The sequence below is a fragment of the Shinella sp. GW821-FHT10F02 genome (genome assembly GCF_058809275.1).
Genome location: NZ_JBXASL010000001.1, coordinates 168860 through 224177, shown reverse-complemented (window position 1 = coordinate 224177; position 55318 = coordinate 168860). Strand labels below are relative to the sequence as shown.

Genomic DNA, 55318 nt, shown 5'->3' with positions numbered 1-55318 from the left:
CGCCGCTGCATGCCGGCCCGGACCACGGCACCCTGCACCGCTATCTGGAAACACAACTCAACCTTCCCGTCTTCGTGCAGAACGACATCACGGCTGCCGCCGGCGGCGAGAGCCTGTTCGGCGCGGCGCGGCAGTTGCAGGATTTCCTGTTCTTCTATCTCGGCGCCCGCCTGCACAGCCGCCTCGTGCTCAACCACCAGATCTACAACGGCAATTCCCCGATCAGCTACGATGTCGGCGTGCTGGCGCTCGAACGCGCGCTACCGGCAGATGCTGCCATTCTTGAAAAACTCTGGACGCAAAACCAGGGCTGGCCGCCGATGGGACCGGCCCTCGATACCTGGCAGCAGGCCTGCGCGGAAAGCCTTGTCCGGTCGATCCAGTCGCTCCTGCAATTCATCGAGCTGAAGACCGTCGTGCTCTCCTCCTTCGTCCCGGCCAGCATCAGCACGGCGCTATGCGATCTCGTCCGAGGGGAAATCCCCGCCATCGACGCCATCGTCGGCAAGACCTCAGCGGCCCCCAAGGCGGTCGGCGCGGCAAGCCTGCCGTTCAGCTCACGCTTCATGGTGAAATGAGGCGGTGGGGCTCCCTCGTCGCGTCCAACTGCATGTTGGTGTTGCCGTGAAGCGCGTTGCGCGGTCTCAGAACTGAGCGTATCGTCGCGCGCAATATCCTCCTTCACATGTTCGTTGATTCCGTTGGCCGACCTGCGCAACCTTCCCCTGCCGACGCTGCGAACCTTCGAGGCGGCCGCGCGCCACCAGAGCCTTGCCAAGGCGGCGGCCGAGCTTCACCTGACCGACAGCGCGGTGAGCCACCAGATCCGCCGTCTCGAAGAGGCACTCGGCTGCGACCTCTTCGCCAAGGCCGGACGCGGCGTGGCGCTGACGGATGCGGGCCGTATCCTTGCAAAGACGGTGTCCGCCGCACTTCAGGAAATCCTTGCCGCAACGATGCGCCTCTCCGACGCCAGCCAGGTCGGCGGGCGGCTCGACGTCGCCTGCCCCCCGATGTTCGCCAACACATGGCTCGCCCGGCACATCAGCGATTTCTGCCAGGACCATCCCTCGATCGAATGCCATATCCGCCTGGTCGAGAACCAGCGTGTGCACGAACTCGGCGACATCGATGTCGGCATCTCCTTCGGCCCGGGTGGGTGGGCGGACCGCTGGTCCGCGCTTCTTGCGCATGTCAATGTCACGCCGGTTTGCAGCCCGCTGCTGTTCGAGCGCATCGGCGGATCGATCACCCAACCAGCCGATCTCCGCCACTGCCTGCTGCTGCACTGGGACGACGGGTCCGAATGGCGGCGGTGGTTTTCCGAGGCGGGCGAGCCTGATCTCGCCCAGCAGGCCCGCCACCTCTATTGCAGCGACCTCGGCATGGCGATCGACCTGGCGATCCACGGCACCGGCGTCGCGCTGGTGAGCGATACGCTGTCGGCGTCGGACCTCAAGCGCGGCGTGCTGATAAAACCCTTCTCCTTTTCCATCGACGCCTTTGGCGGCTGGCATGTGGTCTGCAACAATGCGAGCCTTGGCCGATCCGTGACGCGACTTTTCCTGCGCTGGCTGCTTGCACGCTTCGGTCGCGATGCCTCCTGGGACACTCTTCCCTGACGGGTCTCGCCCACGCGAAAGCTGACGGGAAATCATAAATTATTCCATTGACTTCATGGCTGCGCCACACGCGGCCGACCGATACATGATTTCACATCATGTATCGGGTGAAGAATCGTCATTTGCGCAAAATGCAGCCATGTCCCTAGATGGCAAAAGAATTGAGCAGAAGAGCGGTTCGAGCCGCCTCGCCAAGAGGGATCCGATGCTGAAACTCAGCGCGACAGACATTCACAAGTCCTATGGGGCGCATGAGGTGCTGAAGGGCGTTTCGCTCCAGGCGAAGGCCGGCGACGTCATCAGCGTCATCGGTGCCAGCGGCTCCGGCAAGAGCACGTTCCTGCGCTGCATCAACTTCCTGGAGCGCCCGAGTGCCGGCACCGTGGCCATCGACGGCGAGGTGCTGGCGACGGTCAAGGATCGCGACGGCATGCTGCGCGCGAACGACCGGCACCAGTTGCGCCGCATGCGCAGCCGGCTTGCCATGGTCTTCCAGAATTTCTGCCTGTGGTCGCACATGTCGGTGCTGTCGAACGTCGCCGAGGCCCCGATCAGCGTGCTCGGCCTTTCGCGCAAGGACGCAATCGAGCGGGCGAAGGCCAATCTGGCGAAGGTTGGCCTCAACCATGAGGTCCTGGAGAAATACCCCTCCCATCTTTCCGGCGGCCAGCAGCAGCGCGTGGCGATCGCGCGCGCCCTCAGCATGAACCCGGACGTCATGCTCTTCGACGAGCCGACATCGGCGCTTGATCCGGAGCTCGTCAGCGAGGTCCTGCGCGTCATGCAGGCGCTTGCGGAAGAAGGGCGCACGATGATCGTCGTCACCCATGAGATGGGCTTTGCGCGCCACGCCTCCAGCCGCGTCGTCTACCTCCATCAGGGACGGGTGGAGGAGGAAGGCACGCCGGACGTCATCTTCAGCGAGGCGAAAAGCCCGCGGTTGCAGCAGTTCCTGGCCGGCCGGCTCCAGCACTAAACGCCGGCGATCCCCAAAATCCAGACAATAACCAAACCCGAGAGGACGGAACAATGAAGGCTATTCTCAAATCCCTGTGCGCCACCATGATCGTGGCCGCGACCCTGACGACGGCACACGCCGCCGAAACGTTGGACATCGCGACCGACGCCACGTTCCCGCCGTTCGAATATATCGATTCCGAAGGCAAGCTCGTCGGCTACGATATCGAGCTGATGCAGGCCGTCTGCGAGGCTGCGAAACTCGACTGCAACATCTTCAACGCCGCCTGGGACGGCATGATCCCCGGCCTGATCGACGGCAAGTACGATGCGCTGATCTCGCAGCTCACCGTCACCGAAAAGCGCCGGCAGGTCATTGCGTTCAGCGATATCTACGACCGCCCGATCTTCCGTTTCGTCGCCAGGAAGGGTGCCGCGCTCGACATCACGCCCGAAGGGCTCGCCGGCAAGACGATCGCCGTGCAGACCGGCACGCCGATGGATGCCTATATCACCAGCCACTATCCGACGGCGACGATCACGCGCTACGACACCGGCAGTGCGCCCTATCTGGAGCTTACGGCCGGCCGTGCCGATCTGCATATCAGCTACCAGGCCCAGATCATCCACGGTTTCCTGAACAGCGATGCGGGCAAGGATTTCGAGCTGGTCGGGCCGCAACTGACCGGCGCGGACGCCAAGGAGTTCGGCGAAGGGGTGGCGATCGCCATCAACAAGAAGAACGAGGCCCTCGTCGAGAGTGTCAACAAGGGGCTCGCCATCATCCGCGAGAACGGCAAGCTCGACGCCATCAACGCCAAATATTTCGGTCAATGACCGGCATGGTCGCCGCATTCACCGCGACGATCCTGGCAGCGGGGTCGACGACCCTGCTGCTGGCCGTGGCCTCGCTCGTCGTGGCGACGGCGCTCGGCATGGGGGCCGCCTTCGCCAAGCTTTCCGGCAACCGGCTGCTCAGGACGATCGCTTCGGCCTACACCTTCGTGGTGCGGGGCATTCCGGACCTCGTCGTCATGCTGCTGATCTATTACAGCCTGCCGGCTCTGCTCAACCAGTGGATCGACGCGATGGGTATCGACGCGCGCGTCGAATTCTCCCCGATAGTCGCCGGCATCGCCACGCTCGGGCTGATCTTCGGCGCCTATATGACGGAGACGTTCAAGACGGCGTTGCAGAACATTCCCAAGGGGCAGATCGAGGCGGCGATCGCCTACGGCCTGACGCGGCGGCGCATGTTCGTCTGCATCATCCTGCCGCAGCTCATCCGTCTCGCCCTGCCCGGCTTCACCAACAACTGGCTGGTGCTCGCCAAGGCGACGGCGCTGGTGTCGCTGATCGGGCTGCAGGACGTCATGTTTCGCGCAAAGGGCGCCGCGGAGGCGACTGGCATGCCCTTCACCTTCTACCTCATCGCCGCCGGGTTCTATCTGTTCGTGACCGTCTTCTCCCTCATCCTGCTGGCGATGCTGGCGCGCCGCTTCGAGATCGGCCTTCGGGAGCTTGCGCCATGAATTGGGACGTCATCGCCGAAAACCTTCCCCTCTACGCCGAAGGAGCAAAGCTGACGCTGCTTCTCGCGGTCGTTTCGCTGGCCCTGTCCTTCGTGCTCGCCGTGCCGCTGGCCTTCCTGCGCAACAGCCGGGTTCCGGCGGTGCGTTACGCAATCCTCGGCTACACGCTGGTCTTCCGCGGCACGCCGCTCTTGGTGCAGCTCTTCCTCGTCTATTTCGGCCTCGCCCAGTTCGAGCTCATCCGCACCAGCGTGTTGTGGCCGTGGCTTTCGAGCCCCATGGTCTGCGTGCTGCTCACCTTCGTGCTCAACACGACCGCCTACAGCACGGAGATCTTCGCGGGCGGACTGCGTCACATTCCGGTGGGCGAGATCGAGGCGGCGCGGGCCTATGGCATGTCGCGCCGGGCGCAGGCCTTTCGCATCCTCATTCCCGGCATGCTGACCCGCTCGCTGCCGCTCTACGGCAACGAGATGATCATGATGCTGCACGCCACAGCACTCGCCAGCACCGTGACGCTGCTTGAGACGACCGGCGTCGCGCGCAGGATCACCCTCAACTACTACATCCAGTTCGAGCCCTATGTGACGGCAGCCGCGATCTACCTTACGCTGACATTCGTGCTGGTCTCCGGCTTCCAGCTCGTCCAGCGGCGCTGGGCCGGCTATCTCGAAAGCCGGATCGGCTGATCGCCGGCACCCCATCCATCAATAAATTCCAGGCTGAACGCCGCAACACAGGAGGACCATCCATGAATGAAAAGCCCGATCTCGGCGCACTCTTCGGCGCGGCTGCCGAAACCGCGACCTTCCTCGGCCTTGCGGCCTGCGACAACCTCGATGCGCTGTCCGCGCCGGTGGCGCTGATCGGCGCGCCCTGCGCGACACCCTATGCCTCCGTTGGCGCCTATTGCCGCAATGCGCCGGATGCCTTGCGCAAGGCGACGGGTGCGCTGACCGCCAATGTCGACCGCCACGATTTCGACCATGGCGGCCCCGTCTTCCCGGCACCAGACCTGCGGCCTGTCGACTGCGGCAACCTGCCCTTCGACGAAGCCGACACCGCCAGCAACCGCGCGCGGATCGCCGAGGCCGTCAGCAAGGTGCGGGCGCGCGGTGCCGTTCCGGTGCTCATCGGTGGCGACGATTCCATCCCGATCCCGATGATCGAGGCGATCGGCGCTTCGGCCGGCGGGGAGAAATTCACGATCCTGCAGATCGACGCCCATATCGACTGGCGCGAAATCCACATGGGTGAACGCCTGGGTCTGTCCTCCACCATGCGGCGCGCATCGGAAATGCCGCATGTCGAGCGGATCATCCAGGTCGGCGCGCGCGGTATCGGCTCGGCGGCGACCAGCGACTACGAGGATGCGCTCGCCTGGGGCGTCACATTCGTAACCGCCTACAAGCTGCACCGGCAGGGCGTCGGCGCCGTGCTCGATCTCATCCCGGAAGGCAGCAACATCATTATCTGCATCGACGCAGATGCGCTCGACCCGTCGATCGTTCCGGGCGTCATCGGCCGCGCGCCGGGCGGCCTCAGCTATTACCAGGCCGTCGATCTCATCAAGGGCGCCGCCGCGCGCGGCCGGATCGCCGCCATGGATTTCGTCGAGTTCATGCCGGAACGGGACGTCGATGGCATCGGCGCGCTGACCTTCGCCCGCCTGATCACCACGGCGCTCGGCGTTCTGGTTCGCCAGGCAGCATAACCAACGGCCTGCCGGTACGCCCGGCAGGTCCTCACATGCTGGTTCGCCCTCAAACGTCGCGCCGAAAACCTTTGCTGGCGTCGAGAAGGCCGCACAGCACAAAGGCGTGATCAAGAAGTTCATCACGACCGATGCGAACTCCGATCCAAAGGTGTTCAACGTCGACCTGCGGCAATAATCCAGCGCGCCTCTCGTAACGCCGCCCATTTCGGGCGGCGTCCGCATATCAGCCGGAAGGGAACTGGCGTGTTTTTGGAACTCGGCAAGATTGAAAAGGGCTTCCCGAGCGTGAAGTCGCTGAATGGCGTGTACCTTTCCGTCCGTAGCGCCACGCGTAAGGGATGTCAGCTCCGATCTTCATCCCGGTGAAACCCTCGGAAACGGCGGGCTGGTGGGGCCCGGGCGTTCGGAGGTTGCAATGCCATTTTCGGTTCCAGATGGGCGGAAGGCGGATCGGTCACCCTTGCCGGGGCACGCCTACACGCGCCGCACGCCCGCGACGTCCATTGGATCGGGGATCGGCTTTGTTACAGAGGACTGCAAAAGAGTAGGCGTCCTGATGCTGATGGACTACGCGCACAACGGGCTCATAGACGGATACCTGGTGGTGAAGCGAAATATGTCGCCCTTCCTTGCGACACTGGCCATGATGACCGTCTTGCAGGGCGTCCGTTTCTACTACACACAAGGGGCTCCGGGCGGCAGCCTTCCAGCCGCTCTGCGCTTCCTAGGAACCGGCCAGGTCGCGGGAATCCCGGTCAATTTGCTCGTCGTCCTGGCTATCCTGGTCATCGTTTCGGCCGGGGCTATGAGCTGGATTCCATCATTGCTGCAGTGATCGGCGGTATTGCCCTCACCGGCGGGCGCGGATCGCCGATAAATAGCGTGCTCGGCGCGATCATACTGATGCTGACCTTCAATTTCGTCGTCATTGTCGGTCTTCCCGTCCAGGCACAATTCATCAGCCTCGTCATTATCGCAGCCGTCGCGCTGTTCCGAAGGACTGCTTCCTGAAGCCCTCCGGGCACACAATCTGATCCCGCAAGATGATGACGCCTGACATTTGCAACAACGCGTATGTATCAAAACTGCAACTACGGAATTGCGCTTTTATACCTATTCGTGCATTAATAGGCATTGAAACGCGAAAGGCAGGGATCTCATGTCTCAAGTTCTCCAATTGGCTTACAGCACGCTATTCCCGGTGACGACTGAGTTGGCTTTCTGACGGCGCGCAGCATTTGTCTCGTCTGAACGTACCGCGAACTTTCATAACGGCCAAAGGGGCCTGGGCCCAGGTTTGCGGGTCAAGCTCCCGCTATGCCGTACTGAACACCACGGGTGATCTCAACCTCGCAGGAACTCGGCCGCCCGCTCGCCGATCATGATGCAGACGGCGTTGGGATTGCCGGAAATCAGCGTCGGCATGATCGAAGCATCGGCGACCCGCAGCCCCTCGATGCCATGAACGCGCAGTTGCGGATCGACGACCGATATCTCATCCTGCCCCATCCGGCATGTTCCCGACGGGTGCAGGGCAGCATGGGCCTCCTTGAGGCAGAAGGCCCTGATGTCCTCGCGCGTCCTGAGAGCCGGCGCCGGCGTATTTCGAGCGGCCACATATTTCGCGATCGCCGGCTGCGCCATGATGTCGAGTGCCGCCATCGTGCCGTCCGTAATCGCATCGAGATCGTAGGGATCGGAGAAATAGCGTGGCGCAACGCGCGGGTTTGCGGCCGGGTCGGCACTCGCAAGCGTCACCTCACCCCTGGAGCGCGGCCTGATCTGGCCGAGATTCACCGTGCAGCCATTGCCGCCGGGCACGGCATCGACGCCCTCCTCGATGCCCGCGCCGACCACCATGAAATACTGGATGTCGGGGGTTGCCTCGGTCTTGTTGCCCCACCAGAATGCACCGCCCTCGATGAGGTTCGAGCATGCCGGGCCGTTGCGGAACAGGGCATAGTTCAGCCCGGCTGCGGCCTTCCAGTGCAGCTTCTTGTACTTGTCATAGCTGTGCGGGCCGTTGAGCTGGTAGACCAGCGAAATCTCGGTATGGTCCTGGAGGTTCTGCCCAACGCCGGGCAGATCTGCATGAACAGCGATACCCTGCCGCCGGATCTGGTCCGCCGGACCGATGCCGGACAGCATCAGGAGCTTGGGCGTGCCGATCGCACCGGCGGAGAGGATGACCTCGCGCTCCGCCCTGTAGACCACGCTGCGCTTGCCCTTGACGCACTCGACGCCGACCGCACGGCCGTTCTCGACCAGCACGCGCGCAACCATCGTCCCGGTCTCTATGCGAAGATTGCCGCGCCTGCGGGCAGGGTTGAGATAGGCCGTTGCGGCGGAGCTACGCCGCCCGTTGCGGGCGGTGATCTGGTAGAGGCCGCACCCCGCGGGGTCGCCGGAGTTGAAATCCGGATTGTAGGGAAGGCCCGCCTGCTGGCAGGCGTGCAGCCAGGCCCGGCTCAGCGGGTGGATGTGGTCGATATCGGAAACCCCGAGCGGGCCACCGACGCCATGGACATCGTTGCAGAAGCGATTGTTGTCCTCGGCGTGCTTGAAGTACGGCAGGACGTCCGCATAGCCCCAGCCTTCGGCCCCCATCCCAACCCACTGCTCATAGTCCGACGGCACACCGCGGATGTAGATCATCGCATTGACCGAGCTGCCGCCGCCCAGCACCCGCGCCTGGACCATTGTCGGCGTCTCGGTGCGCTCCTGCTCTTCCATCGGCTCCCAGGCAATGCGCTTCAGCAGGCCACCCTGGGCCGTCTTGTAGTAGGCGCCAGGAATGTGGATGTAGGGGTTGAGGTCGCGCGGCCCCTCCTCGATGAGCAGCACGCGCACGGCCGGATCCTCCGAAAGCCGCGCGGCGACAACACAACCGGTAGAGCCGCCGCCGACCACGATATAGTCGAACATGTTCACCAGGTCGGGCTGCCGGGGGCGGATTCCGAAACGTGCCGACACCATGTCGCGAAGCGCCATCACCGCCCCCTTGCAATGGCGGCGCCGGCCTTGATCGAAAGCGCCGCGATGGTGAGCGCCGGATTGACGGCGGCTGACGTCGGAAGGATGGAGGCGTCCGTGATGTAGAGGTTCTCGACATCATGGCTGCGGCAGTTGAGATCGACCACGGAGCTCTGCGGGTCGGCGCCCATGCGCGCTGTGCCGCATTGATGCGAAGTCGTCTTCCGGCCGAATGTATGCGTCAAAACGATCGGGAAACCCGCCCTGCGCATCACGGCTTTCGTCTTTGCGATCAGCGCCTCGTGTGCGCGCATGTTCGAGCGGATCCAGTGCATGACAATGCGGTCGTCGCGTACCATCACCCGGCTTTCGGGATTAGGAAGGTCTTCACTGGTCAGGAACCAGCCATAGGCATAGCGTGCCATGAGCCGTGTGAACCAGGCCGGCGCTGGCACGGGGAAATTGGCCTTCAGGATATTCCCCGTGATACGGCCAAGAAGCTGAACGTTGCCGAGTGGGAAACCGTACTCGTTGTCTTCGTTGTAGAAGTCGTTGAAGGCAATGGTCTTCTGATAGACGCTGGTATTGGGCGCGAAGGGATCGATCGCCAGCATCGCTGTGGTATTGTGGTTCATGAAGTTGCGGCCGAGCTGGTCCGAGCTGTTGGCAAGGCCCGTCGGATGAGCCTTGCTGGTCGAACGCAGGAGAAGGGCCGCTGATTGGACGGCGCCCGCCGCGACCGCAAAGCGGCCTGCCGAAATCCGCTCCTCGACACCATCCTTGACATGGACCGCAGCAACGACGCGCTGCCCGCTCTCGTCGGTTTCGAGCCGCGTCACGTTCGCGCCAGTGAGCAGGCTGACATTCGGATAGGAGAGTGCGCTCGCGAGCGGCCCCACCTCCGCGTCGATCTTGCCCGACCCCGTGTTCGGAAACGCGTCCCAGCCGGTGGGCGCCCGCTTCAGCCAGGTGTCGATATCGATTGCGAGCGGAAGGGACGCGGGGCGGATACCGGCTTTTTCCAGCCGGCGACGCATAGCGGCAATCGGTTGTTCATCCGGCACGGGCGGATAGGCATAGGGCTTGTCGTGCCGCGGCTCCGTGCGATCGTCCTTGGTCGATCCCCGCACCCGGAAGATGGCCTCGGCTTGGTCGTACCAGGGCGAAAGATCATCGTAGGACATCGGCCAGCCAGGAGACGCGCCATCCATGTGAGCGCGCGGCGAAAAGTCTTCTTGCCGGTAGCGATACATAACCGCGCCGAAGAACTTCGAGTTGCCGCCGACGTAATAGTAGTTGCCCGGCAAGAAGCCTGCCCCGTCCGTGCCAAGCCATTCCTCGGAAGACCGGTAGAAGCCCTTCTGGAAGATCGCGATGTCGTCGCGCGCTTGCGGACTGTCCTTCAGGTAGTCACCGCGCTCAACGATGACGATCCGCAGCCCCGAAGGCGCAAGGCTGTGTGCCAGCGATGCGCCGCCAATGCCCGAACCGATGATAACGATGTCTGCCGTCTGTGTCATAGGGTTCTTTCAGTCAATGCGCGCTTCGGTTTCGGTGTCGAAGAGGACGATCTTGGATGTATCGACCGACAGGGCGGCTTCCTGTCCAGCATTCGCCTGCTTGGGCGGAAGCCGGGCCGTAACCTCGACACCGCCGATCTGGAAGACCACCAGCGTGTCGGGCCCGGTGGGTTCGACCACATCGACGTCCACCGTCAGCGCCGGGAGGTCATCGCCGGCGGCAATCGCAAAATTCTCCGGGCGGATGCCCACCAGCACCTTCCTGCCGGCATAACGGCGCGCGGCGTCCGCCGAGAGCGGAATGCCCGCGATGCGCGCAGCCGGCCGCCTGGCGACGTCGATGACGGCGGTGACGGTCGTGCCCTGCACCTCCAGCGTACCGGGAATGATGTTCATGGCCGGGGAACCGACGAAGCGGGCCACATAGACATTGGCCGGTCGGTCATAGACGGCCTGTGGCTCGTCGAGATGCTGCACGACTCCGTCCTTCATCACCGCCACCCGGGTGGCAAGCGTCATGGCCTCGATCTGGTCATGGGTAACATAGACGATCGTCGTGCCGAGACGGGCATGCAACCGCTTGATCTCGGTACGCATGTCGACGCGGAGCTTCGCATCCAGGTTGGACAGCGGCTCGTCGAACAGGAACAGCTTCGGCTGACGTACGATCGCACGCCCCATCGCCACGCGTTGGCGCTGGCCACCCGAGAGCTGCGAGGGCTTGCGGTCCAGCAGATGGGACATCTGCAACAGGTCCGCGGCGGTCTTCACCGCCTTGTCGCGTTCGGTCTGCGACAAGCCGCGGATCTTCATGCCGAACTCGATGTTCTGGCGAACGGTCATCGTCGGATAAAGCGCGTAGGATTGGAACACCATGGCGATGTCGCGATCCTTGGGCGAGAGATCGTTGACGACCCTGTCGGCGATACGGATCTCGCCGCCGGTGATCGTCTCCAGCCCGGCAATCATGTTGAGAAGCGTGGACTTACCGCAGCCCGACGGGCCGAGCAGCACGAGGAAATCCCCCGTGCCGATGGAGATCGAAACCTCCTTCAGCACTTCGAGCTGGCCGTAGGACTTCCGGACGCGATCGATTTCGAGAGTGGACATTGTCTCAGCCTTTCACGGCGCCAGCCGTCAGCCCGCGGACGAAATATCGGCCAGCGATGATGTAGACGACCAAGGTTGGGATGGCGGCGATCATGGCGGCGGCCATGTCGACGTTGTATTGCTTGCGGCCCATCGTGACGTTCACGATGTTGTTGAGCGCCACGGTGATCGGCGACGACTGGCCGGCGGTGAAGGACACACCGAACAGGAAGTCGTTCCAGATTTGCGTGAACTGCCAGATGCAGGACACCACGATGATCGGCAACGCGGCCGGCAGCATCACCGAGAAGAAGATCCGGAAGAAGCCTGCCCCATCGATCTGCGCCGCCCGCGTCAGTTCATCCGGTATGGTGATGAAGTAGTTGCGGAAGAACAGCGTGGTGAAGCTGATGCCGTAGACCGTGTGGACGAGGACGAGGCCCGGAATGGTTCCCGACAGGCGCAGGCTGCCAAGCAACTGTGCCATTGGCAGGATGACGGCCTGGAACGGCAGGAAACAGCCGAAAAGCAGCATGCCGAAGATGAAGTTCGAGCCGGGGAAACGCCATTTCGTGAGGATGTAGCCGTTGATGGCGCCAATGCCCGTGGAAAGGATCACGGCCGGGACGACCATCAGCAGCGAGTTCACGAAATAAGGTCGAAGACCATCGCAGGCCGTGCCGATGCAGGCTTCGCCCCACGCCTTCTGCCAGGCCTCGAACGTGATTGCCTGCGGCAGGCCGATGAAGGAGCCGCCATAGATCTCGTCGAGCGATTTCAGTGATGTCACGATCATCACCCAGAGCGGCATCAGATAGAATGCCGCGAGCGCGAGGAGCGCGCCGTAGATGAAAAGACGCCCGAACCGATGGGACTGACGCGCGGACCTGGCTTCAGTGCTCATTGCGGGTCTCCCTCAACTCGGAATACAGATAGGGAACGATGATGGCTGCGACCGTCATCAGCATCATCATCGCGCTGGCCGCGCCGACACCCATCTGGTTGCGCCGAAAGGTGGCTGCGAACATGAAGGTGGAGGGCATTTCCGTGGCATTGCCTGGGCCGGCATTGGTGAGGGCCAGGACGAGGTCGAAGCTCTTGATCGAGATGTAGCTGAGCAGCACGATGACGCTCAGGAAGGCCGGACGCAGCATGGGCACGATAATGCTCATGTAGATGCGCGGAAGACCTGCCCCCTCGATCTGCGCCGCCTTGATGATGGAGGTGTCGATGCCGCGAAGACCGGCAAGAAAGATCGCCATGGCAAATCCGGTCGATTGCCAGACGGCCGCAATGACCACGCAATAGATCGCGTAGTCCGGCCGCGTGATCCAGTCGAAGACGAAACCGTCCCAGCCGAAATCCCGCACGACCTTCTGGATGCCGAGATCCGGGTTGAGAATCCACTTCCATGCCGTCCCCGTCACGATGAAGGACAGTGCCATCGGATAGAGATAGACCGCACGCAGGACGCCTTCAGCGCGGATCCGCTGGTCAAGCAGAATGGCGATGAGAAGCCCCACGGCGATCGTGATCGTCAGGAACAGCGCGGTGAACAGGAACAGGTTGACGACGGCCGTTTTCCATCGCGGCGTCGCCCAGAGGCGCACATATTGCTCCAGCCCCACGAAGTCGAACTGCGGGACCATTCGGGAGGAGGACAGGGAAATCCATCCCGTCCAGGCGATGAAGAGGTAGACTCCAACGAAGACTGCCACGAGGCTCGGCGAGAGGACGAGCCTTGGCAGCCAGTGCGTGAACCGATCCTTCAGTGAAAGTGTACTGCGCATGACAGCATTCCCAAGGTTGTCGCAGAAGTACCGCACGACGCTCCAACCGGGCTACTCCCGGCCGGAGCGTCAGGCTTGGCTCAGCGCGCGTTGTTGATACCGTCAACAAGCGCCTGAACGGCGTCCTGGGAGGACATATCGGTGACGAAGAACTTGCCCACGACGTCGCTGAAGACGCCTGCAAACTGTGGCGGTGCAGCGAAGCCTTCGGTCAGGCCGCCCAGCATGGCGCCGCTTGCGACGGCCGCTTCGCGATCGGCGTAGCTGCGCTTGGCGCAGGCGTCGAAATCGTCGACCGAGACATCGGAGCGGGCCGGGATGGAGCCCTTGATCTTGTTGAAGTTCTTCTGAACTTCCGGATCCATGACGGATTCCGCCCATGCATCCTGCCCCGCGACGATCGCCGCATCCTCGATCTTGAAGAGGCCGAAGGCATCGATGATGAACTTGAAGTTCGGGGTCGCTGCGGGCGTCGGGAAGCACAGGAAGTCCTCGCCCGGCTTCATGCCCTTGGCCAGGAACTCGCCCTTGGCCCAATCGCCCATGACCTGCATGGCGGCCTTGCCGCTTGCGACCATTCCGGTGGCCACCGCCCAGTCACGGCCCGTGAAGCCGTCGTCGACGAGACCGCGCACCTTGCGCAGCTTGTCGAAGGCATCGATCATCTGCGGGCTCGACAGTGCGGCTTCGTCGAGATCGATCACGGCCTTCTTGTAGAATTCCGCACCGTTGACGTCGACGACGATGGCTTCGAAGACTTCCAGGATCTGCCACGGCTCGTCGCCGATGGCGAGCGGCACGACGCCGGCAGCCTTGAGCTTCTCACCCGCGCCGATCAGTTCGTCCCAGCTCTTCGGCTCGGCAACGCCGGCCTTGTCGAAGACCGCCTTGTTGGCCCAGACCCAGTTCTGGCGATGCATGTTGATCGGCAGCGAAATGAAATCGTCGTCGCTCTTGACGAAGGCGAGCAACTGCGGTGCCAGCGCCTTGTCCCAGCCATTCTGGACATAAAGATCGTTCAGCGAGCGCAGAACACCTTCCTTGGCCCAGTCGAGGCCTTCATAGCCGAGGAACTGCATCGTGGTCGGCGGGTTGCCCGCCGCAAGACGGGTGCGAAGTGCCTGGAGCGCATTGGCGCCCGACAGGCCGCCGACGGCGCTGTCCTGCCAGGTATAGCCCTTGGTCTCGAGCTTTTCCGTGATGACCTTGAGCGCGTTCACCTCGCTCTCGGAAACCCAGTGGTGGATGCCTTCGACCGTGCCCTTGCTTTCGGCCATGGCGGCGACCGGCAGCAACGAGATCGAGGCGGCGAGAAGTGTCGTCAATTTCATGGTATTATTCCCCTATATTTGCTCTGGTTGTTGGAAAATTGTGGCCGGCGCAGCGGGCGTATTCGCCGTGCCGGCCGTTCGGATCATGCGTCGGCCGGCTCCACAGCCGCCGCATAAGGCACGTTTCGTCCGCCATATCGCCGGACGCGGATGTTTGCCTGCTCGGCATGGCCTGCGAACCCTTCCATTAGGCAGAGCCGCGATCCGTAGGCACCGATCATGGCGGAGGCCTCGTCGGTGAGGATCTTCTGGTAGGTGCAGGTCTTCAGGAACTTTCCGACCCACAGGCCGCCGGTGTAGCGGGCGGCCTTGTTGGTGGGCAGCGTGTGGTTCGTGCCGATCACCTTGTCGCCAAAAGCGACATTGGTGCGGGCACCGAGGAACAGCGCGCCGTAGTTCTTCATGTTGGCGAGAAAGTGATCAGGGTCACGCGTCATGACCTGCACGTGCTCGGATGCGATGCGGTCGCCCTCCGACAGCATTTCCTCAATCGTGTCGCACAGGATGATCTCGCCAAAATCCTCCCAAGCCTTGCCGGCGACGGGCGCCGTCGGCAGGATCTGCAGCAGACGCTCGATCTCGACGAGTGTGTCTCGGGCAAGCTTCTCCGAATTGGTGACGAGGATCGCCGGGGAGTTAGCGCCATGCTCGGCCTGGCCGAGAAGGTCGGTCGCCACCAGCTCGCCATCGACGCTGTCGTCGGCGATGACCAACGTTTCCGTAGGGCCGGCGAAAAGATCGATGCCGACGCGGCCGAAGAGAAGCCGCTTGGCTTCCGCCACATAGGCATTGCCGGGGCCTGCCAGCATGTCGACCGGATCGATCGTTTCCGTGCCGTAGGCCATCGCGGCAATCGCCTGGACGCCGCCGAGGCAATAAATCTCGTCCGCGCCAGCGAGGGCCTGTGCCGCCACGATCTTTTCGGCAATCCTGCCCTGGAAGGGCGGCGCGCAGGTGATCACCCGTTCGCAGCCAGCGACGCGCGCCGTCAGCACCGTCATGTGGGCGGAGGCGAGCAGTGGATACTTGCCGCCCGGCACGTAGCAACCGACATTCTGGATGGGGACGTTCTTGTGGCCGAGCACGACGCCCGGCAGGGTTTCGACCTCGATGTCCCTCAGCGTCGCCTTCTGGGCCTCCGCGAACCGTCGGATCTGGTCCTGCGCAAAATCGAGGTCCTCGCGCTCCCGTGCCGTAAGCGCGTTGATGCAACCGGCAATCTCGTCCTTCGTCAGCCGATAACTATCGCGATCGAACGTGTCGAACTGGACCGAGAGTTCGCGAACCGCCTTGTCCCCGCCGTCCCGGACCTTTGCGAGAAGGGCCTCGACCGCCTTGGTGACCGCGCTGTCGGTGCCGCCCTGCTCGATGGAGGCCCTGGCTGTTTTGATGTGCCGTATCATGACAAAGTCTCTTCGTTCACGGCCGCCGGTGGCACCGCGTTCTCGATCTGTTGGGAGGGAGAAGGCAAGGGAAGCGAAGCTGACCTCGGCTCCCTTGCGCTCGTATGCCTAGAGGTGCTGCTCGCGGGCTCGCATTTCTGCGTAACCAGCCTGCTCCTTCTCGTAGTAAGCCGGCGACGGGAAGTCCCACCAGCCGGTGGCGAACGGACCGGCGGCGTCACGCGAGACAATCACCTCGACCAGCGCCGGGCCGCCGCATTCCAAGGCAGCCTTCAGGCTGCTTTCCAGGTCTTCGTCTTTCTCAACCTTCCACGCTTCAAGGCCGAAGGCGCGGGCAGACGCTGCGATATCGGCCGAGTAGGGCGCGCCATTGCCGGCATGGTTGTTGAACTCCGAGGCGATATGACGGCCCATGAACTTGCGCTGGCCACCGCGGATCGACATGTAGCCCTGGTTGTTCAGGACAAGGAAGACCACGTTGATGCCGTTCATCACGGCCGTGCCCATTTCCGGAAGCGACATCATGAAATCGCCGTCGCCGACGATGGCGACCACCTGGCGGTCCGGGCAGGCAAGCTTGGCACCAAGCGCGGCGGGCACGGCCCAGCCCATCGGCGAGTAGGAACCGGAGGTCAGGTGCGTGCGCGGCTCGTAGACGGGGAAGCTCTGCTTGACCGCGCCTTGCGTATTGCCGGAACCGACGACCACGATGCCATCGCGATCCAGCACTTTGCGGAGCGCCATGAGCGGACGCTGTGACGTGAACGGCGTCTCGCGGCTGTTTTCGCGCGGCTCGACCAGGGCGCGCCAATCGGTCTTCGCCTTCTGCACGTCAGCAACAAACGCTTCCCGGCGCGACAGCATCTTCTGCGAGTCCGCATCGGAAATCAGCGAGAGGATTGCCTCCAGCGTCACCTTCGCATCGGCAACGATGCCGACTTCGGTCTCGTAGTTCTTGCCGATCTCGCGCGGATCAAGGTCGATATGGATGAGCTTTGCCGACGGGATCGAGAAGGAGACGCCCTTGGCATAGGAGGACGCCGACCAATCGGTAAAGCGGCAACCGACCGAGACAACAACGTCGGCCGATGCGGTGATCGTGTTGCCGCAGGTCGTGCCCGTCTGGCCGACGGCGCCGATGAACAGTTCGTGGTCCTCGGAAATCGCGCCCTTGCCATTCCACGTGATCGAGACGGCGGCACCGAGCTTCTCGGCCAGGCGCGTCAGTTCGGCGGACGCGTTTGCGGTGATCGCTCCGCCGCCGGCGACGATGACTGGGCGCTCGGCACTCAACAGCACCTTCACCGCAGCCTCGATGGCCTTCGGATCCGGGTACGCGAGACCGACAGGCAGGCGCTTCTGGAGCGGATGAATGGCGACATCCGCAGCCTCGACCTGAACGTCCATCGGCACTTCAACATGGACCGGACCGGGACGCCCTGTCAGCATTTCGCTGAAGGCGCGGTGCATGATGCTTGGGAGGACCTGCACCGAATTCGCTTGCCAGGCACGCTTGGTCACCTGCTCCGTGATACGTGGGAAGGCATTGTCCTGCTGGCGCTCCAGTTCCTGCATGGTGCCATGGCCGTGCATATAGGTCTGGGGCGAACCCGAAACGTAGAAGAGAGAGGTGGAGTCGCAGTAAGCCGTCGCAAGGCCGATGATAGTGTTCGCAGCGCCCGGACCGACCGAGGTGGAGCAGGCCATCGGCTTGCCCGACGCACGGTAATAGCCGTCCGCCATGTGGACGGCGCTCTGCTCGTGCATCACCTGGATGAACGGGATCTGCGACCCCTCCTCCAGAAACGCGTCGAACAACGACCAGATGCCATGCCCCGGCACGCCGGCAACGTATTTGATGCCGTATTCCTTGAGCGCTTTCGCGACGATTTGGCCACCTGTCAGCTTCATTTGATCGACCCTCTAAATTTCGTTATTGATCTGGACCCAAGGAGACAACGACCGGCTCTCCTCCAAAGATTGGCTTATTGTTCGGCAGGGCGCGCGTCGCTGCAAGTTCGCAGCAATCAATTCACTGATGCAATATGACGCTGTTTTTGGTTCATTGTGCGTCTAAGAGTAAATCCGCCGCTTGCTGTTGCCAGGATTTTTCTAATGCAGTCGGCCTGCCACGCCGACCAAAAGGGATGCGCAATGTGACGCGCAATCCGCGTCAGTTAACGAATAAAATAATGGGCTCGCGCACTGTCATTGCGAAGCCGCCCGTGTTTCGCTGTGGTGGGTCAGGCTGTACGGTACTGGAGCACGATAGTGGAAAACCTAGCAAGAAAATTGGCTTTCGCGGATGAGTTCATCTCCGCAACCTTGGTGGAAAATGCAGTGGATTACCGCGTCGAAGATGGCGTGGTCGTGAACATCTCGCCGTCCGCGATGATCACGGGCGAGGAGCACACTGCAGTGGTGCCCGCCTGGAAGTCGACATGGCTCAAAGGCGGAACCATTCGTTCGGCCGAGCGTGCAGCGATCATCAAGGTCGTCAAGCCGACAAACCTCGGCGGCTGTATGTTCCGTGGCTGGGATTGGCTTGGCACCCGGATCCGCAGCTTCCCGCGCGACACGCCTCTATATATCTCGGCGCAGGACGAGATCGGAAGCCTCACCACCGATGCCCGGGTGTTCACCAACGAGCGCGAACAACCAGAAAATTTGCAGACCTTCCGGCTGAAGCTGAATCTGTGGTGGGCTCCGGGCAATACGGACTGCTTCATTCACAACGAGCATTCCTTCCTTGAGACGCACACGCAGATTTACGGCATCGGACGCATGCAAAAATTCAAGGAGCGGAATGATGCGACACTCTACGAGGACGTCGTGATGTCGATGGGCTACTCACACGACCCGTTCTGCCGCGTAACCGGCGAAAACCAGTGGACCTATCCCTGGCATCGATATTACTCCGACACTGACAGTGTCTGGCTTGCTATCGAGTTGCACCCCTGACGGCACAGAGGCAGCCTGCGCTGCCTCTAGCTCATCTGGATCATGTCGGAGCCGTCACCGAGATACTGCAGCGCCTCTCTCGGTATAGCAGGATCGTTGCGATCCAGGACGGTGAGATCCTTGAGATGCTCCCTGCGGAGCAGGCCTGGGCCGCGATAGTGGAGTACAACCTTCGTGGAATAGGGCTGCCGGAAGACATTCGCCGCGATGCCGCTGGAGATGCCGAACATGAACTTTTTCGAGTTTCTCTTGACCTGGGCATAAACGCCGAATGTCAGTTCGTTCGACTGGATGCCTTCGAAGTCCGCGGTGAACAGACGGTCGGCCACGGGAAAGCAGAAACCGTAATATTTAAAGACATACTCCGTCTTCCGTGGGTTGTCGAAGCTGGGAAAACGCTCGACGTAATAGTGCTGGAGAAACTCTTTGTTGCGGTAGATGCAGAACGCCGAGTGCAGCACGAACCCCTTGTAGATAGAAGAAAACTGATAGCGGTCGTAGACCCCGGTAATGTCATCATGGTCGGCATTGTTTTCGACGATCATGTTGGACACGAAGCGTGAAAACTCCGGCAACTGGCGCGCGGTGGCCATGGCATGGAAGAAGTTGCCGTCCACGAGCGTTTGAAATTCTTCTGGATCAGTAAAGAGGATCGGTATGCTCAGGCCGAAATAGTTTGCGATGATTCGCAAATTTGCCGGTGACGGAATATGGGTGCCGGATAGATACTTATTGAACTGCTGCCGGTTGACGTTGATCTTGCGGCAGACTGCCGCGACCGAACCGTGGCGCTCGCAAATCGTGCGCAAATTCGCAGCCAATGCGGCAGTGTCCCTCCCCAAGTGGTCCATAAACATCCCCAGAAATGAAGCAATCCGCAGCTTTTAGTACTTCACTTTGCGCCATTTAGCAATGTTTTATGCGTTGATTTAAGGCGCCGTAGGTGATTATTGTCGCGTGAAAATCCGAACCGACTTCGTGAATGAGTTGCCTGCACTGATGCAAGAGGCACCCCCGGAAATGGCTCCGCGTTTCACGTCACCGCGATGTCGTTCAACCCGAATTTCCTCGAGTGAATCGACCGCCGCCACGATCTCGCTGTCTTAAAGCACCAGATACGTAGACCAACCATGTCCGCTCGTACGATTTCGTCGAAGATCGCACGTACAACAGCAGGGAACCCCGCATGCCCGACGTGATCGATGAGGTCACTTGGGAACGCATCGCCAACACCGTCGAGAGAAAGCTGAAGGCAGTCGATGACATCGACGTGCTTTCCGACCTATTCATCATGCGGGGCATCCCGGCACATATTTGGTCCGACAAACGCGCCGGAGCAGCTTAACTAGCTGGAGGCTCGTCAACGAGTCGATCTGACCTGGACCAACGTCAAGCATCATCTGCGATGTGAACAACGACATGTCTCCACACCCCATCTTTCGACCGCAACGAAAGCAATCCACAAACCCGGCTGCCTATCATGGCAAGAGTTAACCTTGTCGTGGTGGCCTGGTCAGATCACTTTTGACAAACACACAAACAAAGGTCAGCTCAATTGACGAATTTGCAAACCATCATATGCCGTTCGTCGCCATGATATTTCATATCGCGCCACGCAGTTTATGGAACCGTCGACAAATATATGCGGCACACGAGACGAAAAACTAACCATCGCAAATGAAGTAAATTTTCTCTAGCGGCTCAATCACCGTTATCGACGACTTTGTACTCGGAGGTACCACAGCCAATACGCCGGGCGCCAACTGAGTATCGCGAGAGTTTATTGACAGAGTGGCCCTTCCCCTCAGCATCAAGAAAGTCTCTCCAGCATCGCTACCACCGTGATTGTGAACGCCTGGACGAGCTCGCCAAAAATTAATCGTGATTTCATTCCCTGACGCCGTCTTGTAGCTCCTGTTTTCTCTGACCCACGCCGCGATTTCAGCCAATAGGACGCTATCGCGAACGTAGATTTCTTCCTTCGTCATGTTTGAAGGGCAAACCTTATTCTCTAGGATTGTCTGTAGTATTTTCGGAGGAGCTGCATCCTTGGACATGGAGGGGTGAACCTGAAAGAATGATGCTGAAATGATGGAAGCGATGGACAAGTGTTTGATAATTCTCACGATGATACTCCTGGTAAAACTTCAAGAACGCGAAAAACAACAACCGAGGTGAAAGGCGGCAAGGCGCTAGTACCTTTCATCGGCCGGAAGATAAGCGACGGCGCCGATCTCAAAATATAGTCCGTCAAGCGCTAGCCGTGGCACGGGTATCAGCATGCTGGCGGGTTTCTGCGGACCCGGCCAGGCCGCATTCGTGGCGGCGGCGATCACATGCTCCTTGTCCATCGTGTGATCCACCGAAAGCAGCGTGATCTGCGTCACATGCGTCAGGTCCACGCCGAGCGCTTCGACAGCAAGGCGCAGGTTCTCGAAGGCGCCTTTCACCTGCCCCTTGAAATCGGCGGCCAGCGCGTGCCCCGCGGTGTCGATTGCCATCTGTCCGGCAATGTAGACCATGCGCGCGGCAGGCGGTGCCACGACGATTTGGCTGAACCCGTGGCGTGACGGCTCATATAGTGTAGCTGGGTTGATGTGGGAGGACGTGGCGGTTTTAAGGTTCGTCATCGCTCTTGCCTGTCGGTTGGGGTTCAGATCGGGTAATGCAGGGGGCCATCCTGGATGGTGAGCCAGCGCAATTCGGTGAATTCGTGGATGCCGGCTTTTCCGCCGAAGCGGCCATAGCCCGAATTCTTGACTCCGCCGAAGGGGACTTGCGCCTCGTCGTGCACCGTCGGCCCGTTGATATGGCAAATGCCGGAGTCTATCCGTTTCGCCACCGCCATCGCACGATTGACGTCCCGACCGAAGACCGCAGCCGAGAGACCGTATTCCGTATCGTTTGCGATCCGTACGGCCTCGTCCGTGCTGCCGGCGCGCACCACGCTGACCAGCGGCCCAAAGCTCTCCTCGGAATAGACCCGCATGGATGGTTTGACGTGATCGAGGACGATCGCATCGACGAGCGTTCCCTGCGCCTTGCCGCCGGCGACGAGGACCGCGCCCTTAGCGACCGCGTCGTCGACGAGGACTCGGATGCGTTCGGCGGCGCTGACGTCGACCAGCGACCCCAGCGGCGTGTCGCTCTTGCGCGGGTCGCCGGCAACCAGGGTTCGCGCCTTGGCGCCAAGAAGATCCACGAACGTATCGCCGACTTTCTGATCGACGACGATGCGCTCGGTGGACATGCAGATCTGGCCCTGGTTCATATATGCGCCGAAGGCAGCGGCCGCCACGGCTGCTTCCAGATCGGCGTCATCCAGCACCACGAAGGGCGCCTTTCCGCCGAGTTCGAGGAGCACCGGCTTCAGATGGCGGCCGGCGGTCTCAGCGATGATACGCCCCACACGGGTCGATCCGGTGAAATTGACGCGCCGAATGGACGGATGCGCGATGAGCGTCTCGACCACCTTTGAGGCATCGGCCGGTGCGTTGGAGATGGCATTCAGCACACCGGGCGGCAAGCCTGCCGAATGAAGCGCGTCGACGATCAGCCGATGCGTGCGCGGGCAAAATTCCGACGTCTTGAAGACCACGGTGTTGCCGCAGGCAAGGGCCGTCGCCAGCGAGCGGACGCCGAGGATCACCGGCGCATTCCATGGGGCGATCGCGAGCACGACGCCGACGGGCTGGCGGATCGCGAGTGCAAGGCTTCCCGGCCGGTTGGAGGGGATGATCTCCCCCGTGATCTGTGTCGTAATTGCTGCGGCTTCACGCAGCATGTCGGCGGCCAGCCCCACATTGAAAGCGGCCCAGCTGCCGGTCGCGCCCGTCTCGTCAGCCATGGCCAGGGCGATGTCCTCGGTCATAGCGGTCAAAGCCTCGGCCGCCGCATTCAGCAGCCTGCGCCGCTCGTTCGGACTGGTCGCCGACCAGCCTGGAAAGGCACGCGCCGCGGAGTTGGCCGCCTGCCTTGCATCGTCCACCGACGCCGCCGCCGCCTCCGTGGCGATTTCCCCGGTGATCGGATTGTTGCGCAGGAACGTATCGCCGTTTGCGGCGGCCCGGTCATGATTGTCGATCTTGAGGCCAAGTACTGCCATTTTTCCGCTCCCATTATCGGAATTACGTTGCGGCGCCCAAAAAGGCCCGCCTTACACTTTCGTCATTTTTCAACGCTTCGGCGCTGTCCTCGCCGACGATGCGTCCTGCTTCCATCAGGTATCCGCGATCGGCAATATCCAGGCTTCTTTTCACATTCTGCTCGACGACAAGCAAAGCAAGGCCCGACGCCTTGATCCTGCCGAGCGCTTCGAAGAGTTCGCCGACCACGACGGGCGCGAGGCCGAGGCTCGGCTCGTCAAGCATCAGCAGAATGGGGTTAGACATCAGCGCCCGCCCGATCGCCACCATCTGCTGTTCCCCACCTGACATGGTGCCGACATACTGGCTGCGTCTGTCGCGGAGCTTCGGAAAGAGACTGTGCACGAAGTCGAGCTTTTCGGAAATCGTGGCCCGGGCCCGGTCGCAATAGGCCCCGAGCTTGAGGTTTTCGAGAACGGTCAGGTCGCCGAAGACGCCTCGCCCCTCGGGAACGAGCGCGATCCCCTCAGACAGGATGCTGTGGGGCGCATGGGCGCGGATATCCTTGCCCCGGAAGCCGATGACGGCGTCCCGCGACGGGTTTTCCAGCCCGGCGATCGTTTTCAGAAGCGAGGATTTTCCCGCGCCGTTCGCACCCAGGATCACGACCGTCTCGGACGGGCCGACGCACACGCCGACACGGTCGAGGGCCAGATGCTTGCCATAAGAAAGGGAGAGGTTTCGCGTCTCAAGCATGGCTTTCTCCGAGATAGGCCGAGACGACGTCCGGGTGCGCAAGGACATCGGATGTCAGTCCATCGGCGATCAGGCGGCCGGCATTGAGAACGATCGCCCGGTCGCACAATTGGCGGATTGCCTCCATCACATGCTCGACCAGCAGCACCGTGATGTTCCGGTCGGCAAGCGAGCGGACGAGGGCAATTCCTTCCACGAGCTCCGTGGGGTTGAGCCCGGCCAGCCATTCGTCTAGCAGCAGGAGGGAAGGTTCACCCGCGAGTGCCCGCGCAAGCTCCATGCGCTTCTGGTCGATATAGGTCAGCTCGCCCGCCACCTGCCCGGCCCGGTCCCCCAGCCCCACCTCGTCGAGATGAAGTCGTGCCAGCCGTTCGGCCTCTGATCCGGCAAGGCGCCGGCGGCCGAAGGACAGCGCGACCACGACGTTTTCGAGCACGCTGAGCGTCGGAAGCGCGCGCACGAGCTGGAACGTGCGTGCCACGCCTTTATGTGCGATCCGGTGCGCCGGCAGGCCCGAGATCGCGGCGCCCTGGAGCCTGATCGTGCCTTCTGTCGGCGCAAAAAGACCCGAAATCATGTTCATGACCGTCGTCTTGCCGGAGCCGTTCGGGCCGAGCAGGGCCACGGTTTGTCCAACCTGAAGATCGAAGGAGACATCGCGCACCGCCGTGATGCCGCCGAAGCGCTTGGTAAGCGCGTTGACACTGAGGAGAGCCGTCATTTGCCACCTCCTGCATCGGCCGTCGCAGGACGGCGGAAGCGGGCGTTCACCGTTTCCATCGCCGCGAGCACGCCGTTCGGCAGCGCGAAGACGATGGCGATGAAAAGCAGGCCGAGGATGATCGAGTAATGGTTCGGGAAATGCACCGACAGGAATTCGAAGAGCAGGAAAAGCGGCACGGCGCCCATGAGCGGACCCCACAGCCGGTTCGCGCCGCCCAATAGCGCCATGATCAGCGTCAGGAAGGACACCGTCGGGTTGAAGACGATCGAGGGTTCGACATAGGTCCAGCGCGGCGACTGGATGGCGCCGACGAGGGTGATGACGACCGCGCTGAACGAAAACAGCGCGAGCTTCAGCATCGTGCCGTTGATGCCCACATGGGCTGCCACCACCTCGTCCTCGCCGATGACCCTGAGGGCGAGACCAATGCGGCTTCTGCCGATGAGCCAACCCGCGAAGAGCGTAAATGCTGCTAGCGCCAGTAGCTGCCAGTAGATCATTGATGGCGTCATTGACATGAAGATATAGCGCCCAAGCGTGCCGGTGATGTTGACCTCGTACCAAGTGATCAACTGGCGTACGAGTTCGGCCAGACCGAAGGTGAAGATCACGAAATAGACACCCGCCAGGCGGAGCGTCGCCAGACCGACGATGAGGGCAGTGACCAGACCGATCGCCGCGGCAGCAGCAAGCACGAGCGGGTAGAACACCGCATCGCCGATCACCGCGACAGTGTAAGCGCCTATGCCGTAAAACGAGACCGTGGCCAACGAGACATAGCGGGTCGGCCCGGAGAACAGCGCCCATGCGGTTGCAAGGATGATGTATCCCATGAGGCCCACCAGGAAGGTTATGCCATAGGGGCCGATGAACCACGGCACGGCCGTCAGGAAAGCGATCACGAGGGCGATGAACGCAATGAAGCTTATGTCCCGTCGTGTCATCGCGAGACCTTTCCGAAAAGACCGTTGGGCCGCCAGAGAAGAACGGCGAGAAAGATGGCGTATGTGGCGGCAAGCGTCAGGCCCGGATCGGCATAGGCGGCGACCAGCGTCTCGACGACACCGAGTATCAGCCCGGCGGCGAGCGCGCCGGCGACATTGCCCACACCGCCCATGATGACGACGATGAGGGCCTTCATGGCGAGCTCCCCGCCGGAGGTCGCGGTAAATGTCTGGAACATCGAGATCACCACACCGCCCGCAGCGGCAAGGGCGCCACCGAGTGCGAAGGCAAACCGGGCAGAACGCTCCACGTCGATGCCCACGAGCGAGGCCGAGCGCGGGGAAATCGCCACGGCTCTCAGCGCCATGCCGGCGCGCGATTTCAGCAGCCACAGATAGAGGCCGCCGCCGATGACGACCGCCATCGACAAGGCGAGCAGGCGGTTTGCCGCGATGCTAACCCCGAAAAGGTCGATCGGGACGTTCAGGTAGCTGTAGCTGGTGTAGTTGGCCGAGAAGGCGACGAGCATGATCCCCTGGGCGATGAACATCAACCCGAATGTGGCCAGGATGACGTCGATCTCCAGGCGCCCACGGTCGCTGTTCCGCTTTACGAGAGGCGACAAGGCGAGCCGATAGACTGCATGGCTGAACGCAAAGCCGAGGGGCAGGGCCGCCAAGAGCGCGACGATCGGATTGATGGAGAGGGAGGCGAACAGAAGGTATGCGAGAAAGGCGCCCGCGATGATGATCTCGCCATAGGCAAGGTTCATGATGCGCGAGATGCCGTACTGGAGTGTGAGCCCTACTGCGAGCAGCGCATAGGTGCCGCCGAGCACGAGGCCCGCGATGAGTATTGCGATCATGCCGATCCTCCGGATTTGCAGGGGAGGACGGCGGGCGCGATGCGCCTGCCGTCCATCCGGTCAGTTCTGCCAAACCGGCTTCGGGATAACCGCCTGCCTTGCGCCTTCGCGGTCGGTCGGTGCGAGCCCAACAAAGACGCCGTTCTGCCATTGGCCGGTCCACCAGAGCTTTCGCAACTGGTTGTCCTCGAGCTTCGTCTCGCCCTGTGCGGTGAGGAAGGTGCCGGTCGACAGTTCCTGCGAAACGGCATCCCGATCGAGCCCACGCCGTTTGATCGCCTCCTGCAGCATCTGAAGGCTGACATAGGTCGTGAGGCTCGCCCAGTAGTCCGGTTCCTGGCCGATGAGGCGCAGGTAGAGCGCTCGGTAGTCCTTGGTCGCCTGGCTTTCCGGATCGATCCCGCCGAGGCTCATGACGCCTTCGGCATTCGGGCCGTTGGTCTTGCCGTAGTCGGCAAACTCCCCGCCGACCCCGACGTAGAAGACCTTCGGATTGAACTTCGCGACCTGTGCCTGCTGCGTGAGGGCAAAGGTATCCGGCGGGTAGGAGAAGGCGACGAAACTGTCGGCGCCCGCGTCCTTGACCTCGTTGATGACGGCCGAGAAGTCGGTCGTGCCGGCAGGGTAGGTCTTATCGTAGGCGATCTCCAGCCCGGCATCGGCGAACGCAGGGCGCGCGGCGTTGATGAGGTCGATCCCGAAGCCCGAGGCGACGGACACGACGGCCACCTTGTTGTTGATGGCGCCCTTGGCGGCGCCGTCCTTGATGATGCCGGCAAGGGCGCGCGTGTAGTCGTTGCCGCCGCCCAGCATCCAGAAGCTCTTCTTCCAGCGCCGAACGAATTCCGGTGCCTTGTCGGTGACCGAGGAGACGGCGAGTTGCGGATAACCGTAGCGATCGAAGATGGGCGCGGCGGCGAGGTTGAAGCCGGTGCTCCAGGGCGGAAGGATGAAGTCGACGGTGTCCTGCGCGGCGAGGCGCTCGACGGCACGCACCACCTCTTCCGCCGAGGAGCGATCGTCGTATTCGATCACCTCGACGGGCAGTTTGCTGCCGTCCGGCAGCTCCAGTCCGCCGAGTTCGTTCACCTGCTTCACCCAGAGCCGGTAGTTCGTCAGGGTGGTCGTGCCGGCACCTCCGGCATTGGCGCCCGTCAGCGAGATGGCGTAGCCAATCCGAACCGATGTCCTTTGCTGGGCACGGGCTCCTCTCCCGTGCAGCACCGAACCGGAAAGCAACGCAGCAGCAAGGCCTTGCAGGACGGGCCTGCGACCGATATCAGCCATTTGTGATTCCTCCTCATAGCCCCAACCGGGCTTCCTCCTCCATCAGGCCTCAGGCGAAGCCATATGGAATGCGATAAGGCTATTGTTCAGCAGGTGCTCACAGAATAGACTTTTGAGGGAATGAGTTGGACTTTTCACGGAGTGGCGCGTGAAAAACATTGCCGTTGAAAAACCGTCCCTGCGTCTTCATGTCGAGGCCCAGTCGCTGAACGGGGCCTTGAGCGATACCGCCTGGACGTTCCAGGGCCACCACAACCAATTCGTCGTCCTGTCTGCGGGGACAGGCTCGCTCACCTTCGGCCCGTCGACCGTGGAAATCTCCGGGCCGTGCCTGATCTGGCTTCCCGCCGGTGCCGGCGGCACCGTCGTGTTTGCAGCCGGTGCGCGCGCCGCGCTGCTATCGCTGCCGGATTCCCAGCTCGGCGCGGCCATGCCGGCGGGCGCGGCATTCCTTCCCGTCACAGAGATGCTGACGCGGCCGATCGTCGGCTCGGTGATCGCTTCCGATCAGGCGAACGAGTTCGTCCACTCCATCGAGATCCTGGCCCGGGAGCTGTTGAATGGTGAGCTGGGCGCGGAAGACGTTATCCGCCATCGCATCGGCCTTCTGATGGTGGCACTCTGGCGGTCCACGGATCTGGCGGCAGCGCCGCGGCCGTTGCCTTCTCCCCGGACGATCGTCAGGGCGTTCGTCCAGCTCGTCGACCTGAGGAAGCGGCAACATCTCTCGGTCTCGGACTATGCGAAGATCATGAACGTCACGACGGACCGGTTGAATTCCGCTGTGCGGCGGGTCACCGGCAAAAGCCCGATGGAGCTGATCCATGACAGGCTCGCGACGGAGGCCGCAAACCTCATCGAGAAATCGCCCCTGCAGATATCCGAGGTCGCCATGCTGTTGGGCTTTGACGACGTCACCTATTTCAGCCGGTTCTTCAAACGCATGACGGGCTTGTCGCCACGAGCCTTTCGGCAGGGCAATCTCGGCCGCATCGAACGGGAACGGTCATCCTATGCGGCATGGCCTTGATAAGTCTGCACTTGCAATAGCCTGCCGCTAGCATTGCAGAACGGCTAGACGGCTTCCAGCGCCTTGGTGAGGTGGGTCAGCAGATCTATGAGTGTCTTCTTGTTGGCGGCGCCGATGATTTCGGTGATGGCGAGATCGTGTTCGTGTGCCGCCTGGCTGAGCCTGCGCCGCAGTTCCTCGCCCGTTTGCGTGAGATAGAGGCCGTAGGTCCGCTGGTCGACGCGACGGCGCTCGATCAGTCCCAGTTTGGTCAACTGCACCATGGCGGGCGTGATGGTCGATTTGTCCCGCCTGCTGTGCGCGCTGAGATCGGTCTGGCTCAGGCCTGGATTGCGCGCGATGACATTCAGCATGGCCAGACGGCCCGGCCGGAACTCGACGGCGCTTCTCTGCAACGACTTCACCGCCGCTTCCTGCGCGATGCGCAGGTAATAGCCGACTTCATCTTCCATATCCCAGCCGGCCGCACCGTCGCTTTCCATCAACGATCTGGGCTCATTTCCCGGTTTCTTCTTCATGCTGCCATGCACCCTAACAAGCTCGATGAAACGCCGCGCGTCAGGATCGACCTAACACGACGCCCACGCAATGTACCGCCCTTTTCGCGGGGGCGGGACTGCTTCCGGCTGAAAGGGGAAGGCGGGGTGGAGACACCGATGGCGGCAGGATTGCCACCACCCGCGAAGGAAAGGCCGTCAGTTGATGTGTTTCAGGAAGCGGGAGAGGCGCTCGCTCGGCGGATTGGCGATCAGGTCCCGCGGTTCTCCATCGTGGACGATCTCGCCGTTCTCCATAAACAACAAGCGGCTGCCCACCTCTCGGGCGAAGCCAATTTCATGGGTGACCACGATCATGGTCATTCCTTCGCCGGCAAGCATTTTCATGACGCTCAGCACTTCCTGGCGCAGCTCCGGATCGAGCGCCGAGGTCGGCTCATCGAAGAGCATCAGGCGTGGGCGCACCGCCAGAGCCCGGGCAATGGCGACACGTTGCTGCTGCCCGCCGGACAATTGCCGCGGATAGTGGTGGGCGCGGTCTTTCAGCCCAACCTTCTCCAGCAGATCCAGGGCCAGTTCCTGCGCGTCGCTCTTGCTCATTCCGCGCACCTTTACGGGTCCGAACATGACGTTTTCAAGCGCTGTCAGCTGCGGGAACAGGTTGAAGTGCTGGAAGACCATGCCCGCCTCCAGCCGGATGTGGCGGATGTCGTGCGCTCTTCCCCGGACGCTCAGCCCGTCGACGAAGATCTCGCCGCCCTGGATCGTCTCCAGCACATTGATGCAACGGAGCAGCGTTGACTTGCCGGAACCGGAGGGGCCGATCAGGCAGACGATCTCGCCGCGCTCGACCTGAAGGTCGATGTTCCTCAGGACGGTGAGAGGACCGAACCTTTTGACGACGTTTCGAAATTCGAGAATGGTCATAGCGGCTCCATCCGGCGTTCCAGGATTTGAAGACCCTGTGCGAGCCCGCTGATCATGACGAGATAGAGAATGGCGACGGCCGCCCATATCTCGATCGCCCGGTAGTTCTCCGTCATGATTTCCTGACCGGTCCGGGTCAGTTCGCCGACACCGATCACGATGAGGATCGACGTATCCTTGAGCGTGATGATGAACTGGTTGCCGAGCATCGGGATCATGCGCCGGAAAGCCACGGGCCAGATGACGTTCTGCAACACCCGCGGAAAGGGCAGCCCCATGGCAAGCCCCGCTTCGGTCAGGCCCTTGGGCACGGACAGCAGCGTGCCGCGAACGATCTCGGCAAGATAGGCCGACGAGTTGATGACAAGGGCGAGAATGCCCGCCGCAACCGCCGGCATGCGAATGTCGAGGACCAGTGGCACGGCAAAATAGAGGAACATGACCTGCACGACCATCGGCGTGCCCCGGACAACGCCGACATAGAGTTTTACGGGCGTCGCGAGAAACCAGGGCCCGTAAGCCCTGGCGATCCCGAGCACCATGCCGGCCATCATACCCCCCAAAAGGGATATGACGGCCAGCCAGATCGTCTCTTTCGCGCCGACAAGGAGTTGCGGCAACGCATCCCAGACGGCTGACCAGTCGAAGCTCATTTTCCGATTCCTTCCGTCAGAGGGGGACTATCCCGGTTCGCCTAGTTGGCTGGCGCGCCGAACCACTTACGGTAGATCGTGTCATAGCGGCCATCGCTGCGGATCTTTGCGAGGGCCGCGTTGATCTGCGCGGTCCATGGGCTGCTCTTTGGCAGGGCGATCGCGACGGGGATCGCCTCTCCGACCGGCACCGCAATCATCTTGACCTTCTCCGCGCCCGCAGTATTGGCGTAATAGGCAAGAGTTGGAAAATCGAACACGATGGCATCAGCCCTGCCGGATTCAAGTTCGAGAAAGGTTTCCGTTACGGATGGAAAGAGCCGCTGTTCACTGCCCGGGAGATTTTCCTTGGCCCACTTTGCGCCGACGCCACCGGTGACCGACGCGATCCGTTTGCCATTCAGGTTCTCCGGTCCAGTGATGTCCTTGTTATCCTTGGAAACCATGATGCCCAACGCGCTCTCGTAGTAGGGGTCGGAAAACTCCACGACCTCCTTCCGCTTCTCCGTTACGTAAATGCTGGCGATCGCGATATCGAGTGAGCCTGTCTGCAACGCCGGTACGAGCGCCGAAAAATCCATGGCGGTCACCTCATAACCCTGCCCCAGTTCCTTCGACACTTCAGCCCAGATATCCTGGTCGAAGCCCACGCGCTGGCCCGCTTCTATGAAGTTGAACGGCTTGTTCTCCTTGTCGGTGCCAACAGCCAGATCGGCCGCCGAACTCATGTTTGCCGTGAGCGTGGCGAACGCCAGGGCAAAGGCATAGATCATTGATCCCTTTTTCATTTCATTCCCCATTCGTTGATTGGTTTTTCTATGCACCCTGTGGTGCCGTTCTTGGACCACTCTCTAGACGAGCGAGGCGGGTCCTGCCCCACTGTCATCAATCGCCTTCGCGAGGCGTTTGATTCCTTCTTCAAACCGCGCCACCGGAGCATGGGAGAAGCTGAGGCGCAGGGTGTTATGCTGGGTGAAACGCGTGGAAAATGCCGCGCCGGGGATGAATGTGACGCCGATTTCAGCACAGCGAGACAACAGCGCGTGGGTGTCGATGTTGCGGGCAAGCGTAAGCCAGTAGAAGAACCCGCCCTCCGGCTCATTCCATGTGGCGCGATCTCCAATATGCTCTCGCAACGCAGCCGACATCGCATCCCGACGCGCTCGGTAGATCGAAAGCGCCTTTTCGCGAAAATCAGCGAGATCCGATTCAAGAAGCCGCGACAGAATCGCCTGGGATAGTGATGCCGGCTGGAGGTCTTCAGTCTGTTTGAGAAGTGTCGCCTGCTCGATCAATCGCGACGAACCCACCATCCAGCCAATGCGCGTGCCCGGAAACAGGGACTTTGAAAACGTACCGAGATAGACGACACGGCTGTCTTCTATGGACCGGTCTTCACAATCCAGGGACTGGATCGTGGGCAGGTGATGGCCCTCATATCGGACGGCACGGTAGGGATCGTCCTCAATGATGATGGCGTCAAGCTTTCTTGCCAGTGCGACGAGTTCCCGTCGACGTTCTCGCGAATAGGTGGCGCCGGTGGGATTCTGGAATGTCGGAACGGTGTAGATCAGCCTGCATCTCGCACCGGTCTCCAACACGTCCGTGAAGGTCAGGACACGAGCGCCACGAGCGGCAAAGACCTGAAGTGCACCGGGGTAGGTTTCGTTGTCTACGGCAACGACATCGCCAGGATTGAGGAGCGCCTCGCAAACAAAGTGAATACCCTGCTGAGAACCATTCGTGACGAGGATGTTCGATCTAGCGCTTAGAACGCTCAACGTCTCCATGTCCGCCGCAATTTGTGCAGCAAGCTTTGACGTTCCTTCGGTTGGTCCGTACTGCAGGCCATCCTGACGGAAATCGGGGTCGTCGAAAGCCGCTGCAAAAATGGGTCGCAGCCTCCCCATCGGAAATGTCGTTGGATCCGGCGCTCCGGCGCCAAAGCCTATAGTATCAGGGTGGCGCGGCATACGGTCGAGGTCGCGTATGGCTGACCCGATCGATCGTTTCGCGATGTCAGAGAACTTGTCTGAAAAATCTAACATGGCTTGTCTCTTGTGCGTGGTGCGGGGAACGGGGCCTAGTCAGAGATCGAGACTTCGACCAATGCGAGTCTGCGCTCGCTTTCGACGATCCGGATCGCCTCTGACAACACGTCTGGCAATTTTTCGCAGCTGTCGACATGGGCCGCCCAGGCCCTGCTCGCGGCGGCGACTTTCGTAAAGTCAGGCGATGGAGAGAGATCGACGAGTGGCATTTTGTTGGATCTGGCGGCCGCGCCGTTCGGATAAAGTCCCGTCACGGATTTCCTGACGGCTTGCCACCCGGCATTGTTGAGCACCACCACGAGGATCGGAATTTCATATGCCTCCGCGATCTGGTGGCAGGCGACAGGGTTGGAGAACATGTAGGAGCCGTCGCCCATTGTCGCGACGACGAGACGGTCCGGCGCTCCCAGTTTCATGCCGAGCGCGGCTGGAAACGAAAATCCCAGTCCACCGGAATGCGGTTCCTGGAACCAACTCCCCTGCCCTTCCGGCACAAAAACCTCCGGCAGGCAGCCAAGTTCGGAAAACACGGTGTATGGGCGCCCCGAGGGGATTGCCTCCTTGAGGCAATGGCTCACCCAAGCCTTGGTCGGCGCCGCCCTGGACCGAGCGTCGAGTTGCCGCGCCAATTTGCTTCTGCGTTCTTCATTGTATGTTCGCACCCGGCTCCGACGCGCTTCGATCACTTCGGCTTGAGCCTCCCTGAGGGGCTGCAAATCGGTTGCAAGATCAGCGAATATCAAGGCGGCCTGGCCGGGGAGGCTGAGGGTGGATTTGAAATTGCGGACTGGGAAACGAATGTAGAGCGGATCCTCGCCGATATGAATCACGTTTGCCGCGGTGGTTTTGTGGATGTCCGGATTCCATGGCGCCAAGCAGTCGAGCACGATGACGAGATCGGCAATGGCAAGCAGGTCCGACGGATCGTCGCCGCAATGCATCGGATGACTAAACGATATAGACGGTGAGATCATCCAGTATTGGATGAAGGGAATCGCCCAGTCATGGGCCAGCCTCTCCAGGCACTCGAAGCCGAATATGCTCTTCGGCCCGCGCTGCGCGATGACCACCGGGTGTTCCGCCTCCGCAATCATTCTTGCCGCGGATTTTAGGGCTGCCGCGGAAGGCGCTACTTCCGTCGGCGCGATGCGCGCGGCATCCTCCAGCGATGCGGTGGGACAGGGCTCACAAAGAACCTCGCGTGGCAGACTGAGGTAGACAGGCCCGCGAGGCTCAGACATCGAGATGGCCATCGCCCTATCCAGGATATCGCAAACCTGTTCCGGGTGCTTCAGTTCGTAGTCCCATTTGCAGGCTTCGCGAACGAGCGCGTTCTGGTCGCGCATTTCCTGCCCCCAGCCGATGGGAACCGTGCGGCTTCCAAAGCGACCTCCTTCGGTTACGGGCGTACGGCCCGACATCAGCAGGATCGGGGCTTGCTCCATGGCAGCGTTGATCGCGCCGATGGAGCAGTTGGCAAGACCCACATTGGTATGTGCCGCTACAACTGCCGGCCGGTTCGTCGCCAGGTAATAGCCGTGGGCCATCCCCATGGCAGCGTTTTCGTGTGGTGCGATCACAGCGGTCGGAAGCGACTTACCAAGCAGCTCCGCCTCAGCGAGCCCCTCCACGATCGGAGGAAAGTCCGTTCCTGAATTCACGAACATGTAGTCGATACCCAAAGCCTTGAGGCGCGTTAACAATGCGCCGCCAGCAGTCATGGAGTTCGAGGCGCCCTTGAGCATTGTGCTTCCCAATCCGTGTTGTGTTTTATATAAAACTTTTTATCATCAAACAGTTTTATGTCAAACATTTAATTGTGGCACCGACTATCTGCCCGCGGCAACCGCTGAAGCTCAGCTCTTCTGGGTCTTTCTGGAATTCAATTCTCAGACCTGATACCGCCCTTGATGGCGCTGAAAATTGCTTATCAGGCCTTCAGTCTGCCGCAGCCCAGATGAGGCGGGAACAGGCATCTCGACGGCACACACGAGACCGCCAGCTCATAGAATCCTGCCATTCGGGCGCAGGCCCATAACTCGTATGATAGCTGAGGGCTGAGCCAATTGAGTTCGCCTACATGGGCAGAGATCCCATGGGCAACAGATCACCTGTTCTCAATGTAAATCCGAGGCGCGCCTGAGCACGGGATGCTTGAACGCCCTGACAGCGTCCCCGCTCCGCACGTGCCAAGGCTCGCTGATCAGCATGCGGGACCCCGGCTGCACCGTCCGGGCCGATGACGGTAGGACACTTGATGTCTAAGATGAGGCGTTCGCACAAACACCGGGAAAACGGCTTTATAGCAAACCTCTCTCCACCGCTATTCGCCTTGGGCTAAGGATATCGGGCGATCCAGCTTGCAAGTCTTTCGCATGCTTCTTCGACTTGGCCCAAGCTGCGTTGAAAGCACATGCGAAGGTAGCCTTCACCAGCCTCGCCAAATCCGCGTCCTGGCGCAAGTCCGACATTCGCCTTGTCGACGATGTCAAACACAGCCTTGTTCGACTCGGTCACCCCATCAACCTTGAAAAAGAGATAGAATGCGCCGGTGGGAACAGAGAACTGAACACGATTGGACGCTCCCAGAATCCTGCACACCATGTCGCGTGAAATCCAGGCGTGAGCAATCTGCTCCTTTAGGAAGTCGTCTCCGTCGTTAAGCGCGGCAATCGCCCCTCTTTGCAGGAATTCGGCGACGCCTGATGAAGAATACTGAATCAGATTTTCGAAGGTCCGTGACAGTTCCGCGTTGCCCCGCATCCAGCCAACTCGCCACCCAGTCATCGCCCAGTTTTTGGAAAATGTATTGACGTAGATTAGCCGGTCGCCCGCCTCTTCGACATCCAAGAATGAAGGCGCTCGCGTCTTTCCAAAGTGAAAAAGGGAGTAAACTTCGTCGGCGATGATCCAAAGCCCGTGCTTGCGCGCAAGCGTGAGCACTGCACGAAGTGTATCGAGATCGGCCGTCCAGCCAGTCGGATTGGAAGGCGAGTTAAAGAAGATGGAACGCGTGCGCGGCGTGATCGCGGCCTCCAGGCGTTCGAGGTCGCAGTGCCAGCCACTTTCATTTTCGATCAGTGGGACCGGAACTGCCGTGACACCTGCAAGCCCTGCCGCGCCCGCGAAATTGGGCCACGCGGGGCTCAAGTAAAGCGCCTCATCGCCGTGGCCGCTTGTGGCCTGCAGCGCGAGCGTAATTGCGTGCATGCCGCCGCTCGTAACCACGAATTCCTCTGCATCGATCACTTTACCAAAATGCCGTCGATGAAAATCGGATAGCGCTTGGCGTAAGTCGGGCAGGCCGGCTTGCCATGTATAGAAAGTTTCTCCCGCAGTTAGACTTTCGTGGGCGGCGCCGCGGATAAAATCAGGAGTCGTGAGATCACTTTCTCCAGACCACATCGGGATCAGGCCCGGCTTCATGCGACCGTAGTTAGAGATCGCCTCCAGATCACTGACGGGCGCGTGGCGCGCTTCCCTCCTAAGTGCAGATGTGAGCGACATTGACATCCTCCGATCGGTGTTTGCAGCCTGCTTCAATCGTCAAGCAGTCGGCCTTGTCACCCTACCTAGGATTTCAACCCAATCGGACACCATCCTCCCAAGAGAGGAGGAGAGCGAAATTGTCCTATCTGCGAAGAAAATCACCATTTGCGCATACGGAAAACAAGCCCGATCATTGCAGTTTCCCGTGTGTGCGGTCTAAAATAAAGTTGCGCAGTTAGGTTGGTTTGCGGGGGGGGGGTTGCCAATGACGCCGGCATTTGATTCAGCTTCCTTGAGCAGCGCGGCAACGCGACAGCTTCCCGCCGAGTGGGCTTTGGCCAGCGCTGAGATCGTTGAACACCTCGACGCGCCTAAGCTACCCGAAGTCCTTGCAAATGGACTCGGCACTCTCTTGCCGTTCGACAACTGCATTCAATTCGTCTACAGCCCCAACGCAGCTCCGATCAATCTCTTCGAAGGTACGTTTCGACGACGTCATGCGGCAGGCTTTCAGAATTACATCAGTAAAACCTACGCAATAGATCCATTTTATCAGAGGTATCGGTCTGGCATTCATCCTGGCGCCTACAGAATGCGTGACCTCGCCTCCGACATCCCGGATCAAGACGAGTATTTACCGTCCTACCCCGTCGTGAGACGCGAAAGTGAAGAGGTCGGATACTTGACACGTGGATGGCCGCCGTCTCGCGAAGAGGTTAGCATAGCTTTGAGTTTGCCTGACCGTCGCTGCGCCGAGATTTCACTTTCACGGCCATGGAGCGAGAAAGGGTTCTCCCGGAAAGAAGTGGAAGGTCTCGTTTTGATCGTCCCGTTCTTGCAGGCCGCGATCAATCGCTATTGGAAAACGGTTGGTGGGCATATCGTTCAGCGTCCGCCTCTCGGCGCCGATGCTCATAAAAAAGAGACCGACCGCTTCGCGGAACTTAGTCCTCGCGAGTCGGAGGTTGTAGATTTTCTTCTCAGGGGGCACTCAACACTCTCAATCAGCCTCCACCTGGGCATTTCCCCGACAACGGTGAAAACACATCGGAAGAATAGTTACGCCAAGCTGGGGATCGCGACCCAGTATGAATTGTATGCGCTTTCTCTCCAGACCCTTTGACGCGGCTGTTTGCACGAACTTTTGAAAGTGTAGCCTTGGTTTTGGATGGCCTAAAAGCGCCTCTCCCTAAAAACGGACCGGGCGGCTCGAGCCCAAGTGGCCCTGCCGCCCATCGCGGATCAGCGCTGCGTTTCTACGAATGGAAACACGAACTTTCAGGCTTTCAGTAGGCGGAACCGTCCGCGCCACTAAGATTGTGACGCTCCGTGCCTTTGAGTGGAGGGTTGAAGACGCTGACAAGAATCAGGTCTTGATCCTGGCCGCCGCGGAGATAGTGCTTGTCGTTCTTGTCGAGGACATAGATGTCACCTTTTCGGATCGGATAAATGTTCCCCTCCATGTCTTCCACCTCACCCTCGCCTGCGATGCAATAGCAAGCCTCAAGATGATTGCGGTACTCGAGAAGCGAGGTGGTATTTGCGCGAACCACCGTGTGGCAAACCGTAAACCCCATGCCGTCCTTTTCGGTCAACAGGCGGTGGCTCGTTCCACTGCCCCATTCAACAAAGTAATCCGTCACTTCAACATCCTTCAAACTGCGCACGAACATGCGGCCCTCCAAACTATGAGAAAAATTGACATCAGCGGCGGGATGGAAGTCTTTTCCTTCGCGCACATGCGCTATATTCTCGATGCTCACGGAGCCGACAAACGACGATCTCTCAACACCCATGTGAGGAAAGCTTACACATGATGCCTCCATTGGGTGCGCTGAGATTCCTCGAAGCGGCAGCCCGGCTGGAAAGCTTCTCCCGGGCCGCGGATGAGCTAAACGTCACCCACGCGGCCGTCAGTCACCAAATCAGACAGCTCGAGGAATGGTTTGGACGCCCGCTTTTCCTTCGGAAGACACGTGGCGTTAAGCTGGCTCCAGATGTTGAGCAACTGGCGGCTGTTCTTACTGCGAGTCTTGCGCGCATCTCGGCGGAGGTAGATTTGTTGAAGCTCCGGACCAAGTCCGAGATTACCGTCGCCTGCATACCATCAATCGCAACGCGTTGGGTTATTCCCGCACTCGGCAATTTTCTGTCACTGCGTCCGGACATTACGGTCAGGGTGGTATATGCGATGGCCGAGCAACGGCTTCGAGAGACCGGTTGCGACGTGCTGATAACGCTAGGAGCGGACACATCAGATGGCGTTACGTCTGAGCGCCTCTTCTCGCGCGTAAATCGACCTGTGGCAAGCCCTCGCTACCTGGAGCGCGAAGGCCTAGTGATGAACGACCAGGACATTGCCACAGCTGATCTTCTGCACGATGAAAAGGTCAGCCATTGGCAGGAATGGTTCCGTCAGGCTGGATTGTCAGCCGCCGGCGCAGACCGCGGCCCCGTTTTCCAGGACTTCAATCTTCTCGCGACGGCGGCAATCGCCGGACACGGCGTGGCGCTTTGCCCAGTCGAGGTTTGCCGGAGGGAAATCGAGAATGGAGACTTGATCGTGCTATCGACCGTTTCCGTTCTTGACGACGAAAGCTACTTTTTGATCAGCAAAGAAGGGCGGTCAAAATCCGCGACTATCTTTTGCAACTGGTTTCAAAACCTAATAGCGGTGCAACCTATCGTATGAAACCATGTCATTGGGCTATATCGCGGCTGGCTGAGAACCACTGTCGCTGTGCGGCTGTTCTCTAACATGCGTTGGTCACCGGACTCGCGCTCAAGTTTCGGCTAGACACGACAATCGCATCATTCAGAGACCTACCGATGTCCTCGAGAACGACGACACCCACATTCCTCGCTGTTGATCGATCTCGCGCCTTTAGCGCATCATGAGTTTCGTTTAAGGCTTTCGCCAATATATCACGAGACTGGACCAGCCTGTCCTCCGGAATTGGATGAAACAGATCGTCCAGCGCCACGGTAATTGCCTCTTCGAAGTTGTGATTGGCGGACGCAAGGCCAACTACTGCGAAAAACTCAAACCGCGCTTCACGCAACTTCGCTCCGTCAGCGCTCCCATCAAGCTTCTCAGCTATATCGCGGAAAGTGGAAAGATGCGCGGGGGAGCGACGGTCGCACGCGTAATCTAAGGCGGCAAGAAATGTCGCCTGGAGGTACTCCAGCATTCTCCAAGCGCCTCCAGGATCCCGCGTGAGGTGACGGCGCGCTATCTCATCCAGCATGGAGCTGGAGGTAACGAATGTCCCTCCTTTTGCTCCACGTCGTGAAACGACGTAGTCACCTTCTTCCAGGACACCAATTGCTTCCCGCAAGGTTACCCTGGAAATGCCGAGCGTTTCTGACAATACGCGTTCGGCAGGAAGCTGCTCATTTGGGTGCAGCCGACCGATGTGAATCTGCCGCCTGATGAACCGGACTGCGGCGCCGTGAAACGGCATCTGTTCTAGTTGGCGTCCCGACCAGAACATCTCAAATTGCCGTGAACGTATTGTCGACCGGAATCTCGGCCCCGTTGATGAAACCCGAATCCTCGGAGGCCAGGAAGAGCGCTACCCGTGCCACTTCCTCTGGCTCGCACATGCGTCCCTGCAAAGCGGCAATATCTCGTTCAGAGGCGTTGATTCCGAGTTTTCGGAGCTGCTCCATTTCAACTTCCCCGTGTTTCGTCCGCACGAATCCGGGGCAAATGGCATTTGCCCTAATTCCCTTGTCCCGGAACTCCACCGCTACTGCGCGCGTGAACTGCGTCACGGCTGCCTTGGAACTACAGTAGATCGTCTCCATCGGTGTTGCCGTTGATCCTGATACCGAAGAGGTATTGACGAATACGCCACGCCCCTGCCGCAACATGTCCGGCAGCACCGCCTGGGTCATTAGGAACACGCTTCTCAAGTTGTTGTTGAGGACGAACTCGTAGTCGGTTTCGGAGAACTCAAGCAGTGGCTTCACGATAATTGCGCCCGCCTGATTGTGCACGATGTCGATTCTTTGAAATCGAGATCTGGCTGTATCGGCGACGCGGCTGACATCTTCGGCTTTCGAAACATCAGCGTGAACGAACACAAAGCGCTCGTCACTCACCAGACGCGCCAAGCTTTCGCCTGCCGCTAGGTCCAGATCAGCGCCCACGACACTGGCGCCTGCTTCAAGGAACAACTTCACGGCTGCGCGACCACATCCGTTCGCGGCACCTGTGATGATTGCTACCTGGTTCTCAAGCGCGCGCTTCTGCATCTTAACCTTGGAAATGAGAGCCTCACACATGCAATATCAAGAGCGGACAGTGACGTCCAGAACCGACAGCTTAGCGTTCCAATGCTTCGCATACCACCGCCGCAATATCGATATCTGCGTCAACGGGACCGCCTGAAACACCGACCGCGCCAACACAAGCTCCTCCACGAAACAAAGGAACGCCGCCTCCGAACACCACAAAGGGCCGGGATGGGTTCGCTGCGACGAGGCTGTAGAATTCGCCTCCCGGCTGAGAATCCTGCAGCAGGTCGGTCGTCTTGGTTCGGAAGGCGGCCGCTGTGTAAGCCTTTCCGATGGCGACTTCAACTCCGCCGAACGCTGCATCTGGCGAACGGCAGAACGCAATCAAGTTGCCGCCCGCATCACATACCGCAATGCTCGATGGCTCCTTTAGTTTTTCGGCACGTTCGAGCCCGGCTTTCACGGCGTTGAGTAGCTCTTCCGTTGAATATTCTGACATCGTGTCCTCTACAAACTATCGACAGATTTAGCTAAGGTGTGTTTTTAGCGCCATTCTTTCTTGCAGAAATCCCCAAGTTGGCGCACTCGAGAAGATCATAGCGTGGCTTTTTTGGCGAAGGACGGATCTCGCGAGAAATAGCTGCAACCGCCTTTCGACAACCAGAAAAGGAGACGCAGGACCTCAACTTCCTCGACTTTCCAAATGTCGGACGCTTGATCTTCCCGGCTAGAAGCGGTCAGGCGATATCCAATAGGTTTTGACAGTGACGCGAATTGACGCTGGATCGGCCGCAACCCCATAATGGTATTTATTGTGTACCAATTTGAAGGCATTTGCAAGAATGCGTTCGATTAGAGTTTTGCGCGCGTACTTGAACATGGGGATGGAGGAGCATGGACGCCGATTTCGAAGGAGAACAGATAAGGTAGGCGGCACTCGACAGCGGCAGGTTCTCAATATCAGCTCGAGAGGGTCGGATGCGGAATTTTCGACATCGATACTCGCTGAGAGGACTACAATAAGGCGAAGCTTATGGGGAAGTGCGGAGGTGGCTTGGTTTGCTCATGCCCTAAGCCTTGAGCCTTCGGCAATCTCACCCCATTGTTGGAAGGACTCTGCCGCGGTTCAGGATTGCATACGGATCGACCGCAAACTTGATCGCTCTCATGAGCGCAAGCTCGTCCGCAGATCGACTATAGATCAACTTGTCTAATTTCTTGACCCCGATGCCATGCTCGGCGGAGATGCTTCCCCTGCATTGCTGAACGGCGCTATAAAGCGCTGTTTCGAATGGCGCAGTGTCTTGCTCCGGATCGCCGGGATAAGCGGCGATGTGCAAGTTGCCGTCGCCCAGATGCCCGTATACGACGATCCGGCCATCGGGAAGTGTTCGCAAGGCAGAGCTCTCAAGTGCCTCGACATAGGCGGAAAGCCGATCTAGCGGGATTCCTACGTCGTAATGAAGCTCCTTCGGCGCGCACCGATGGTATTCATAGTTTACTTCGCGGTATTGCCAGAACCGACGTCGGTCGGCTTCCGATTGCGCGATAAGAGCATCGTGGAGCAATCCCTCTTCCAGCATTTCGAAAAGGGTGCTCTCGAACAGTGATCGCGCGTCCTCCTCTAATCCCAAGGCGGCTTCAATGAGCAACGTCACGGTTGGGGCTGAGCCAAAGGGAGCCGTCAACAAACCCCAATGCTCCCCGGCCTCCATATAGTTGCGCCACATGCCCTCGAAGGTGACAAGCTTTCCATCAAACCTTTCCTGCAGCCGGCGGCAGACCGCTAAGGCATTTTCAACGGAACGTACTGCGCACAGGCCAGTCAGTACCGGCTTGGGCGTTGGCATGAGCCGAAGGCAGATACGGGTGATAACGGCCAATGTTCCTTCGCTGCCTGCCACCAGTTGTGGCCAGTCGTATCCGGTATTGTTCTTTAGAACCTTGTTCATCGCATTGACAATCGTCCCGTCAGCAAGCACTGCCTCGATCCCTATGACCTGCTGCCGGGTCATGCCATATCGCAACACCTGCACCCCGCCAGCGTTGGTCGCGACATTTCCTCCAATGGTGCAAGTTCCCCGCGCACCAAGATCCACGCCGTAGAAAAGTCCAGCTTGCGCGGCCGCCATCTGGACCTGCTCCAAGGTGGCACCTGCTTGGACGGTCATGGTCCGGTTTACGATATCGATCTCTTCGATCTCGGACATGCGGTCCATTGCAATCGCAATTTCATTGGACCGCGGATGCGCACCACCAACCAATCCAGTCAGTCCACCCTGTATGACAATCGGCCACCGGCCAGCACTGCAAAGGCGCAGTGTGGCAGATACGTCCGGGGCAGAGGTGGGACGCACGAGCGCGATCGGCATTGTAGGCGGCAGGAGAGATGCGTCCGAAAAGTATTTCGCGGGAATCTCCTCCCCAACAAAAAACTTGTCTTTCCCCAGTTGCTCACGGAGAGCCTTGACCAGATCCATTTGAAGTCTCCGACTCGTGGCCGACAACACCGCTGCTGCTCACAGATGCTGCGCCGGTGATGTGCTCGGAACCGCGAGATGTTGCTGGATCCGCGTTACGGTGAAATCGATGATCTGAACGATGATCACGTAGACAACGCCGACGACGAGGAGCGGTGTGAGCGGATCGAGGTAGACCTTTCCATGGATGGTCGGCCCCCCCATCAGGTCATGGACTGTAATTACGCTGGTGATCGCCGAGGCCTTTAGAACTGCCACGGTTTCGTTTCCCAGACTGCCCAAAATCGAACGCAGTGCAATTGGGGCATGGACCCTGAAAAAGGCGCGCCGCCGTGTCATTCCGACCGCAGCGGCCGCCTCAAGCATGCCGCGGGGCACCATCTTCAGGCCACCTCTCATCATCTCTCCGAGATAGGCGGCGTTGTTTATGCTGAGGACGAACACCGCAGTTCGGAACGGTGAACTAAGAATGAGATCCCAGAGCGGGCTTGCTCGAACCCAGGCAATACGTGGCAGACCATAGTAGGCAAGGAACAGCAAGATAAGGAGCGGAACACCCCGGAAGATGAAGATATACGCCTTGGCAAACAACCGTACTCCTCGGCCGCCATATTCATGCATTGCTGCGAGCGCGCCACCCAAAAGAAAGCCAAGGCCCATGCTGAGAACTGTGAGCGCGACGGTGATGAAAAACCCGTTTACGACTGCCGTCCAGAAAGCTGGCGCTTCAAGAATCGCAAAATTAAACATCGGTCACCCTCCCTGCACCTTTGATTCCAAACGGTGTTGGATCAGCCCCGATATTGCAGAGATCGCCAGATACATTACTGCAGCAATCATGTAGCAAATCAGGGGTTCGCGGGTTGAGCCAGCGATGATGCTGGTCGACCGGCTGAGTTCCTGAACGCCTATAAGTGATGCCAGGGCCGATATCTTGAGCAAAACGAGGAAGAGGTTGCCCAGCGCCGGGGTTGCTGATCGCAGCACCAGAGGCACCACGATGCGCCGACGAACTTGAAAGCGTGTCATGCCGATCGCCGCGCCTGCCTCAGAATAGCCCTTCGGCAACACAGAAATCCAGTCTTTGAAGATAACCGCAGCGTAGGAACCAAACTGGATTGAGAGTGCGGCGATAGCCGCAATCGTCGGATTCGCGCCTCCAAATCTGAGACCAACAAGCGATCCGATGCTGCCGAGGAGAATGTTGGAACCGTAAAAGACGATGAAGATGACCATCACCTCGGGCAGTCCTCGAAACATATTGATATAAGCCGCCCCAAACAGGGCCGTCGGTCTGCTGGGAGACAGGCTGGCGAATGCAACCGCCAATCCGATCAAGACGCAGATCGGAAAGGCGATCGCAGACAACCCCAGCGTCAGAGCAGCACCCTTCAGCCAGAAGCTCATATATGGCGCAGGGATCTCAATCATTGCTCGTCACCTTGCGCTTTATACATCACTGCGTTGTGAGCTTGGTGTTCAGATACTTAAGACCCAGTTCGTCAAGCTTGCCTGATGCGATGACCGCGTCCAATCCCTTGTTGATTTTCGCAACGAGGTCGGCCGATCCCTTGCGGAAGAACCAGCCCCTGCCCTCTCCGACGAACTTCTTGTCGAAGCTCGGCTCGGCTGCGAGCTTGTATTTTCCGGTGCTCACGAACTGCTGCTGAAGTTGCAGGCTATCGTTCTGGAATGCCGCGATGCGGCCGGCATCGAGATCGAGTACGGCTGCGTCAGGATTGTCGTACCCCTGGATCTGAGCGTCATCGCCAAGGGTCGCTTTGATGTAGTCGTAATACGACTGCGTCCCCACGATCGTGCCGATCGGCTGTCCTTTCAGACCGTCGAGGCCCTTGGAAATATCGGCGCTTTCCGAAACGAGAAAAGCATATCCAACCTTGTAGATGATGCGAGTGGCGTCATACTTCTCAAGACGAGGCGCCGTTTCGGTGACCGTCGTCCCGATCATGTCGATGGTCCCCGTCTCCAAAGCCGTCCAGATACCATCCCAAGGAACATTTGAGATTTCGCAGGTGATCTTAGCATCGGCGCACACCGCCTTGGTCAGATCGACTTCAAGACCTGCCAACTCGCCGTTTGCGTCGACATATGCGAAAGGCTTGTAGGCCGCATCGATTCCGACCTTGACGACTTCGTCGGCCCTCGCCGACGAGATTGCTACTACGCTTGCTCCAGCGATAATGAACGCAGCCGATAGTGTTTGGATCATTCTCATTTTCATTCCCCTTGTGTTTGGTTGATTATGATCTGTACCTCTTCAGGAATGCTGCAAGGGCAGGTGATCTCGGTGCTCCGAGCACGTCATCGGGCTTCCCTCTTTCCTCGATATTGCCCCCCTGGAGGTAGACAACCTCCGAAGAGACTTCTCGGGCAAAGTGCATTTCGTGCGTGACGATCACCATCGTCCGCCCTTCCAAGGCCAGGTTCTGCATCACCCGCAGCACTTCGCCGACGAGTTCTGGATCCAGAGCCGAAGTCGGCTCGTCGAAAAGGAGGATCTCGGGCTCCATGGCAAGAGCGCGTGCAATTGCTACGCGCTGTTGCTGGCCGCCTGACAATTGAGCCGGATAGTGGCGGCTTCTTTCTGCTAGGCCGACTTTGTTCAGATAGCCTTCCGCACGATCCCGAGCTTCCGCCTTTGAAATTCCGAGGACCTGTACTGGTCCCTCCATGACGTTTTCGATCGCGGTTCGGTGCGGCCACAGATTGAAGCTTTGGAAGACCATTCCCACCTTCCTGCGGAGGCCAACCAAGTCGGCAATCTGCCGTCGGGAGCGCTTCCCACCGTTTACAGCAGGAAAGATTGAGCCGTTGAGGACGATTTCGCCTTGGCTGGGCTCTTCCAGGAAGTTGATGCAGCGGATAAGTGTACTTTTCCCCGAGCCGGAGCTTCCAATCAAAGTAAGAATGTCGCCCTTGTTTGCGGCAAGATCGACGCCCTTCAGCACCTCCAGAGACCCGAAGGACTTCCTAAGATTTCGGACCGCCATCAAGTATTGGCTGCGTTCCGCTTGCTCTGACTTCATCATTGGGCTTCCAACCTTGTTCTGCACAATCGGGTTGATAGGTACCCGGACGGACGATCGCGGCTCCACGCATTGCGGACTGGCTAAGACGGTATCTGGATGGCGCTTCCTCTATGCTAGATGCTTGAGCAAAGAAGCGCTCAGAACAATTGACTCTTTAGTACGAAATGTGAGTTTTATTTGCCTTTCCTCGAATGGCCAACGATTGCCGATGCGATAGCCGGCCTAGGATAGTCCGCAATTTAGGGCGGGGCCTGGATCGTGGTTCGTGGCGATAAATTCCCGGGAAACCAATGCAAGAATGGTAGTCCAAGTACGACGGTGCACAATGATGCTCTCAAAGCAGATAGTCTTTTGACGACGGCGTTGCGCAGCACCAGGCTGTTTCGTTTGCAAGGCAGGAATCCATTTGTCAGATTGATTCAACTGTCAGCTCCTGCGTCGCCTCATGTCAAAGCTGCGTCCCCTCCCACAAAACCAGCCTCAACTAATTATCGGCCATTGCCGCCTCAACCATCCTCCCCGGGGAGGATGGTTGAGCATCATGCTCCTGCGTACATGGTCTGATCGCGGGTGTTCGGAGGAGAAGCGATATTGCAGGGAAGTGCGGAAGCGGATGAAAAAGTCCATGTAGAACGTGGCGATTCTGTCGGCGTCGACGCGATCAGACTCATGGACCTTCACAAGAAATTCGGCGCGTTGCATGTTCTGAAAGGTGTTTCACTTTCGGCAAAGCAAGGTGATGTCGTCGCGATTATCGGCGGCAGCGGTTCGGGCAAGTCGACGATGCTCCGTTGCATAAATTGCCTGGAGACGCCGTCAGACGGCCGCATCGTTATCAATGGTGAGGAAGTGCGCCTGAAACGAGCCCACCAAGGGCTCGTTCCGGCCGATGCGGCGCAGATGAGACGCATTCGCTCCCGGCTGGCCATGGTCTTCCAGAGCTTCAACCTTTGGAGCCATATGTCATTGCTCGAAAACGTCGTTCTGGCGCCTGTTTCGGTTCTGGGAATGGGCAGGAATGAGGCGATCGAACGGGCGGAGCAATTGCTCGATCGCGTCGGCCTCAAGGAGAAGAAGGATGTGTATCCGGCTTTCCTGTCCGGCGGCCAACAGCAGCGCGGGGCAATCGCCCGAGCGTTGGCTGTCGATCCAAAAGTGATGCTTTTTGATGAGCCAACATCAGCGCTCGACCCGGAATTGGTCGGCGAGGTGTTGAAAGTCATTGGTGATCTCGCGCGAGAAGGCCGCACCATGCTTCTTGTCACCCACGAAATGAAATTTGCGCGCCAGGTGGCCAGTCATGTCGTGTTTCTTCACCAAGGCCTCATCGAAGAGGAAGGGCCGCCGGAGACCATATTCGAGGCTCCGAAATCCGAGCGACTGAAGAAGTTCCTCGCAAAAGTCGGATAACTGCCGCCTCGCCTTCCACGGCCAAAAATAGGATCGCCCATGCAACCGTCACTCTTCGATCTTCTGGCAATCAGTCCACCGGGTTGGGGTGGACCGATGCTATGGGCACTCGTTGCATCGCTTCAAATCGCGGTGGGCGCTTTCACCTTGGGTTTGACGCTGGGCATATTTGGCGCAACAGCAAAGATCTATGGAGGACCGGTCGCTCGCGATATCCTTGATCTGTACACAACGATTGTCCGGGCCGTTCCAGAACTGGTCCTGATTCTCATTCTCTACTATGGCGGGACGATTAGCTTGAATGCAGGCCTGGAAGCTCTTGGCTATCCACCGATCGACATCAATGGACTGGCTGCCGGCATCATCGTTCTAGGGTTCGTACAGGGCGCTTATGCCACGGAGATCATCCGCGGCGCGATCCTGGCGGTGCCGCACGGCGAGGTCGAGGCCGCCCGGTCTTTCGGAATGACATCGTCCGCAGTTTTCAGAAAGATAACGGCGCCCGCCATGCTGCCACACGCACTGCCGGGCTTATCCAACCTTTGGCTGATGGCCACCAAGGACACGGCTCTGCTCGCTGTCGTCGGTTTCCAGGAGTTGACGTTGCAAACTCGCCAGGCCGCGGGGTCGACGAAGGCATATTTCACGTTTTTCATCGCCGCGGGCGCATTGTATCTGATCATCACACTCGTATCGGGCGTCCTCTTTTCTCTCGCCGAGAAAAGGGCACGGCATGGTATCCGGTCGGCGGGAGCAAGCAGATGACCATTGTTTCTCCCTCCACTGATCATGGGTCCCGAACGAACAAATTTTTCCTTCATTACGTGGCATTCTGGATCTTGGTTGCGGCGCTGGTCGTCGTTGCCTGCACTACGCTGCAGTGGGAATGGGTTACTGTATACTGGCAACTGCTCCTTCGTGGGCTTTGGACCACGATCTGGCTCCTGGCAGTCACATTTAGCCTAGGATTTGCCTTGGCCGTCTTGCTAGGTCTTGCAAGAAATTCGGGGCAGCTTTGGCTCTCCTTACCGGCACAAGCTTACTGTACAATCATTCGTGGGACGCCTCTCCTCCTTCAGTTGTGGCTACTATACTACGGTCTTGGTTCGCTTTTTCCGCAGTTCCCCGAAATACGACAGTCCGAACTTTGGATTTATCTCAGGCAAGCGTGGCCGTATGCTGTGGTTGCTCTTACCCTCTCCTGTGCCGGCTATATGGGCGAAGTCATGCGGGGTGCACTGGCAAATGTGCCCTCGGGTCAGATGGAAGCCGCCAAAGCATTCGGTTTAAAGAGATCGACGACGTTCTGGCGTATCCATTTGTCGCAGGCCGTTTACCGGGCCCTTCCTACGATTTCTGGTGAGGCAATCCTGCAGCTCAAAGCCACGCCTTTGGTCGCAACGATTAGCGTCGTCGACATCTTCTCAGTTGCGACCCGAATTCGCCAGGAAACCTACATCACCTACGAGCCCCTACTTTTCGTCGCCTGCGTCTACATGGGCATAACAGCTGTAATCGTCCTTGCATTCAGACTGATCGAGCGTCGCGTTCCTCGTCGCATAGGCTGATCATTGTCTTCCGGAGACTCCTTATGAATCATTTCGACCTCGTCACGCGCATCCGCTCTCGCCAGACCACTTTCGGGATCTGGATGAGCATTCCACATCCGATTGTGGCTGAGACGCTGGCTCATACCGGTGCAGACTTCTTGCTCGTTGACGGAGAGCACGCCCCTATCCCGCCCGATACCCTGATGCAGATCCTCCCGGCGACCGAGCGGCATGGAATGCCAGTGATCTATCGGGTGCAAGGGAAGAGCCCTGAACTAATAAAAGGGGCACTCGACCACGGTGTCGCCGGTGTGATGGTCCCGATGATCAACTCGGAAGCAGAGGCGAGGAAGGCCGTGAGCTCTGCAAAGTATCCGCCGTTGGGAACACGCGGTTTCGGAGCGTGGCGCGCCTCGAACTATTATTACGACCAGGCTTCCTATCTTCAACATGCTGACAACGAAACACTTGTGGTTCTTCAGATCGAAAGCCGCGAGGCCGTGGCGGATATTGACAAGATTTCAAGCGTAACGGGTGTCGACGTGCTCTACGTGGGCCCTGCCGACTTGTCTCTTTCGCTTGGATTGCGGCCCGGTGAACTTCACCCCGAACTCCTTGCCGCCTGCAAACAGGTGGCGGACGCTGCGAAACAAAGTGGCGTGATTGCGGGCATTGACGTGGCGGCTCTGGAGTTCGTCCCAACGTTCCGTGCGCTGGGCTTCACGTTGTTCACCTACGGGGCTGACGCCGGGTTCGTGATCGAAGGCGGACGCGCCGCTATGTCAGCTGCGCGGGGTCTATGCGATTAGCCGATCCACTATGCTCGCCAATACCCCGTTGTGGTCAACCAACGAGATGAAGCTAGTACACTGCTTTAGCAGTCGAAGCCGCTGGAGGCGAAAATCCGGTCTGTCGCAATATATCGGGTTCATTCGGCGGCGAAAATTTCGTGTTCATGCTTAATGAGATGCCTCGGGCCATGATCAATTTGCTAAGGCCATAGCGCCCCAACTGTACCGCCCGTCCCATGACTTCAATGACGAAGCGATCGCATGAGGCGTATCGTTTTTGTTCGAACTTTTCGGCCTACGGCCCTCATTCAGCAGCCAAACCCAGGCCCCGCAAACGACAAGAATTGATGCCAGACCCGACCTGATCCAATTTCCCCAAAGGAATCGGCTCAGCATAGGGAGACGCCCGCGAAATGCCAAATGAAGTCAACGTCGCTGGATAATCGCTCTACCAGCTCGTTTGACCGCGAAGTCGTCCGGCAGGGTCAAAGGGCGCGAGAATTCGCGCTAGCCGCAATTTATGCCATTTGTCTTTAGTGACAAAACGGCACTTGATATATTTTTGATCCGGCCTGCAACGGCAGCGATGCAATTGCCACCGGCAGCCAAAGCAGAGCGCTCCCGTTCATTCGCCTGCGTTTCACGAAAGACAACTAGAAGTTCGAGATAACCGTTCTCGAACACGATCGTGTGGTTAGCAGCACCCATGTGCGAGCTATGCAGCCCCATCAAAGAGAGCGTGAACCCCAGGCGGCGAAAGTGTTCCGCGGACCAGTCTAGCGACGACACCAGCAATACAATGTGGTCGATGCCTTCAACCGGATGCGTCATCCAAACCTCTCACCACCAGACAATCAGTCGCGGAAGAGAACTAGGCAATTGCCCCTTCAATTCATCTCCTCCTCGGGGAGGATGGAAAGCCGGGTCACGATCAGAAACGATGAACCCTCTTTCCAAAACAAATGGGGAATCAAAATGAAGAATCTAGGTACGCTCATCGCCGCCGCGGCGGTAACTCTCGCCACCTCTGGCCTCGCATACGGGCAGGATTACAAGGTGGGTGTCGCGGCAGAACCCTTCCCTCCATTCTTTGCACCGGATGCGGATGGCACGTTCTCCGGCTGGGAGATCGATTTTATCAAGGCGGTCTGCGACCAGGAAAAGCTGGAGTGCACGATCACGCCCGTGACTTGGGACGGCATCATCCCCGCATTGCAGGCAAAGAAGATCGATATGATCGTCAGTTCGATGTCCATCACCGAACAGCGCAGAAAGATCATCGACTTTTCGGACAAGTACTACGACTCTCCGATCGGCATCGTCGGTGTGAAAGATCAGGCGTTCGGCGTGACGCCCGAAGACATGAAAGACAAGATCGTCGGCGTCCCCTCGGCATCCACGCATTCCGAATTCGCCAAGAAGCATTTCACGGAAGCAGCTGAGGTCAAAGAATATCAGACCGTCGACGAGGCGTTGCAGGACCTTGGCGCTGGTCGCGTCGATGCGGTTCTGTCCGACCGGATCGGGCTTGAGGAGTTTCTCAAGACCGGTCCGGGCGCTTGCTGCGAACTCAAAGGCGAGGTCACACCGGATACGGCGATCTATGGTCCTGGCGTCGGTGTTGGCATTCGAAAGGAAGATGCTGATCTCAAGGCGAAAATCAACGAAGGCATCAAAACGATTCGCGCAGATGGCACATACGACAAGATCACGAAGAAGTACTTCTCCTTCAGCATCTACAAAGAGTAGCCGTGTAGCGCACGCCGGCAATTTCTTGAATCGGGCTTAGATGGGTGATGCGATGGTGGTCGATCTTGGTTCTCACGCGGATGACTTGGTGGCCATTCGACGTGACCTTCACGCCCACCCCGAGCTTGGTCTTGCAGAGATCAGGACCTCAGACCTGATCTCTCGAGAACTCGACAGGCTTGGCTTCAAAGTCCATCGCGGTCTCGCGAAAACCGGGGTCGTCGGTACGCTCAGCAGAGGTAGCAGCCGGCGCGCGATCGCATTGCGAGCAGATATAGATGCATTGCCCATCAATGAGGAAACCGCAGTCGCCTATAAAAGCACCACACCGGGCATAATGCATGCCTGTGGCCATGATGGCCATACGGCAATGCTGCTTGGCGCGGCCCGTTTGATTGCCGAACGAGGTAATATAGATGGCACCGTACACCTGATCTTTCAGCCCGCCGAAGAGAACTTCGGCGGGGCTCGCATGATGGTCGAGGAGGGTCTCTTCGACCGCTTCGTGTGTGATGCCGTCTTCGGTATGCACAATGCACCGCATCACCCATTCGGACGATTTGCGACCCGTCCTGGCGCCGTTTGCGCTGCGGTCGACGAAGTTTTCATCACCGTCGAAGGTATGGGCGGCCACGGTGCAGAGCCTCAGACAACCGCCGATCCTATTGTCTGTGGGGCGAGCATCGTGACAGCCTTGCAGTCAATTGTCTCACGTAACATCAGCCCAAATGCTTCTGCCGTGGTGACCGTCGGGGCGTTTAACGCCGGTTCCGCCAGCCACATCATTCCCTCGTCAGCAAAACTGATCCTGGGCATCCGCTCCTTCGATCCCGACGTCCGCATGGAGGTAGAGCGGCGGATACGGTTGATCGTTGCTTTGCAGGCCGAAAGCTTTGGGATGCGGGCGTCAATCGACTACATCCCGTTTTATGACGCTACAATCAATCACGCGGAGCAGACCGCGTTCCTAACCTCAGTTGCACAGCGCGCCCTTGGACACGAAAACGTCCTCGAACTTGAATCCCCGTGGATGGCCAGCGAAGACTTCGGCTACATGCTCAAGGCTTGTCCGGGTGCATATTTCTTCCTGGGAAGCGCCGAGACGGCCACCACCCGTCCCCTCCACCATCCGGGGTATGACTTTAACGATCGACTTCTTCCCATCGGCGTTTCACTATGGACGGAGCTTGTTGAGGCCTATCTCTCGAATCGCAGTGATCCCACCCTTTTCCGCGCATGACGGTGTCAGCTTGGTTTGTCCTGGCGCTATTGACCTTTCCAAACCGGCGCACGCTTCTCTACGAACGCCTTCGCACCTTCGAGGAAATCCTCGGAGCCACTCATCCGCTCATACATTGTAAGCCCACTCTTGCCTGGCTTCGTTATCGCAAGGGCCTCGGCCGTGGGCATCGTCTCTATGCGGCCCATGACTTCCTTCATTGCCTGCAATGCAAGCGGCGCCCCCAGGCTTATATTGCTCGCAAGATCCATAGCCGCCCCGCGCAAGCCTGCACTGTCGTGAACGGAGGCGACAAGGCCCCACTGATGGGCCTCTGTCGCGAACATACGCCGACCGGTCAGCAGCATGTCCTTCGCGACATTGTACGGTATGCGTTTCGGCAAACGCTGTATCGCACCGCTATCGGCGAGAAATCCCCGCTGCATCTCCGGCAGCTCGAAATAGGCATGGTCAGCAGCAACGATCAGATCGCATGCCAAGGCGATCTCAAACCCACCCCCGACGGCCACGCCGTTGACCGCGGCGATCACCGGCTTGAGGAGGTCATGATATTCAGTGATGCCGGCAAAACCTCCGTCGCCGTGACCGGTAGCCGCCTCTTGATCGAGCGACGGATCGAATCCCGACGCGGCAACATCCTTGAGGTCCCACCCGGCAGAAAAGACGCGGGCTCCTGTCCCGATAATGACGCCGACGCTAAGGTCGCCGTCCTCTTGGAGCATCTTAAGTGCCCCATGAATTGCGCGGCTCATCTCGCGGTTAATCGCGTTGACCGGCGGTCGGTTCAACGTGATTTCGAGAACCTTGCCGACGCGCCGGGTGAGGACGATCGGATCAAGCATATGGTGACCTCCGCTTTATCGACAACTGCGGCTGCACTTCACCAGGCCCTGCCACCAAACTGGCGAAACGCGCAGTGATCGTATCCGAAAAATTTGCGGCCCGACGGGCGACCGTATCGAAACAGAGGTTCAGTGTCTCGACCGTGCAGGCGAGATGACCACCACTTTGAATATGATGAACCAGATGAAAGCGCTTGGCATCGTAAGCCGCGAGAATCGTGCGTATTTCGACTGACATGCCGAGCCGGAGTTCGGTCAAGTAGCGGACGTAGGTTTCGGTCATGACGAATTCGAGCGATTGACCTGTGTCCTCCGTCCCTTTAGCACTCTTCCAGGCCGACATGCTCGCTTCGTCAGCAACGCGCTGATAGGCGAGGAAATTGACATGATCGAGCTCATCGAGCCAGTCTGGCGTGACGACACCTTCCCAGGCTGTAAACCAGCTCACAACGCGGTTTCCTCGGGGCTCAACCTCGCATGCTCCAGTGCCTTGCGAATGCCGGCAACGCCCGCATTTCTTAAGTGCACAAGACCTGCCTGTCCCCTATTGCCGATACCCCTAACGACTTCATCGGCGTATTTGCGCATCAGGGTCTTGTCTGGTTGGAAGCTTGCGGGCGCGGTGTAGCCGCTTTCCATTTCGTGAGCGAGCAGATCGACGAATTCGCCGTAGAGCGACGGATCCCGAGCCCCAAGGAAGAAGACCGAGGACGGACCCATGACGGCCCAGCGGATTGCCGGACCGGCAGCAATGGCCCTGTCGATCGATTCCAAGTCTGCTATTCCTTCTGACATCAGGTACAGTACTTCCCGCAGGACGGCGAACTGGATGCGATTGCCGATATAGCCGTCGATTTCGCGTTCGAGTTCGACGACTTCACAGCCTGAGGATCGATAGAACGTCGTCGCAATGTCGGCCGCACGTCTCGCCGTCGCCCCGCCTGCGATCTCGACGAGCGGAACGAGAAAGGGTGGGTTGAAGGGATGGCCGATGATGACTCGATCAGGGCGCTTCGCCCGACTGCGCAAGTTCTCTGCGAGAAATCCCGATGAACTCGACGCGATGACGACGTCATCTCTGACGAGAGAGTCGATCTCAGCTATGAGACCAATCTTTGCCTCTACCTCCTCGGTGGCACTTTCCTGAACGAAGTCCGTGTCGGCCAGCGCCTCTTTTAGATCGGTGGTGAACCTGACCCGCGATGGTGAAGCGCCATCCGCCAAGCCGAGCGCGTTCAGCGTGGGCATCGCCCTTTCGATGGTCGACACGAGGAAGTCCTGGCGCTCAGCCGACTGATCGTGAACCACGACGTCGAGGCCCGCGCGCATGAAGTGAGCCGCCCAACCTGCGCCAATAAGACCGCCGCCGACGCATGTCACCTTGGTTATGTTTCGGGTCATACAGTTTCTCCAATTCACATTTTGTCGGGGTTGCGCACGAGAAGAGCGTCGACAGCTGTCACACCGGCGGGCGTGGCGATAAGGGGATTGATGTCGATTGACGAGATGGCTTGGGAGTATTCAGCGATGAGACGCGAAATGGAGGCGACCGCACGCGCCACAGCAGATTGGTCGATACCGGCCTGCCCACGGTACGGCTCAAGAGTTGGAGCGATCTTGAGCGACTTCAACATGTCGAGTGCTTCGTCTTCCGTGACGGGCGCCAATGCGAATTGATGATCGGCCAGCAGTTCGGCTCTAACGCCACCGGCTGCCAGCATCACCATCGGGCCAGCGACAGGATCTATGAGCGCGCCAAG

At 59.5% G+C, this 55318-nt stretch carries 56 protein-coding genes and 1 pseudogene (2 of these 57 cut by a window edge); 20 read left to right on the top strand and 37 right to left on the bottom strand.

Translation table 11 applies throughout. The features are described from left to right. The 9 genes from AC1RWL_RS01100 to AC1RWL_RS01060 form a co-directional block, all read left to right on the top strand. Positions 1-578, top strand: partial view of an ROK family protein gene (locus tag AC1RWL_RS01100; RefSeq protein ID WP_493093862.1) — the 3' portion only. It extends 496 nt beyond the left edge of the window; only the last 578 of its 1074 coding nucleotides appear in the window; its start codon lies off the left edge, out of view; the stop codon is at positions 576-578. A 123-nt stretch (positions 579-701) separates the two neighbouring features. Next, complete coding sequence (locus AC1RWL_RS01095; protein WP_493093634.1) at positions 702-1622, top strand: LysR substrate-binding domain-containing protein; 921 nt, start codon at positions 702-704, stop codon at positions 1620-1622. Positions 1623-1827: 205 nt separating this feature from the next. Further along, positions 1828-2598: an ABC transporter ATP-binding protein gene (locus tag AC1RWL_RS01090; RefSeq protein WP_493093635.1), complete on the top strand. Its 771-nt coding sequence runs from the start codon at positions 1828-1830 to the stop codon at positions 2596-2598. 53 nt (positions 2599-2651) lie between these two features. Further along, positions 2652-3416 carry a transporter substrate-binding domain-containing protein gene (locus AC1RWL_RS01085; RefSeq protein ID WP_493093636.1) on the top strand — a complete coding sequence of 255 codons (765 nt, stop codon included), beginning with the start codon at positions 2652-2654 and terminating at the stop codon, positions 3414-3416. After that, on the top strand, positions 3413-4111 hold the full coding sequence (locus AC1RWL_RS01080) for an ABC transporter permease (RefSeq protein WP_493158189.1): 699 nt from the start codon (positions 3413-3415) through the stop codon (positions 4109-4111). The genes AC1RWL_RS01085 and AC1RWL_RS01080 overlap by 4 nt, the downstream gene beginning before the upstream one ends. Beyond that, entirely contained in the window at positions 4108-4800 is a 693-nt protein-coding gene (locus AC1RWL_RS01075) for an ABC transporter permease (protein ID WP_493093638.1), read from the top strand. Before AC1RWL_RS01080 ends, AC1RWL_RS01075 begins: the two co-directional genes overlap by 4 nt. A gap of 62 nt (positions 4801-4862) precedes the next feature. Continuing rightward, positions 4863-5825: an arginase family protein gene (locus tag AC1RWL_RS01070; RefSeq protein WP_493093639.1), complete on the top strand. Its 963-nt coding sequence runs from the start codon at positions 4863-4865 to the stop codon at positions 5823-5825. A 559-nt stretch (positions 5826-6384) separates the two neighbouring features. Beyond that, positions 6385-6663, top strand: a complete 279-nt coding sequence (locus AC1RWL_RS01065; protein ID WP_493093640.1) for a hypothetical protein — start codon at positions 6385-6387, stop codon at positions 6661-6663. Next, on the top strand, positions 6660-6839 hold the full coding sequence (locus AC1RWL_RS01060) for a hypothetical protein (protein WP_493093641.1): 180 nt from the start codon (positions 6660-6662) through the stop codon (positions 6837-6839). The genes AC1RWL_RS01065 and AC1RWL_RS01060 overlap by 4 nt, the downstream gene beginning before the upstream one ends. A 333-nt stretch (positions 6840-7172) precedes the next feature. Here the strand turns inward: AC1RWL_RS01060 and AC1RWL_RS01055 are convergent, their stop codons facing one another. From AC1RWL_RS01055 to AC1RWL_RS01020, 8 genes are all read right to left on the bottom strand, one after another. Continuing rightward, positions 7173-8753, bottom strand: a complete 1581-nt coding sequence (locus tag AC1RWL_RS01055; protein ID WP_493093863.1) for a GMC family oxidoreductase — start codon at positions 8751-8753, stop codon at positions 7173-7175. A 65-nt stretch (positions 8754-8818) separates the two neighbouring features. Further along, positions 8819-10321 carry a GMC oxidoreductase gene (locus AC1RWL_RS01050; protein WP_493093642.1) on the bottom strand — a complete coding sequence of 501 codons (1503 nt, stop codon included), beginning with the start codon at positions 10319-10321 and terminating at the stop codon, positions 8819-8821. A gap of 9 nt (positions 10322-10330) precedes the next feature. Beyond that, entirely contained in the window at positions 10331-11431 is a 1101-nt protein-coding gene (locus tag AC1RWL_RS01045) for an ABC transporter ATP-binding protein (protein WP_493093643.1), read from the bottom strand. Positions 11432-11435: 4 nt separating this feature from the next. After that, positions 11436-12314: a carbohydrate ABC transporter permease gene (locus AC1RWL_RS01040; RefSeq protein ID WP_493093644.1), complete on the bottom strand. Its 879-nt coding sequence runs from the start codon at positions 12312-12314 to the stop codon at positions 11436-11438. Beyond that, positions 12304-13200 (bottom strand): carbohydrate ABC transporter permease, encoded by an 897-nt coding sequence (locus AC1RWL_RS01035; RefSeq protein WP_493093645.1) that lies wholly within the window; start codon positions 13198-13200, stop codon positions 12304-12306. The genes AC1RWL_RS01040 and AC1RWL_RS01035 overlap by 11 nt, the downstream gene beginning before the upstream one ends. Positions 13201-13280: 80 nt before the next feature. Then, positions 13281-14531 carry an ABC transporter substrate-binding protein gene (locus AC1RWL_RS01030; RefSeq protein ID WP_493093646.1) on the bottom strand — a complete coding sequence of 417 codons (1251 nt, stop codon included), beginning with the start codon at positions 14529-14531 and terminating at the stop codon, positions 13281-13283. A gap of 83 nt (positions 14532-14614) precedes the next feature. Continuing rightward, complete coding sequence (gene hisD / locus AC1RWL_RS01025; RefSeq protein WP_493093647.1) at positions 14615-15934, bottom strand: histidinol dehydrogenase; 1320 nt, start codon at positions 15932-15934, stop codon at positions 14615-14617. 108 nt (positions 15935-16042) lie between these two features. Next, complete coding sequence (locus tag AC1RWL_RS01020; protein WP_493093648.1) at positions 16043-17845, bottom strand: thiamine pyrophosphate-binding protein; 1803 nt, start codon at positions 17843-17845, stop codon at positions 16043-16045. Positions 17846-18205: 360 nt separating this feature from the next. On the opposite strand from AC1RWL_RS01020, the gene AC1RWL_RS01015 reads away from it, so the two are divergent. Then, the gene (locus AC1RWL_RS01015) at positions 18206-18895 is read left to right on the top strand and encodes a hypothetical protein (RefSeq protein ID WP_493093649.1); all 690 of its coding nucleotides are present in this window, start codon (positions 18206-18208) and stop codon (positions 18893-18895) included. Between the two features lie 26 nt (positions 18896-18921). Here the strand turns inward: AC1RWL_RS01015 and AC1RWL_RS01010 are convergent, their stop codons facing one another. After that, positions 18922-19716, bottom strand: coding sequence for a helix-turn-helix domain-containing protein (locus AC1RWL_RS01010; RefSeq protein ID WP_493093650.1), 795 nt, complete (start codon positions 19714-19716; stop codon positions 18922-18924). 308 nt (positions 19717-20024) lie between these two features. On the opposite strand from AC1RWL_RS01010, the pseudogene AC1RWL_RS01005 reads away from it, so the two are divergent. Further along, positions 20025-20219: pseudogene (locus tag AC1RWL_RS01005) on the top strand (IS3 family transposase); the annotation flags it as partial. A gap of 868 nt (positions 20220-21087) precedes the next feature. On the opposite strand, the gene AC1RWL_RS01000 reads toward AC1RWL_RS01005, so the two are convergent. Genes AC1RWL_RS01000 through AC1RWL_RS00970 form a run of 7 tightly spaced genes read right to left on the bottom strand, consistent with a single transcriptional unit; the run spans position 21088 to position 27557 of the window. Further along, the gene (locus AC1RWL_RS01000) at positions 21088-21525 is read right to left on the bottom strand and encodes a RidA family protein (RefSeq protein ID WP_493093651.1); all 438 of its coding nucleotides are present in this window, start codon (positions 21523-21525) and stop codon (positions 21088-21090) included. A 23-nt stretch (positions 21526-21548) separates the two neighbouring features. After that, positions 21549-23000: an aldehyde dehydrogenase gene (locus AC1RWL_RS00995; RefSeq protein ID WP_493093652.1), complete on the bottom strand. Its 1452-nt coding sequence runs from the start codon at positions 22998-23000 to the stop codon at positions 21549-21551. Between the two features lie 22 nt (positions 23001-23022). Continuing rightward, on the bottom strand, positions 23023-23736 hold the full coding sequence (locus tag AC1RWL_RS00990; RefSeq protein ID WP_493093864.1) for an ABC transporter ATP-binding protein: 714 nt from the start codon (positions 23734-23736) through the stop codon (positions 23023-23025). Beyond that, entirely contained in the window at positions 23729-24457 is a 729-nt protein-coding gene (locus tag AC1RWL_RS00985) for an ABC transporter ATP-binding protein (RefSeq protein WP_493093653.1), read from the bottom strand. Before AC1RWL_RS00985 ends, AC1RWL_RS00990 begins: the two co-directional genes overlap by 8 nt. Further along, a complete protein-coding gene (locus AC1RWL_RS00980; RefSeq protein ID WP_493093654.1) occupies positions 24454-25404 on the bottom strand; it encodes a branched-chain amino acid ABC transporter permease in 951 nt (316 codons plus the stop codon). Before AC1RWL_RS00980 ends, AC1RWL_RS00985 begins: the two co-directional genes overlap by 4 nt. Beyond that, positions 25401-26270: a branched-chain amino acid ABC transporter permease gene (locus AC1RWL_RS00975; RefSeq protein ID WP_493093655.1), complete on the bottom strand. Its 870-nt coding sequence runs from the start codon at positions 26268-26270 to the stop codon at positions 25401-25403. Before AC1RWL_RS00975 ends, AC1RWL_RS00980 begins: the two co-directional genes overlap by 4 nt. A 60-nt stretch (positions 26271-26330) precedes the next feature. Next, a complete protein-coding gene (locus AC1RWL_RS00970) occupies positions 26331-27557 on the bottom strand; it encodes an amino acid ABC transporter substrate-binding protein (protein WP_493093656.1) in 1227 nt (408 codons plus the stop codon). Positions 27558-27705: 148 nt separating this feature from the next. On the opposite strand from AC1RWL_RS00970, the gene AC1RWL_RS00965 reads away from it, so the two are divergent. After that, on the top strand, positions 27706-28587 hold the full coding sequence (locus AC1RWL_RS00965) for a helix-turn-helix domain-containing protein (protein ID WP_493093657.1): 882 nt from the start codon (positions 27706-27708) through the stop codon (positions 28585-28587). Between the two features lie 44 nt (positions 28588-28631). On the opposite strand, the gene AC1RWL_RS00960 is transcribed toward AC1RWL_RS00965, so the two are convergent. The 7 genes from AC1RWL_RS00960 to AC1RWL_RS00930 all read right to left on the bottom strand — a co-directional run bounded on the left by AC1RWL_RS00960 (position 28632) and on the right by AC1RWL_RS00930 (position 36222). Beyond that, a complete protein-coding gene (locus AC1RWL_RS00960; RefSeq protein WP_493093658.1) occupies positions 28632-29105 on the bottom strand; it encodes a MarR family winged helix-turn-helix transcriptional regulator in 474 nt (157 codons plus the stop codon). A 177-nt stretch (positions 29106-29282) separates the two neighbouring features. After that, positions 29283-30011: a glutamine ABC transporter ATP-binding protein GlnQ gene (gene glnQ, locus AC1RWL_RS00955; RefSeq protein ID WP_493093659.1), complete on the bottom strand. Its 729-nt coding sequence runs from the start codon at positions 30009-30011 to the stop codon at positions 29283-29285. Further along, positions 30008-30664 (bottom strand): glutamine ABC transporter permease GlnP, encoded by a 657-nt coding sequence (gene glnP / locus AC1RWL_RS00950; RefSeq protein WP_493093660.1) that lies wholly within the window; start codon positions 30662-30664, stop codon positions 30008-30010. The genes glnQ and glnP overlap by 4 nt, the downstream gene beginning before the upstream one ends. A gap of 41 nt (positions 30665-30705) precedes the next feature. After that, complete coding sequence (locus tag AC1RWL_RS00945; RefSeq protein ID WP_493158187.1) at positions 30706-31437, bottom strand: transporter substrate-binding domain-containing protein; 732 nt, start codon at positions 31435-31437, stop codon at positions 30706-30708. Positions 31438-31515: 78 nt separating this feature from the next. Beyond that, positions 31516-32712, bottom strand: a complete 1197-nt coding sequence (locus AC1RWL_RS00940) for an aminotransferase-like domain-containing protein (protein WP_493093662.1) — start codon at positions 32710-32712, stop codon at positions 31516-31518. A 35-nt stretch (positions 32713-32747) separates the two neighbouring features. Next, a complete protein-coding gene (locus tag AC1RWL_RS00935) occupies positions 32748-34460 on the bottom strand; it encodes a thiamine pyrophosphate-requiring protein (RefSeq protein ID WP_493093663.1) in 1713 nt (570 codons plus the stop codon). A gap of 592 nt (positions 34461-35052) precedes the next feature. Beyond that, on the bottom strand, positions 35053-36222 hold the full coding sequence (locus tag AC1RWL_RS00930; RefSeq protein ID WP_493093664.1) for a pyridoxal phosphate-dependent aminotransferase: 1170 nt from the start codon (positions 36220-36222) through the stop codon (positions 35053-35055). 247 nt (positions 36223-36469) lie between these two features. On the opposite strand from AC1RWL_RS00930, the gene AC1RWL_RS00925 reads away from it, so the two are divergent. Beyond that, positions 36470-37327, top strand: coding sequence for a helix-turn-helix transcriptional regulator (locus AC1RWL_RS00925; RefSeq protein ID WP_493093665.1), 858 nt, complete (start codon positions 36470-36472; stop codon positions 37325-37327). 163 nt (positions 37328-37490) lie between these two features. Here the strand turns inward: AC1RWL_RS00925 and AC1RWL_RS00920 are convergent, their stop codons facing one another. Then, positions 37491-37877, bottom strand: a complete 387-nt coding sequence (locus AC1RWL_RS00920) for an ectoine synthase (protein ID WP_493093865.1) — start codon at positions 37875-37877, stop codon at positions 37491-37493. Between the two features lie 140 nt (positions 37878-38017). Here AC1RWL_RS00920 and AC1RWL_RS00915 point away from each other — a divergent pair, with 140 nt between their 5' ends. After that, positions 38018-38896 carry a LysR substrate-binding domain-containing protein gene (locus tag AC1RWL_RS00915; protein ID WP_493093666.1) on the top strand — a complete coding sequence of 293 codons (879 nt, stop codon included), beginning with the start codon at positions 38018-38020 and terminating at the stop codon, positions 38894-38896. 61 nt (positions 38897-38957) lie between these two features. Here AC1RWL_RS00915 and AC1RWL_RS00910 read toward each other — a convergent pair whose 3' ends face one another. The 8 genes from AC1RWL_RS00910 to AC1RWL_RS00875 all read right to left on the bottom strand — a co-directional run bounded on the left by AC1RWL_RS00910 (position 38958) and on the right by AC1RWL_RS00875 (position 45973). Next, positions 38958-39698, bottom strand: a complete 741-nt coding sequence (locus AC1RWL_RS00910; RefSeq protein ID WP_493093667.1) for a FadR/GntR family transcriptional regulator — start codon at positions 39696-39698, stop codon at positions 38958-38960. Between the two features lies 1 nt (position 39699). Further along, positions 39700-40464 carry an SDR family NAD(P)-dependent oxidoreductase gene (locus tag AC1RWL_RS00905; RefSeq protein ID WP_493093668.1) on the bottom strand — a complete coding sequence of 255 codons (765 nt, stop codon included), beginning with the start codon at positions 40462-40464 and terminating at the stop codon, positions 39700-39702. Between the two features lie 70 nt (positions 40465-40534). Continuing rightward, positions 40535-40945 carry a GlcG/HbpS family heme-binding protein gene (locus tag AC1RWL_RS00900; protein WP_493093669.1) on the bottom strand — a complete coding sequence of 137 codons (411 nt, stop codon included), beginning with the start codon at positions 40943-40945 and terminating at the stop codon, positions 40535-40537. Between the two features lie 595 nt (positions 40946-41540). Beyond that, positions 41541-42926, bottom strand: coding sequence for an FAD-binding oxidoreductase (locus AC1RWL_RS00895; RefSeq protein WP_493093670.1), 1386 nt, complete (start codon positions 42924-42926; stop codon positions 41541-41543). 39 nt (positions 42927-42965) lie between these two features. Continuing rightward, positions 42966-43676, bottom strand: coding sequence for an ABC transporter permease subunit (locus AC1RWL_RS00890; protein WP_493093671.1), 711 nt, complete (start codon positions 43674-43676; stop codon positions 42966-42968). A 3-nt stretch (positions 43677-43679) separates the two neighbouring features. Then, positions 43680-44357 carry an amino acid ABC transporter permease gene (locus AC1RWL_RS00885; RefSeq protein WP_493093672.1) on the bottom strand — a complete coding sequence of 226 codons (678 nt, stop codon included), beginning with the start codon at positions 44355-44357 and terminating at the stop codon, positions 43680-43682. 25 nt (positions 44358-44382) lie between these two features. Next, positions 44383-45156 (bottom strand): substrate-binding periplasmic protein, encoded by a 774-nt coding sequence (locus AC1RWL_RS00880; protein WP_493158185.1) that lies wholly within the window; start codon positions 45154-45156, stop codon positions 44383-44385. Between the two features lie 31 nt (positions 45157-45187). Then, positions 45188-45973, bottom strand: a complete 786-nt coding sequence (locus AC1RWL_RS00875) for an ATP-binding cassette domain-containing protein (protein ID WP_493093866.1) — start codon at positions 45971-45973, stop codon at positions 45188-45190. A 663-nt stretch (positions 45974-46636) separates the two neighbouring features. Between AC1RWL_RS00875 and AC1RWL_RS00870 the strand changes: the two genes are divergently transcribed. From AC1RWL_RS00870 to AC1RWL_RS00855, 4 genes are read left to right on the top strand one after another with little or no spacing between them, the layout of a single operon-like run. After that, positions 46637-47386, top strand: a complete 750-nt coding sequence (locus AC1RWL_RS00870; RefSeq protein WP_493093867.1) for an ABC transporter ATP-binding protein — start codon at positions 46637-46639, stop codon at positions 47384-47386. A 39-nt stretch (positions 47387-47425) separates the two neighbouring features. Next, positions 47426-48151, top strand: a complete 726-nt coding sequence (locus tag AC1RWL_RS00865) for an ABC transporter permease (protein WP_493093674.1) — start codon at positions 47426-47428, stop codon at positions 48149-48151. After that, on the top strand, positions 48148-48954 hold the full coding sequence (locus tag AC1RWL_RS00860) for an ABC transporter permease (RefSeq protein ID WP_493093675.1): 807 nt from the start codon (positions 48148-48150) through the stop codon (positions 48952-48954). Before AC1RWL_RS00865 ends, AC1RWL_RS00860 begins: the two co-directional genes overlap by 4 nt. A gap of 23 nt (positions 48955-48977) precedes the next feature. Beyond that, entirely contained in the window at positions 48978-49745 is a 768-nt protein-coding gene (locus tag AC1RWL_RS00855; RefSeq protein ID WP_493093676.1) for an HpcH/HpaI aldolase family protein, read from the top strand. A 489-nt stretch (positions 49746-50234) separates the two neighbouring features. On the opposite strand, the gene AC1RWL_RS00850 is transcribed toward AC1RWL_RS00855, so the two are convergent. Further along, positions 50235-50558: a VOC family protein gene (locus AC1RWL_RS00850; protein WP_493093677.1), complete on the bottom strand. Its 324-nt coding sequence runs from the start codon at positions 50556-50558 to the stop codon at positions 50235-50237. Positions 50559-50702: 144 nt separating this feature from the next. On the opposite strand from AC1RWL_RS00850, the gene AC1RWL_RS00845 reads away from it, so the two are divergent. Together AC1RWL_RS00845 and AC1RWL_RS00840 are read left to right on the top strand one after the other, a co-directional pair. Then, positions 50703-51476: a transporter substrate-binding domain-containing protein gene (locus AC1RWL_RS00845; protein ID WP_493093678.1), complete on the top strand. Its 774-nt coding sequence runs from the start codon at positions 50703-50705 to the stop codon at positions 51474-51476. A 40-nt stretch (positions 51477-51516) separates the two neighbouring features. Further along, on the top strand, positions 51517-52716 hold the full coding sequence (locus tag AC1RWL_RS00840; protein WP_493158183.1) for a M20 aminoacylase family protein: 1200 nt from the start codon (positions 51517-51519) through the stop codon (positions 52714-52716). A 26-nt stretch (positions 52717-52742) separates the two neighbouring features. Here the strand turns inward: AC1RWL_RS00840 and AC1RWL_RS00835 are convergent, their stop codons facing one another. The 4 genes in view from AC1RWL_RS00835 to AC1RWL_RS00820 are tightly spaced (at most 14 nt apart) and all read right to left on the bottom strand, a layout consistent with a single transcriptional unit that may run on beyond the window. Then, positions 52743-53558 carry an enoyl-CoA hydratase-related protein gene (locus AC1RWL_RS00835; protein ID WP_493093680.1) on the bottom strand — a complete coding sequence of 272 codons (816 nt, stop codon included), beginning with the start codon at positions 53556-53558 and terminating at the stop codon, positions 52743-52745. After that, the gene (locus AC1RWL_RS00830) at positions 53551-54006 is read right to left on the bottom strand and encodes a thioesterase family protein (protein WP_493093681.1); all 456 of its coding nucleotides are present in this window, start codon (positions 54004-54006) and stop codon (positions 53551-53553) included. Before AC1RWL_RS00830 ends, AC1RWL_RS00835 begins: the two co-directional genes overlap by 8 nt. Further along, positions 54003-54959 (bottom strand): 3-hydroxyacyl-CoA dehydrogenase NAD-binding domain-containing protein, encoded by a 957-nt coding sequence (locus AC1RWL_RS00825; RefSeq protein WP_493093682.1) that lies wholly within the window; start codon positions 54957-54959, stop codon positions 54003-54005. The genes AC1RWL_RS00830 and AC1RWL_RS00825 overlap by 4 nt, the downstream gene beginning before the upstream one ends. Before the next feature lie 14 nt (positions 54960-54973). Beyond that, positions 54974-55318, bottom strand: the final stretch of a protein-coding gene (locus AC1RWL_RS00820) for an acetate--CoA ligase family protein (protein WP_493093683.1). It continues 1716 nt past the right edge of the window; the window shows 345 of its 2061 coding nt (coding positions 1717-2061); its start codon lies beyond the right edge, outside the window; the stop codon is at positions 54974-54976.

Excerpts from the sequence above, each read along its gene's own strand:
- AC1RWL_RS00995 (WP_493093652.1), bottom strand. The coding sequence starts at position 23,000 with ATGGCAGTACTTGGCCTCAAGATCGACAATCATGACCGGGCCGCCGCA.
- AC1RWL_RS00910 (WP_493093667.1), bottom strand. The coding sequence starts at position 39,698 with ATGTTCTGGTCGGGACGCCAACTAGAACAGATGCCGTTTCACGGCGCC.
- AC1RWL_RS00895 (WP_493093670.1), bottom strand. The coding sequence starts at position 42,926 with ATGGATCTGGTCAAGGCTCTCCGTGAGCAACTGGGGAAAGACAAGTTT.
- AC1RWL_RS00850 (WP_493093677.1), bottom strand. The coding sequence starts at position 50,558 with ATGACGCATCCGGTTGAAGGCATCGACCACATTGTATTGCTGGTGTCG.
- AC1RWL_RS00825 (WP_493093682.1), bottom strand. The coding sequence starts at position 54,959 with ATGACCCGAAACATAACCAAGGTGACATGCGTCGGCGGCGGTCTTATT.
- AC1RWL_RS00835 (WP_493093680.1), bottom strand. The coding sequence starts at position 53,558 with ATGCTTGATCCGATCGTCCTCACCCGGCGCGTCGGCAAGGTTCTCGAA.
- AC1RWL_RS00885 (WP_493093672.1), bottom strand. The coding sequence starts at position 44,357 with ATGATTGAGATCCCTGCGCCATATATGAGCTTCTGGCTGAAGGGTGCT.
- AC1RWL_RS01035 (WP_493093645.1), bottom strand. The coding sequence starts at position 13,200 with ATGCGCAGTACACTTTCACTGAAGGATCGGTTCACGCACTGGCTGCCA.
- AC1RWL_RS01000 (WP_493093651.1), bottom strand. The coding sequence starts at position 21,525 with ATGACGAACCTTAAAACCGCCACGTCCTCCCACATCAACCCAGCTACA.
- AC1RWL_RS01050 (WP_493093642.1), bottom strand. The coding sequence starts at position 10,321 with ATGACACAGACGGCAGACATCGTTATCATCGGTTCGGGCATTGGCGGC.
- AC1RWL_RS00855 (WP_493093676.1), top strand. The coding sequence starts at position 48,978 with ATGAATCATTTCGACCTCGTCACGCGCATCCGCTCTCGCCAGACCACT.
- AC1RWL_RS01020 (WP_493093648.1), bottom strand. The coding sequence starts at position 17,845 with ATGAAGCTGACAGGTGGCCAAATCGTCGCGAAAGCGCTCAAGGAATAC.
- AC1RWL_RS00940 (WP_493093662.1), bottom strand. The coding sequence starts at position 32,712 with ATGTTAGATTTTTCAGACAAGTTCTCTGACATCGCGAAACGATCGATC.
- AC1RWL_RS00985 (WP_493093653.1), bottom strand. The coding sequence starts at position 24,457 with ATGACGGCTCTCCTCAGTGTCAACGCGCTTACCAAGCGCTTCGGCGGC.
- AC1RWL_RS01070 (WP_493093639.1), top strand. The coding sequence starts at position 4,863 with ATGAATGAAAAGCCCGATCTCGGCGCACTCTTCGGCGCGGCTGCCGAA.
- AC1RWL_RS00905 (WP_493093668.1), bottom strand. The coding sequence starts at position 40,464 with ATGCAGAAGCGCGCGCTTGAGAACCAGGTAGCAATCATCACAGGTGCC.
- AC1RWL_RS01040 (WP_493093644.1), bottom strand. The coding sequence starts at position 12,314 with ATGAGCACTGAAGCCAGGTCCGCGCGTCAGTCCCATCGGTTCGGGCGT.
- AC1RWL_RS01085 (WP_493093636.1), top strand. The coding sequence starts at position 2,652 with ATGAAGGCTATTCTCAAATCCCTGTGCGCCACCATGATCGTGGCCGCG.
- AC1RWL_RS01090 (WP_493093635.1), top strand. The coding sequence starts at position 1,828 with ATGCTGAAACTCAGCGCGACAGACATTCACAAGTCCTATGGGGCGCAT.
- AC1RWL_RS00960 (WP_493093658.1), bottom strand. The coding sequence starts at position 29,105 with ATGAAGAAGAAACCGGGAAATGAGCCCAGATCGTTGATGGAAAGCGAC.
- AC1RWL_RS01045 (WP_493093643.1), bottom strand. The coding sequence starts at position 11,431 with ATGTCCACTCTCGAAATCGATCGCGTCCGGAAGTCCTACGGCCAGCTC.
- AC1RWL_RS00890 (WP_493093671.1), bottom strand. The coding sequence starts at position 43,676 with ATGTTTAATTTTGCGATTCTTGAAGCGCCAGCTTTCTGGACGGCAGTC.
- AC1RWL_RS00935 (WP_493093663.1), bottom strand. The coding sequence starts at position 34,460 with ATGCTCAAGGGCGCCTCGAACTCCATGACTGCTGGCGGCGCATTGTTA.
- AC1RWL_RS00920 (WP_493093865.1), bottom strand. The coding sequence starts at position 37,877 with ATGTTCGTGCGCAGTTTGAAGGATGTTGAAGTGACGGATTACTTTGTT.
- AC1RWL_RS01055 (WP_493093863.1), bottom strand. The coding sequence starts at position 8,753 with ATGTTCGACTATATCGTGGTCGGCGGCGGCTCTACCGGTTGTGTTGTC.
- AC1RWL_RS00915 (WP_493093666.1), top strand. The coding sequence starts at position 38,018 with ATGATGCCTCCATTGGGTGCGCTGAGATTCCTCGAAGCGGCAGCCCGG.
- AC1RWL_RS00975 (WP_493093655.1), bottom strand. The coding sequence starts at position 26,270 with ATGATCGCAATACTCATCGCGGGCCTCGTGCTCGGCGGCACCTATGCG.
- AC1RWL_RS00980 (WP_493093654.1), bottom strand. The coding sequence starts at position 25,404 with ATGACACGACGGGACATAAGCTTCATTGCGTTCATCGCCCTCGTGATC.
- AC1RWL_RS01080 (WP_493158189.1), top strand. The coding sequence starts at position 3,413 with ATGACCGGCATGGTCGCCGCATTCACCGCGACGATCCTGGCAGCGGGG.
- AC1RWL_RS01030 (WP_493093646.1), bottom strand. The coding sequence starts at position 14,531 with ATGAAATTGACGACACTTCTCGCCGCCTCGATCTCGTTGCTGCCGGTC.
- AC1RWL_RS00990 (WP_493093864.1), bottom strand. The coding sequence starts at position 23,736 with ATGCTTGAGACGCGAAACCTCTCCCTTTCTTATGGCAAGCATCTGGCC.
- glnP (WP_493093660.1), bottom strand. The coding sequence starts at position 30,664 with ATGAGCTTCGACTGGTCAGCCGTCTGGGATGCGTTGCCGCAACTCCTT.
- AC1RWL_RS00945 (WP_493158187.1), bottom strand. The coding sequence starts at position 31,437 with ATGATCTATGCCTTTGCCCTGGCGTTCGCCACGCTCACGGCAAACATG.
- glnQ (WP_493093659.1), bottom strand. The coding sequence starts at position 30,011 with ATGACCATTCTCGAATTTCGAAACGTCGTCAAAAGGTTCGGTCCTCTC.
- AC1RWL_RS00970 (WP_493093656.1), bottom strand. The coding sequence starts at position 27,557 with ATGGCTGATATCGGTCGCAGGCCCGTCCTGCAAGGCCTTGCTGCTGCG.
- AC1RWL_RS00925 (WP_493093665.1), top strand. The coding sequence starts at position 36,470 with ATGACGCCGGCATTTGATTCAGCTTCCTTGAGCAGCGCGGCAACGCGA.
- AC1RWL_RS00930 (WP_493093664.1), bottom strand. The coding sequence starts at position 36,222 with ATGTCGCTCACATCTGCACTTAGGAGGGAAGCGCGCCACGCGCCCGTC.
- AC1RWL_RS00900 (WP_493093669.1), bottom strand. The coding sequence starts at position 40,945 with ATGTCAGAATATTCAACGGAAGAGCTACTCAACGCCGTGAAAGCCGGG.
- AC1RWL_RS00880 (WP_493158185.1), bottom strand. The coding sequence starts at position 45,156 with ATGATCCAAACACTATCGGCTGCGTTCATTATCGCTGGAGCAAGCGTA.
- AC1RWL_RS00865 (WP_493093674.1), top strand. The coding sequence starts at position 47,426 with ATGCAACCGTCACTCTTCGATCTTCTGGCAATCAGTCCACCGGGTTGG.
- hisD (WP_493093647.1), bottom strand. The coding sequence starts at position 15,934 with ATGATACGGCACATCAAAACAGCCAGGGCCTCCATCGAGCAGGGCGGC.
- AC1RWL_RS00840 (WP_493158183.1), top strand. The coding sequence starts at position 51,517 with ATGGGTGATGCGATGGTGGTCGATCTTGGTTCTCACGCGGATGACTTG.
- AC1RWL_RS01075 (WP_493093638.1), top strand. The coding sequence starts at position 4,108 with ATGAATTGGGACGTCATCGCCGAAAACCTTCCCCTCTACGCCGAAGGA.
- AC1RWL_RS00875 (WP_493093866.1), bottom strand. The coding sequence starts at position 45,973 with ATGAAGTCAGAGCAAGCGGAACGCAGCCAATACTTGATGGCGGTCCGA.
- AC1RWL_RS01065 (WP_493093640.1), top strand. The coding sequence starts at position 6,385 with ATGCTGATGGACTACGCGCACAACGGGCTCATAGACGGATACCTGGTG.
- AC1RWL_RS00845 (WP_493093678.1), top strand. The coding sequence starts at position 50,703 with ATGAAGAATCTAGGTACGCTCATCGCCGCCGCGGCGGTAACTCTCGCC.
- AC1RWL_RS00860 (WP_493093675.1), top strand. The coding sequence starts at position 48,148 with ATGACCATTGTTTCTCCCTCCACTGATCATGGGTCCCGAACGAACAAA.